This window comes from Neorhizobium sp. JUb45 (genome assembly GCF_004343585.1).
Lineage (GTDB): Bacteria > Pseudomonadota > Alphaproteobacteria > Rhizobiales > Rhizobiaceae > Neorhizobium.
In genome coordinates, this window is the sequence record NZ_SLYW01000005.1 from 278,737 (window position 1) to 336,407 (window position 57,671).

The 57,671-nt window shown below is 60.4% G+C and carries 46 protein-coding genes, 1 pseudogene and 2 riboswitches (2 of these 49 only partly in view); of the genes and pseudogenes, 25 read left to right on the forward strand and 22 right to left on the reverse strand.

Annotated features, from left to right (window positions below):
* Both EDF70_RS20690 and EDF70_RS20695 read left to right on the forward strand, forming a co-directional pair.
* On the forward strand, positions 1–119 hold the 3' portion of the coding sequence (locus EDF70_RS20690; RefSeq protein WP_132277425.1) for a DUF2076 domain-containing protein. The gene continues 556 nt to the left of window position 1, outside the view; the window shows 119 of its 675 coding nt (coding positions 557–675); its start codon lies off the left edge, out of view; its stop codon occupies positions 117–119.
* A gap of 119 nt (positions 120–238) precedes the next feature.
* Positions 239–892, forward strand: coding sequence for an exopolysaccharide biosynthesis protein (locus EDF70_RS20695; protein ID WP_132277427.1), 654 nt, complete (start codon positions 239–241; stop codon positions 890–892).
* On the opposite strand, the gene EDF70_RS20700 is transcribed toward EDF70_RS20695, so the two are convergent.
* Positions 893–1,912 carry an aldose epimerase family protein gene (locus EDF70_RS20700; protein ID WP_132277429.1) on the reverse strand — a complete coding sequence of 340 codons (1,020 nt, stop codon included), beginning with the start codon at positions 1,910–1,912 and terminating at the stop codon, positions 893–895.
* A 123-nt stretch (positions 1,913–2,035) separates the two neighbouring features.
* The gene (gene metA, locus EDF70_RS20705; protein ID WP_132277431.1) at positions 2,036–2,962 is read right to left on the reverse strand and encodes a homoserine O-succinyltransferase; all 927 of its coding nucleotides are present in this window, start codon (positions 2,960–2,962) and stop codon (positions 2,036–2,038) included.
* Positions 2,963–3,021: 59 nt separating this feature from the next.
* Positions 3,022–3,099: riboswitch (SAM riboswitch) on the reverse strand.
* Positions 3,100–3,253: 154 nt separating this feature from the next.
* Here metA and EDF70_RS20710 point away from each other — a divergent pair.
* The 7 genes from EDF70_RS20710 (at position 3,254) to EDF70_RS20740 (ending at position 11,689) form a co-directional block, all read left to right on the forward strand.
* Positions 3,254–3,904 carry a thiamine diphosphokinase gene (locus tag EDF70_RS20710; RefSeq protein ID WP_132277433.1) on the forward strand — a complete coding sequence of 217 codons (651 nt, stop codon included), beginning with the start codon at positions 3,254–3,256 and terminating at the stop codon, positions 3,902–3,904.
* Positions 3,905–3,907: 3 nt separating this feature from the next.
* Positions 3,908–5,737, forward strand: coding sequence for an ABC-F family ATP-binding cassette domain-containing protein (locus tag EDF70_RS20715; RefSeq protein WP_132277435.1), 1,830 nt, complete (start codon positions 3,908–3,910; stop codon positions 5,735–5,737).
* A 188-nt stretch (positions 5,738–5,925) separates the two neighbouring features.
* Positions 5,926–6,351, forward strand: a complete 426-nt coding sequence (locus EDF70_RS20720) for a response regulator (RefSeq protein ID WP_281033628.1) — start codon at positions 5,926–5,928, stop codon at positions 6,349–6,351.
* Positions 6,352–6,401: 50 nt separating this feature from the next.
* A riboswitch (TPP riboswitch) is annotated at positions 6,402–6,506 on the forward strand.
* A 38-nt stretch (positions 6,507–6,544) separates the two neighbouring features.
* Positions 6,545–7,561: a thiamine ABC transporter substrate binding subunit gene (thiB, locus tag EDF70_RS20725; protein WP_132277439.1), complete on the forward strand. Its 1,017-nt coding sequence runs from the start codon at positions 6,545–6,547 to the stop codon at positions 7,559–7,561.
* A 3-nt stretch (positions 7,562–7,564) separates the two neighbouring features.
* The gene (gene thiP, locus EDF70_RS20730) at positions 7,565–9,190 is read left to right on the forward strand and encodes a thiamine/thiamine pyrophosphate ABC transporter permease ThiP (protein ID WP_132277441.1); all 1,626 of its coding nucleotides are present in this window, start codon (positions 7,565–7,567) and stop codon (positions 9,188–9,190) included.
* Positions 9,187–9,906, forward strand: coding sequence for an ATP-binding cassette domain-containing protein (locus EDF70_RS20735; RefSeq protein ID WP_132277443.1), 720 nt, complete (start codon positions 9,187–9,189; stop codon positions 9,904–9,906). Before thiP ends, EDF70_RS20735 begins: the two co-directional genes overlap by 4 nt.
* 232 nt (positions 9,907–10,138) lie before the next feature.
* Complete coding sequence (locus tag EDF70_RS20740) at positions 10,139–11,689, forward strand: M48 family metalloprotease (protein WP_245519257.1); 1,551 nt, start codon at positions 10,139–10,141, stop codon at positions 11,687–11,689.
* A 134-nt stretch (positions 11,690–11,823) separates the two neighbouring features.
* Here EDF70_RS20740 and EDF70_RS20745 read toward each other — a convergent pair whose 3' ends face one another.
* The 5 genes from EDF70_RS20745 to EDF70_RS20765 form a co-directional block, all read right to left on the reverse strand.
* Positions 11,824–12,687 carry an RNA polymerase factor sigma-32 gene (locus EDF70_RS20745; protein WP_132277445.1) on the reverse strand — a complete coding sequence of 288 codons (864 nt, stop codon included), beginning with the start codon at positions 12,685–12,687 and terminating at the stop codon, positions 11,824–11,826.
* 310 nt (positions 12,688–12,997) lie between these two features.
* A complete protein-coding gene (locus EDF70_RS20750; protein ID WP_132277447.1) occupies positions 12,998–13,570 on the reverse strand; it encodes a CarD family transcriptional regulator in 573 nt (190 codons plus the stop codon).
* Between the two features lie 422 nt (positions 13,571–13,992).
* Positions 13,993–14,331 carry a ferredoxin FdxA gene (fdxA, locus tag EDF70_RS20755; RefSeq protein WP_132277449.1) on the reverse strand — a complete coding sequence of 113 codons (339 nt, stop codon included), beginning with the start codon at positions 14,329–14,331 and terminating at the stop codon, positions 13,993–13,995.
* Positions 14,332–14,528: 197 nt separating this feature from the next.
* Positions 14,529–14,954, reverse strand: coding sequence for an RNA-binding S4 domain-containing protein (locus EDF70_RS20760; RefSeq protein ID WP_132277451.1), 426 nt, complete (start codon positions 14,952–14,954; stop codon positions 14,529–14,531).
* 4 nt (positions 14,955–14,958) lie between these two features.
* Positions 14,959–18,087 (reverse strand): helicase-related protein, encoded by a 3,129-nt coding sequence (locus EDF70_RS20765; protein WP_207908283.1) that lies wholly within the window; start codon positions 18,085–18,087, stop codon positions 14,959–14,961.
* Between the two features lie 446 nt (positions 18,088–18,533).
* Here EDF70_RS20765 and EDF70_RS20770 point away from each other — a divergent pair, with 446 nt between their 5' ends.
* Both EDF70_RS20770 and pyc read left to right on the forward strand, forming a co-directional pair.
* Positions 18,534–19,274, forward strand: coding sequence for a LuxR family transcriptional regulator (locus tag EDF70_RS20770; protein ID WP_132277455.1), 741 nt, complete (start codon positions 18,534–18,536; stop codon positions 19,272–19,274).
* A 106-nt stretch (positions 19,275–19,380) separates the two neighbouring features.
* Entirely contained in the window at positions 19,381–22,839 is a 3,459-nt protein-coding gene (pyc, locus tag EDF70_RS20775; RefSeq protein ID WP_132277457.1) for a pyruvate carboxylase, read from the forward strand.
* A gap of 26 nt (positions 22,840–22,865) precedes the next feature.
* Here pyc and EDF70_RS20780 read toward each other — a convergent pair whose 3' ends face one another.
* On the reverse strand, positions 22,866–23,765 hold the full coding sequence (locus EDF70_RS20780; protein ID WP_132277459.1) for a DMT family transporter: 900 nt from the start codon (positions 23,763–23,765) through the stop codon (positions 22,866–22,868).
* Between the two features lie 114 nt (positions 23,766–23,879).
* Here EDF70_RS20780 and EDF70_RS20785 point away from each other — a divergent pair, with 114 nt between their 5' ends.
* Entirely contained in the window at positions 23,880–25,070 is a 1,191-nt protein-coding gene (locus EDF70_RS20785) for an MFS transporter (RefSeq protein ID WP_132277461.1), read from the forward strand.
* Positions 25,071–25,188: 118 nt separating this feature from the next.
* Entirely contained in the window at positions 25,189–26,439 is a 1,251-nt protein-coding gene (gene ispG, locus EDF70_RS20790) for a flavodoxin-dependent (E)-4-hydroxy-3-methylbut-2-enyl-diphosphate synthase (RefSeq protein ID WP_132277463.1), read from the forward strand.
* Positions 26,440–26,472: 33 nt separating this feature from the next.
* On the opposite strand, the gene EDF70_RS20795 is transcribed toward ispG, so the two are convergent.
* Positions 26,473–27,072: a TetR/AcrR family transcriptional regulator gene (locus EDF70_RS20795; RefSeq protein ID WP_132277465.1), complete on the reverse strand. Its 600-nt coding sequence runs from the start codon at positions 27,070–27,072 to the stop codon at positions 26,473–26,475.
* Between the two features lie 110 nt (positions 27,073–27,182).
* Here EDF70_RS20795 and EDF70_RS20800 point away from each other — a divergent pair, with 110 nt between their 5' ends.
* Positions 27,183–27,623 (forward strand): cupin domain-containing protein, encoded by a 441-nt coding sequence (locus EDF70_RS20800; RefSeq protein ID WP_245519258.1) that lies wholly within the window; start codon positions 27,183–27,185, stop codon positions 27,621–27,623.
* 124 nt (positions 27,624–27,747) lie between these two features.
* Positions 27,748–28,407 (forward strand): OmpA family protein, encoded by a 660-nt coding sequence (locus EDF70_RS20805; RefSeq protein ID WP_132277469.1) that lies wholly within the window; start codon positions 27,748–27,750, stop codon positions 28,405–28,407.
* A gap of 80 nt (positions 28,408–28,487) precedes the next feature.
* Here the strand turns inward: EDF70_RS20805 and EDF70_RS20810 are convergent, their stop codons facing one another.
* Positions 28,488–29,129 carry a LysE family translocator gene (locus EDF70_RS20810; protein ID WP_132277471.1) on the reverse strand — a complete coding sequence of 214 codons (642 nt, stop codon included), beginning with the start codon at positions 29,127–29,129 and terminating at the stop codon, positions 28,488–28,490.
* Positions 29,130–29,176: 47 nt separating this feature from the next.
* Positions 29,177–30,103, reverse strand: coding sequence for a polyprenyl synthetase family protein (locus EDF70_RS20815; protein ID WP_132277473.1), 927 nt, complete (start codon positions 30,101–30,103; stop codon positions 29,177–29,179).
* Between the two features lie 215 nt (positions 30,104–30,318).
* Between EDF70_RS20815 and EDF70_RS20820 the strand changes: the two genes are divergently transcribed.
* From EDF70_RS20820 to rpmF, 3 genes are all read left to right on the forward strand, one after another.
* Positions 30,319–30,999, forward strand: a complete 681-nt coding sequence (locus tag EDF70_RS20820) for a transglycosylase domain-containing protein (RefSeq protein WP_165932085.1) — start codon at positions 30,319–30,321, stop codon at positions 30,997–30,999.
* Positions 31,000–31,074: 75 nt separating this feature from the next.
* Positions 31,075–31,734 (forward strand): glutathione S-transferase family protein, encoded by a 660-nt coding sequence (locus tag EDF70_RS20825; RefSeq protein WP_132277477.1) that lies wholly within the window; start codon positions 31,075–31,077, stop codon positions 31,732–31,734.
* A gap of 162 nt (positions 31,735–31,896) precedes the next feature.
* Positions 31,897–32,082, forward strand: coding sequence for a 50S ribosomal protein L32 (gene rpmF, locus EDF70_RS20830; protein ID WP_112458846.1), 186 nt, complete (start codon positions 31,897–31,899; stop codon positions 32,080–32,082).
* A 90-nt stretch (positions 32,083–32,172) separates the two neighbouring features.
* Here the strand turns inward: rpmF and phaR are convergent, their stop codons facing one another.
* Positions 32,173–32,757 carry a polyhydroxyalkanoate synthesis repressor PhaR gene (gene phaR / locus EDF70_RS20835; RefSeq protein ID WP_132277479.1) on the reverse strand — a complete coding sequence of 195 codons (585 nt, stop codon included), beginning with the start codon at positions 32,755–32,757 and terminating at the stop codon, positions 32,173–32,175.
* A 244-nt stretch (positions 32,758–33,001) separates the two neighbouring features.
* Here phaR and EDF70_RS20840 point away from each other — a divergent pair, with 244 nt between their 5' ends.
* Positions 33,002–34,183, forward strand: coding sequence for an acetyl-CoA C-acetyltransferase (locus EDF70_RS20840; RefSeq protein ID WP_132277481.1), 1,182 nt, complete (start codon positions 33,002–33,004; stop codon positions 34,181–34,183).
* Positions 34,184–34,227: 44 nt separating this feature from the next.
* On the forward strand, positions 34,228–34,953 hold the full coding sequence (phbB, locus tag EDF70_RS20845) for an acetoacetyl-CoA reductase (protein ID WP_132277483.1): 726 nt from the start codon (positions 34,228–34,230) through the stop codon (positions 34,951–34,953).
* 72 nt (positions 34,954–35,025) lie between these two features.
* Here phbB and EDF70_RS20850 read toward each other — a convergent pair whose 3' ends face one another.
* On the reverse strand, positions 35,026–35,280 hold the full coding sequence (locus EDF70_RS20850) for a YMGG-like glycine zipper-containing protein (RefSeq protein WP_132277485.1): 255 nt from the start codon (positions 35,278–35,280) through the stop codon (positions 35,026–35,028).
* A 40-nt stretch (positions 35,281–35,320) separates the two neighbouring features.
* Complete coding sequence (locus EDF70_RS20855) at positions 35,321–35,476, reverse strand: DUF3309 family protein (RefSeq protein WP_112728864.1); 156 nt, start codon at positions 35,474–35,476, stop codon at positions 35,321–35,323.
* Between the two features lie 231 nt (positions 35,477–35,707).
* On the opposite strand from EDF70_RS20855, the gene EDF70_RS20860 reads away from it, so the two are divergent.
* Positions 35,708–37,456 carry a glucan ABC transporter ATP-binding protein/ permease gene (locus EDF70_RS20860; protein ID WP_132277487.1) on the forward strand — a complete coding sequence of 583 codons (1,749 nt, stop codon included), beginning with the start codon at positions 35,708–35,710 and terminating at the stop codon, positions 37,454–37,456.
* A gap of 210 nt (positions 37,457–37,666) precedes the next feature.
* The gene (locus EDF70_RS20865) at positions 37,667–38,068 is read left to right on the forward strand and encodes a DUF559 domain-containing protein (protein ID WP_132277489.1); all 402 of its coding nucleotides are present in this window, start codon (positions 37,667–37,669) and stop codon (positions 38,066–38,068) included.
* A 500-nt stretch (positions 38,069–38,568) separates the two neighbouring features.
* On the opposite strand, the pseudogene EDF70_RS20870 reads toward EDF70_RS20865, so the two are convergent.
* Positions 38,569–46,956 (reverse strand): annotated as a pseudogene (locus tag EDF70_RS20870) (glucoamylase family protein); the annotation flags it as partial.
* 437 nt (positions 46,957–47,393) lie between these two features.
* On the opposite strand from EDF70_RS20870, the gene EDF70_RS20875 reads away from it, so the two are divergent.
* Positions 47,394–48,554 carry a M20 aminoacylase family protein gene (locus EDF70_RS20875; RefSeq protein WP_245519267.1) on the forward strand — a complete coding sequence of 387 codons (1,161 nt, stop codon included), beginning with the start codon at positions 47,394–47,396 and terminating at the stop codon, positions 48,552–48,554.
* 69 nt (positions 48,555–48,623) lie between these two features.
* Here EDF70_RS20875 and EDF70_RS30660 read toward each other — a convergent pair whose 3' ends face one another.
* On the reverse strand, positions 48,624–48,758 hold the full coding sequence (locus tag EDF70_RS30660; RefSeq protein ID WP_281033626.1) for a hypothetical protein: 135 nt from the start codon (positions 48,756–48,758) through the stop codon (positions 48,624–48,626).
* A gap of 204 nt (positions 48,759–48,962) precedes the next feature.
* Between EDF70_RS30660 and EDF70_RS20880 the strand changes: the two genes are divergently transcribed.
* Positions 48,963–50,072: an NAD(P)/FAD-dependent oxidoreductase gene (locus tag EDF70_RS20880; RefSeq protein WP_132277493.1), complete on the forward strand. Its 1,110-nt coding sequence runs from the start codon at positions 48,963–48,965 to the stop codon at positions 50,070–50,072.
* On the opposite strand, the gene EDF70_RS20885 is transcribed toward EDF70_RS20880, so the two are convergent.
* The 4 genes from EDF70_RS20885 to cobD form a co-directional block, all read right to left on the reverse strand.
* Positions 50,052–50,894, reverse strand: coding sequence for an endonuclease/exonuclease/phosphatase family protein (locus tag EDF70_RS20885; protein WP_132277495.1), 843 nt, complete (start codon positions 50,892–50,894; stop codon positions 50,052–50,054). The two genes, EDF70_RS20880 and EDF70_RS20885, sit on opposite strands and share 21 nt — an antisense overlap.
* Before the next feature lie 88 nt (positions 50,895–50,982).
* Positions 50,983–52,443 carry a phospholipase D-like domain-containing protein gene (locus EDF70_RS20890; protein ID WP_132277618.1) on the reverse strand — a complete coding sequence of 487 codons (1,461 nt, stop codon included), beginning with the start codon at positions 52,441–52,443 and terminating at the stop codon, positions 50,983–50,985.
* A 95-nt stretch (positions 52,444–52,538) separates the two neighbouring features.
* Complete coding sequence (locus EDF70_RS20895; protein ID WP_132277497.1) at positions 52,539–53,969, reverse strand: M20 family metallopeptidase; 1,431 nt, start codon at positions 53,967–53,969, stop codon at positions 52,539–52,541.
* A gap of 45 nt (positions 53,970–54,014) precedes the next feature.
* Entirely contained in the window at positions 54,015–55,079 is a 1,065-nt protein-coding gene (cobD, locus tag EDF70_RS20900; protein ID WP_132277499.1) for a threonine-phosphate decarboxylase CobD, read from the reverse strand.
* Between cobD and cbiB the strand changes: the two genes are divergently transcribed.
* Entirely contained in the window at positions 55,078–56,055 is a 978-nt protein-coding gene (gene cbiB / locus EDF70_RS20905; RefSeq protein ID WP_132277501.1) for an adenosylcobinamide-phosphate synthase CbiB, read from the forward strand. The two genes, cobD and cbiB, sit on opposite strands and share 2 nt — an antisense overlap.
* Here the strand turns inward: cbiB and EDF70_RS20910 are convergent.
* Both EDF70_RS20910 and cobO read right to left on the reverse strand, forming a co-directional pair.
* Positions 56,039–57,496, reverse strand: coding sequence for a cobyric acid synthase (locus tag EDF70_RS20910; protein ID WP_132277503.1), 1,458 nt, complete (start codon positions 57,494–57,496; stop codon positions 56,039–56,041). The genes cbiB and EDF70_RS20910 overlap by 17 nt on opposite strands.
* Before the next feature lie 6 nt (positions 57,497–57,502).
* Positions 57,503–57,671: the 3' end of a cob(I)yrinic acid a,c-diamide adenosyltransferase gene (cobO, locus tag EDF70_RS20915; protein ID WP_132277505.1), read on the reverse strand. 446 nt of this gene lie beyond the right edge of the window; only the last 169 of its 615 coding nucleotides appear in the window; its start codon lies off the right edge, out of view; its stop codon occupies positions 57,503–57,505.

The window sequence follows — 57,671 nt, forward strand, 5'->3', positions numbered from 1 at the left end:
TGGGCATGATGGGCGGCAACGAGGCTCAGGCAGCGGAAACGCCAGCCCCTGAACCAGCACAGCCGGCCGAAGATGCCGACACCGGAATGGATGACGGCGGCGACGACATGGATTTCTGATCCTCATCGCCTTCACCATCCGAAATGGCCGCGCCTGCCCGCGGCCATTTCTTTTTTCTGTCACGTCCTTCGCCTAAAAGGCTCGCATCGTCAGCGCATTCGCATTACCTCTGGACCCGATGGCCTCAGAAGAACACCCTCATATCGCCGACGATCACAACTGCGAGCAGAGCGCTCTGCGGTTTTCCGAAATCCTCGCAAACCTTGCCGGCGACGAAACGCGCGATCGTGTCTCGGTTGCCGATATCCTCGCCAGCATGAAGGACCGCGCCATCGGCGCACTGATCCTGGTCTTCGCGCTGCCCAACTGCCTGCCAGTGCCACCCGGCACCTCGGCCATACTGGGCGTGCCGCTGATATTCCTGACGGTGCAACTGATGTTCGGCTGGAAACCCTGGCTGCCGCAGTTGATTTCCGCACGCTCGATGGCGCGCACCGATTTCGGCACGATGATGAGCAAGGCCAATCCGTGGATCGCCAAGGCGGAACGGATGCTGAAACCGCGGCTGACAATGTTCGCGGCGCCACCGGCAGAACGGTTGCTCGGCGCCCTCTGCCTGGTCCTCGCGCTCGTGCTGGCGCTGCCCATCCCGCTCGGCAATATGCTGCCGGCGCTGGCGCTGTGCGTCATCGCCTTCGGCATTCTCGAAAAGGATGGCATCTGGACGATCGCAGGCGCTGCGATCGGTGTCGTTTCGCTCGGCGTTGTTGCAGGCGTGGTCTACGCCATGATCAAAAGCGCGATCTATCTGCTCCTGACCTTCTTCCAGTAATCAACTGCGCGAAAACACGTAGTCGGTTTCCTGCCGCAGGGTTTCGCCGGGCCGCAGCACGGCGCTGGGGAACCGCGGATGATTGGCGGCATCCGGCCAGACCTGCGTTTCCAGGCAGAAGCCGCCGTAATTGTCGTAAGGCCGGCCACCGATGCCGGACACCGGCACATGCAGCTTCACGCCGGCATAAAACTGCACGCCCGGTTCCGTGGTGCGCACTTCCATGGCCACGCCGGAATGGAGACTGCGCACCAGTGCCACGCTGCGTTTTTCCGTCCGTTCGGTCGAGAGGCAGAAATTGTGGTCGTAAGGCACCTGCTGGCCGGCGACCTCCCGGCGGATCGGCCGCATCTGATGAAAGTCGAAATCCGTACCGGCGACCGGAATGAGCGATCCGGTTGGCATCAGCATGTCGTCAACCTGCAGGTAATGATCGGCGGCCAGCATGATCTGGTGGTCAAGGATCGTATCGCTGCCATCGAGATTGAAATAGGAATGCTGGCAGACATTGCAGATGGTCGGCTTGTCGGTGATCGCCTCGTAGATGACCGAAAGAACGCCATCATCCTTGAGATGATAGGTCGCCGTGATCGTACAGTTGCCGGGATAACCGCCGCGACCATCGCCATCGGTGATCGACAGCACGACGCGGTCGGCGGAAAGATCGACGATCGTCCAGTTGCGTTTGGCGATACCGTCGCTGCCGCCATGCAGATGGCCCAGACCGTTTTCGTTGAGTTCCAGCTGGTAAGCCTGACCATCCAGTTCGAAATGGCCGGCGCTGATGCGGTTGGCGACGCGGCCGGGCGTGGCGCCGAAATAGGGCGAATAGCGCAGATACTCATCGAGCGTGTTGAGGCCGAGCACCAGTGGTGCCTCATGGCCTTCGAACCGCAGGTCCTGAATGACCGAGCCCCAGGTGAGAACCTTGGCGGTCAATCCACCACCGGATATCGTCACCCGGTGGACGGTCTCCCCCTTCGGCGTGTGACCGAAAACCTCGCGTTCCCCTGCAACCATAAACCCAGCTCCCTCAACCTGAGACAGCAACCTGTCTCATTTGGGTTGGCTTAGCAATGGGTTACGCATATTCGCAGTTATGAAAACCTTGCGACGGGAGATCCCGGTCGCAAGGTGCACCGATCAGTCGCGATCCTTGCCGATTTCCTCCAGATCATAGGAGGTGGTCTGGTAGATCTCATTGATCCAGTTTCCGAAAAACAGATGCGCATGGCTGCGCCAGCGGTTTTGCGGCGTCAGTTCGGCGTCGTTGTGCGGAAAGTAGTCATGCGGCATCTTGATCGGGATACCGGCATCGACATCGCGAAAATATTCGTCGGCAAGCGAGGTGGAATCGTATTCCACATGGTTGAACATGTAGAGCCGGTTGCCCTTTTTCTCGTGCACGAGGCACACGCCCATTTCCTCGGATTCCATCAGGATTTCCAGATCCGGCACCTTGGCGATGTCTTCACGGCGCACTTCCGTCCAGCGCGACACCGGCACCTGGAAATCGTCGGAGAAACCGTTGAGATAGACCGAAGCCGGCGCGAGATTGCGGTGCCGGTAGACGCCAAAGGCCTTTTCCTTCAGCTCGTGCTTGGGAACGCCATGGAAATGGTAGATCGACGCCATCGCACCCCAGCAGACATTCAGCGTCGAATGCACATTGGTATGCGTCCAGTCGAGGATCGTTTTCAACTCATCCCAATAGGTCACGGTCTCGTAGGGCAGCGTTTCCACCGGCGCACCGGTGATGATGAACCCGTCGAACTTGCGGTCCTTCACCTCTTCCCAGGTCTCGTAGAAGGACAGGAGATGTTCCTCCGACGTGTTCTTGGCCTTGTGGCCACCGATGCGCACCAGCGAAAACTGGACCTGCAGCGGCGAGGCGCCGACGAGGCGCGCCATCTGGATCTCGGTCTTGATCTTGTTGGGCATGAGGTTGAGCAGGCCGATCTGCAACGGGCGGATGTCCTGCCGCACGGCGGCGGTCTCGGTCATCACGCGCACGCCTTCCTGAACCAGCGTCTTGAAAGCAGGCAGGGTATCGGGAATCTTGATCGGCATGTTGGAACCCACAAAACAGAAAACCGGCCGCAAAAAATCGCAAACCGGTCCGTGGGAAGTACCTATTCCTCGCGGCCCTTTAGCGACTTTTTTAACGTGGCTGCAAGCCGGCCGGCCAAATCACCACGAAGTTCAGCATTTGAGATAATCCTTGCTGAGGCTGCCGTCAATGGCAGCATGATTTTGCCTTGAAGAGGCAGATCGCAGGCATTCTCCGTCACCTGACGAAAATCATCGGAATTGGGCGTCACGCTTTCCCTTTTTCGCCGGTTTGCGCTATGGGCATTGCCGATGACATCAACGACCTTCACCATTCTGCTTGGCGGACCACTGACCGTGACCGAGCGCCTGACACAGGCACTGGCCGGCAGCCGCAGCATTGCGGCCGATAGCGGCATGCGCCATGCGGCAGCACTTGGTTTGCAGCCGGAGCTCTGGGTGGGTGATTTCGACTCGTCCGACGCCGGCCTTCAGCAGCAATGGCCCGATGTCGAACGTCAGTCCTATCCGCCTGCCAAGAACGAAACGGACGGCGAAATCGCCACCGGTGAGGCCATCGCACGCGGGGCAAAACGCCTGATCCTTGCCGGCGCGCTGGGCGGCGAGCGCTCGGACCATGCGTTGCAACACCTGCTGCATGCCGTGCGGCTGGCCGAGGAGGGGTTCGACATTCTTCTGACGTCGGGCGAGGAAGAAGCCGTGCCGCTTCTGCCGGGCACGATCACTCTCGACCTGCCCGGCAATTCGCTGTTTTCGGTTCTCGGCTTTTCCGATCTGGAAGGGCTCGATATCCGCAACGTCCGTTATCCCGTCACCGACTTTTCGCTTCCATTCGGCTCCTCGCGCACCGTTTCCAATGTCGCGGAAGGCACCGTGGAATTTTCTCTTCAGCGAGGCAGGGCAATCGTCCTCGCCCGCCCCTATGACCTGACCGGAGCCTGAACCATGGCACCCCCAATTCTGAAACTCGACGACATCCTGCTGACCTTTGGTGGCGCGCCGCTTCTGAACGGCGCCAACCTGCAGGTGGAACCGGGCGACCGTATCTGCCTTGTAGGCCGCAACGGCTCGGGCAAATCGACACTGATGAAGATCGCTGCCGGCATTGTCGAAGCGCAATCGGGCGAGGTCTTTCGTCATCCGTCGGCGACCATTCGCTATCTCGAACAGGCGCCCGATTTCGGCGGCTACACCACCGTTCAGGCCTATGCCGAATCCGGCCTTGGACCGGGCGATGATCCGTACCGCGTCACCTATCTTCTGGAACATCTCGGCCTGACCGGCGAGGAAGACCCTGCCCGCCTTTCGGGCGGCGAGGCACGCCGTGCCGCACTTGCCCGCGTCATGGCGCCGGAACCCGATATTCTGATGCTGGACGAGCCGACCAACCATCTCGACCTGCCGACCATCGAATGGCTGGAAGAAGAGTTGCGCAAGACGCGCAGCGCGCTTGTCGTCATCAGCCACGACCGTCGTTTCCTTGAAAAGGTGTCGAACGCCACCGTCTGGCTGGACCGCGGCACATCCCGCCGGCTTTCGCGTGGCTTTGGCCATTTCGAAGCCTGGCGTGATCAGGTGCTGGAAGAGGAAGAGATCGAGCAGCACAAGCTGGGCAAGGCAATCGAACGCGAAGAACACTGGATGCGCTATGGCGTGACCGCACGCCGCAAGCGCAACATGCGCCGCGTCGGCGAATTGCAGGCCATGCGCGCCGATTATCGTGGCCACAAGGGAGCGCAGGGTTCTGTTCAGGCCTCGGTGGCCGAAGGTCGCGAATCCGGCAAGCTGGTGGTGGAAGCTGAAAACATCACCAAGGCTTATGAAGACCGCACCATCGTCGCACCCTTCTCGATCCGCATCCATCGTGGCGACCGCATCGGTCTCGTCGGCCCGAACGGCGCCGGCAAGACGACACTTCTGAAGATGCTGACCGGCCAGTTGAAGCCCGACAGTGGCTGGATCAAGCTCGGTACCAATCTGGAAATCGCCACGCTGGACCAGAAGCGCGAAGATCTCGATCTCGAAGACACGCTGTCGCATTACCTGACCGACGGTCGCGGCGAGACATTGCTGGTCAATGGCGAGCAGCGGCATGTGGCCGGTTACATGAAGGACTTTCTGTTCCAGCCGGAGCAGATCCGCACGCCGATCAAGAACCTTTCGGGTGGCGAGCGCGCCCGGCTGATGCTGGCCCGCATGCTGGCCAAGCCATCGAACCTGTTGATCCTCGACGAACCGACCAACGACCTCGACATCGAGACGCTTGATCTGCTGCAGGAAATCGTTGCGGGTTATAACGGCACCGTCATTCTCGTCAGCCACGACCGTGACTTTCTCGACCGCACCGTGACCTCGACCATCGCGCCGGCCAGCCCGGATGCACCGGATGGCGACTGGATCGAATACGCAGGTGGCTACACCGACATGCTGGCGCAGCGAAAAGGTGCCGCTGACGAAAAGCGCAAGGCGGAAAAGGCAAAGTCGGTGGCAACACCCACCGCATCGTCATCGACAGCTGGCGAGCCGGCGAAATCCAAGGGCAAACTCTCCTTCAAGCAGAAGTTTGCGCTCGAAAACCTGCCGAAGGAAATCGCCAAGGCAGAAGCCGAGCTTGCCAAGCACGATCAGGCCATGGCCGACCCCAACCTGTTTTCGAAGGACCCGAAAGCCTTTGCAAAACTGGCGGAACAGGCGGCGGCCTTGCGTGAAAAACAGGCAAAGATGGAAGAGGAATGGCTGGAGCTGGAAATGCTGCGCGAGGAGCTGGAAAGCTAATGCAAACAAAATGTTATTGTTAACAATATTTTAGACCGACAAAAATCTGTCGCGTGGCGGAACATTAGCGTTTGCTGGACGTTCGATACGTAATCCGGTCACATGCCCTTGGAAAAGGCCTGTGCCGGAGACATGTTTCGAGTTCAACGAGGGGACGTTCCGTGTCGGCGAGTTCTGCGTTTCGCCGAGTGGCGAGCAAACAAATGATTCAACGGGTTATGATCGTTGAGGACGAATTCCTCATTGCACTTGATGTGGCCGAGACCATTGAAGGAATGGGCCTGGAAGTCTCCGGTTTTGCCAGCGGACGCAAGCATGCCATGGCACTTGCGGCTTCTTCCGACATTGCTCTTGTCGACATCAATCTTTCCGATGGTCCGACCGGACCCGAGATCGCCCGGCAGCTGGCCGAGGAATTCGGCATCACCGTGATTTTCATGACGGCCAACCCGGAAGACGTGAATGACGGCGTCGAAGGCACGCTCGGTGTGCTGACCAAACCGGCCATGCCGGAAGTGCTGGAACAGTCGATCAATTATGCGATCGCCAGCCGCGTCGGCGGCATCGCGGCCGTGCCGCGTGAGCTGCACGTGTTCCGCCATACCCAGCACTGACGCCCCATCGGCGGCGCTTGCCAAGATCGCAGGCACGGATTACATCTTTTACCGCTCTAACGGGGTGCTGCATGTAAATGCGGCTGAGAGGCTTTTGCCAACCCGCGGAACCTGATCCGGCTAACACCGGCGGAGGGATTAGACGGCTCATCATCAGCGCCCTATTCCCATTATTCGTATTGAGGAGGCGCCGATGCGCAAACGAATATTTTCCCTTGCCGCGGTTTTGACTGCCGCTCTGTCCTTTGCCCTGCCGGCCCATGCGCAGGAGAAAAAGACACTCACTGTCTACACCTACGAAAGTTTTGTCGCCGAATGGGGTCCCGGCCCCAAGGTGAAAGCGGCGTTCGAGAAGACCTGCGACTGCACGGTCAATTTCGTCGCCGTCGCCGATGGCGTGGCGCTTTTGACGCGCCTCAAGCTGGAAGGCGCCGGCACCAAGGCCGATATCGCACTCGGCCTCGATACCAATCTCGTGAAAGAGGCGATCGATACCGGCCTGTTCGACAAGAGTGGCGTCGACACGGCGAAACTGACGGTTCCCGGCGGTTATCAGGACGATATTTTCGTGCCCTATGACTACGGCCATTTCGCCGTTGTCTACGATACGCAGACGCTGAAGAACCCGCCGAAAAGCCTGAAGGAACTGGTGGAGGGCGACCCTTCCCAAAAAATCGTCATTCAGGACCCACGCACCTCGACGCCGGGTCTCGGTCTGCTTTTGTGGGTGAAATCCGTGTATGGCGACAAGGCGCCGGAAGCCTGGGCACAACTGAAGAAGCGCGTGCTGACGGTAACGCCCGGCTGGTCGGAAGCCTATGGCATGTTCACCAAGGGCGAAGTGCCGATGGTACTCTCCTACACCACCTCGCCCGCCTATCACATGGTCGAGGATAAGAGCGACCGCTATCAGGCCGCGGCCTTTTCCGAAGGTCATTATATCCAGATCGAGGTGGCCGGTCTCTTGAAGAACACGCCGAACAGGGAACTGGCGCAGAAATTCCTCTCCTTCATGGTGACGCCAGCGTTTCAGGACGAGATCGCCACCACCAACTGGATGATGCCGGTAACGGCAACCGACAAACCGCTGCCGGACGCTTTCGACAAGCTGGTGAAGCCGTCAAAGACGTTTCTGATGGACCCGGCACAGGTGGCAAACAACCGCCGCGCCTGGATCGATGAATGGCTGGCCGCCATGAGCCTGAACTGACCCATGCTGACGAAGGCGGAGCGACAACGCGGATATGCCGGCGGCGGAGTGGTTTTCGCCGGCATCACCCTGTTCATCGCTCTCGCCGTCATCGCCCTTCTCTTCTTCGACAGCGGTGACACGGGCCGACCACTGTTCGATGCCTATGTCTGGCGTATTCTGCGTTTCACGCTTTTGCAGGCAGGGCTTTCGACATTGCTTTCGGTGGCACTTGCCTTGCCGCTGGCGCTGGCGCTGGCACGCCAGCCCAAATTCCCCGGCCGCATCTGGATCATCCGGCTGATGGCCGTGCCGATGGGCCTGCCGGTTCTGATCGGCGCGCTTGGCCTGATCGGCATCTGGGGCCGCACCGGCGTGCTCAACAGCGGGCTGGCGATGATCGGCGTCAGCGATCCGGTCAGCATCTATGGCCTGAGCGGTATTCTGATCGCACATGTGTTTTTCAACCTGCCGCTCGCCTGCCGGCTGCTTCTGGCCGGGCTGGAGCGCCTTCCGCCGGAATATTGGCGATTGTCGGCCAGCCTCGGCTTGCCCTCTTTCTCCGTATTCCGTTTTGTCGAGTGGCCGGCGGTGAAGCCACTTCTGGCCGGGATTGCGGGATTGGTGTTTATGCTCTGCGCCACCAGCTTTACGCTTGTGCTAGTGCTTGGTGGCGGGCCGGCAGCAACGACGCTGGAAGTGGCGATCTACCAGTCGCTGCGCTTCGATTTCGATCCTGCGCGCGCCATCTCCCTATCCCTGCTGCAGATCGCCGTCACCGCATCGGTTCTGGCTCTTATGGCGCTGCTGCCGACACCTGGGGACGACAATGCCGCCACCGGTCGTTCGGCACGGCGGTTCGATGGCGGCAGCAGCGCTGCGCGTTTCTGGGATGGAATTTTTATTGTCCTCGCCGTGCTCTTTCTGTGCCTGCCACTCGTCTCCATCCTTGTTGCCGGGGTAAAAGCCGATTTTGCCCGGCTGTTGACCACCCCCGTATTCTGGAAGGCAGTATGGACGAGTGTGTGGATCGCCCTTATGGCCGCAATGATCTCGCTGGCGGCGGCGATCACCATCATCAATGCCCGCGCCGCCCTGGCCGACAGCCGCAAACCCGGCCTCACCGCCCGCAGTTTTTCCGCCCTGCTTGCCAGCCTGTCATCGCTTGTGCTGCTTGTGCCGCCGGTGGTGATCGGTACCGGCTGGTTCCTGCTGCTCCGGCCTTACGGCGAGGTTTCGCGCTTTGCACCGCTGCTGGTGGTGATGATCAACGCCATGACCGCCCTGCCCTTCGTGATGCGCGTTCTGTCTCCCGCCTTTGCGATACACAGGCAACGGACGGCCAGACAGGCCACCAATCTCGGCGTTTTCGGCTTCACACGGCTGCGGCTGATTGACCTGCCGGTGCTGAAAACCCCTCTCGCCACAGCCCTCTCCTTCGCCATGGCTTTGTCGCTCGGTGATCTCGGCGCGGTCGCGCTGTTCGGATCGGAGGATCTCGTCACCCTGCCCTGGCTGGTCTATAGCCGGCTGGGCAGCTACCGTACCGCCGATGCGGACGGGTTTGCACTGATTCTGGCCCTTCTGTGCCTGGGCTTGACGATTGCCGGCACGGCCGGTCAACGCGACAGGAAAGACGAACGAGGATGACAGCCAGCGAGCCATCCGGCATTCGAGTGCAGAACGTGGGCCTGACGCTGGGCACCCGAAAATTCCGGTTCGATTGCGAACTGCCAGGCGGCGCGATCACCGCCATTACCGGCCCCTCAGGATCGGGAAAATCCACACTTCTCAACCTGATCGCCGGCTTCGAGACACCGGACAGCGGAAAAATTTCGATTGGCGGCAGCAATGTCACGGCATTGCATCCTTCGCAGCGGCCGGTGTCGCTGGTGTTTCAGGATAACAATCTTTTCGCCCATCTGGACCTTGCCACCAATATCGGCCTTGGCATTCACCCCGCGCTGAAGCTCACCTCCGGCGACAGGAAACGGATAAGCGAGGCGCTGGAGCGTGTGGGTTTGGGCGGATATGAAAAGCGCATGCCGGGCACTCTGTCCGGCGGCGAAAGACAGCGTGCCGCTTTTGCCCGCGCGCTGGTGCGGCAGCGCCCCGTGCTTCTGCTGGATGAGCCTTTTGCCGCACTTGATCCGGGCCTGCGACAATCGATGGCACGGCTGCTGCTGGAACTTCACCGTGAGACGGGCAACACTGTCGCCATCGTTACCCACGATGCCGGTGAGGTGCGCCAGCTTGCGGATCACGCGCTGTTCATCGATCATGGCGAGGTCGCCTTGCAGGCGGAAATCGAGGTATTTCTGATGCGCAGGGACGTGCCCGGCCTCACGGAATTCCTCGACTTGTGAAAAAGCGTCAACGGGCGTGCCACAATTTGGACGTGGGCTGATGCAAAGTCCGCTATCCGAACGATAACGGATTGGTAATTACTTGCAAAAGCTTGGCTTCTTTCTATTTCCTTGGACATTCGTGCATGCAGCACGCAAAATCAGTTAAGTGGAATATGACGTTTGGCGGGTTTCAGGCGTCGGGTCATCGTGGAGACCCGACAGGCAGACCTGCCACTACAGGCTTGAGCAAATGACGGTTGGCAAAGCGGCAACAGATATGACGGAAGGCAGCACCATCGGAGCTCGCATCGGTGCACCTGCAGTCAGGCGCAGACGCCTGCCATCGGCAGGACTTTGCCTGTTGCTGGCAGGCGCAACATTCCTGTCCGGTTGCCAGTCCATCCTCGACCAGACCTACCAGGCCAATGTTTCGCCGTCGTCCAATCCGCAGATCGTCGACGAGGTGCAGAAGAACGATCCGCGTGCGCAGATGGGTGCGCGCGAGCATCCGCGCATCGTGGCGAGCTACGGCGGCGAATATCACGACGCCAAGACGGAACGCCTCGTTGCCCGCATTGCCGGTGCGCTGACGGCGGTGTCGGAAAACCCGAACCAGTCTTTCCGCATCACCATCCTGAATTCCCCGGCAATCAACGCATTCGCGCTACCCGGCGGTTATCTTTACGTGACGCGCGGCCTGCTGGCACTTGCCAACGACGCCTCGGAAGTGGCGGCCGTGCTCTCGCACGAAATGGGCCACGTGACCGCCAACCACGGCATCGAGCGCCAGAAGCGTGAAGAAGCGGAAGTGATCGCCAGCCGCGTGGTTGCCGAAGTCCTCTCCAGCGATCTTGCCGGCAAGGCAGCGCTGGCGCGCGGCAAGCTGCGCCTCGCCGCCTTCTCGCGTCAGCAGGAACTGCAGGCCGACGTGATCGGCGTGCGCATGCTGGGCGAAGCCGGTTACGACCCCTATGCCTCGCCGCGCTTTCTCGACTCCATGGCGGCTTACGCCCGTTATTCGGCGGTCGATCCGGACAATGACCAGAGCCTCGACTTTCTGTCCAGCCACCCGAACGCGCCACAGCGCGTGGAACTGGCGCGCCAGCACGCCCGCAATTTCGGCCAGGAAGGCACGGTCGGTGACCGTGGTCGCGATTATTACCTCGCCGGCATCGATGGTCTGCTTTACGGCGACAGCCCGGAAGAAGGCTATGTTCGCAACGAGACCTTCCTGCATGGCGGGCTGGGCATCCGTTTCGACGTGCCGGAAGGGTTTCGCATCGACAACAAGGTCGAAGCCGTTCTGGCAACCGGCCCGAACGAAACAGCGATCCGCTTCGACGGTGTGGCCGCCGGCGATACCGGCAGCCTGACCAATTACATGACCAGCGGCTGGGTGGCCGGCCTGCTGCCCGATACCGTCCGGGAAATCACCGTCAACGGCCTGCCGGCGGCAACCGCCCGCGCCAGTGCCGAGCGCTGGGATTTCGACGTTACCGTCATCCGCATTGACAAGCAGATTTTTCGTTTCCTGACGGCGGTGCCGAAAGGTAGCGCCATCCTGCAGCCGACGGCCGATATCCTGCGCCAGAGCTTTCGCCGCATGACACCGCAGGAAATCGCCAGCCTCAAGCCGCTGCGCGTGCGCGTCGTCACCGTCGCTGCCAACGACACGATCACCAGCCTCGCGGCGCGCATGATGGGCACGGATCGCAAGCTCGACCTGTTCAAGCTGATCAACGCCATGCCCGCCAGTGCAACCGTATCGGCGGGGCAAAAGGTGAAGATCATTTCGGAATAGGCCCGACCCGGATCCGGCATATAGAGCCAAATGCAAAAAGCCTCCTGACCGCGCGGCCAGGAGGCTTTTTCATATCAACCAACGGCAAAACCGATACGCATCACGTATCGGCGCCTCCAGAGTTTTGGCAGTTGTCAGGAAATGGCAGCCATCTGCGGGTTCATGGTCACCAGCGCCGACTTGAGCTTCTCGATGGCCCGGCTTTCGATCTGGCGCACGCGTTCCTTGGAAATGCCCAGTTCCGCACCAAGCGCTTCCAACGTTGCCCCGTCATCCGTCAGGCGGCGGGCGCGAATGATCTTCTTTTCACGATCGTTGAGCTTGGTCAGCGCACCCTGCAGCCATTTGAGGCGGCGTTCGCCATCGATCATGCCGGAAACCTGTTCATCCGGCAGCGGCTCTGCGCTTTCCAGCATATCGAGGCGCTCCCCGCTGTCGGCATCGCCGGCGATCGACGGCGCCTGCAGCGATGCGTCATTGCCGGAAAGGCGTGCATCCATGGTCTGAACGTCGGAAACGCTGACGCCAAGCGCCACGGCGATTTCCTCGTGAATGGCCTGGGCGGTGAGATTGTTGTCGCCACGCGCCAGCTTGGCACGCAGGCGGCGCAAATTGAAGAACAGCGCCTTCTGGGCGGAACTGGTGCCACCACGCACGATCGACCAGTTGCGCAGGATGTAATCCTGCATCGATGCGCGGATCCACCAGCTTGCATAAGTGGAGAAACGAACATCGCGGGCGGGCTCAAACCTTGCCGCCGCTTCCAGCAGCCCTACATAACCTTCTTGTACGAGGTCGCTCATGGGAAGCCCGAAGCCGCGGAACTTCGATGCCATGGCGATCACGAGACGCATGTGGGCAAGTGCAATCTGATTGCGTGCGTCCTGGTCCTGATCGTCCTTCCAGCGCACGGCGAGGTCTTTTTCCTCCTCGCGAGCCAGGTAGGGTGCCGACATGGCAATCTTGATCATATTGCGGTCTGCGGACATGGCATTCATCACGGTCTCCTTGAAACAAGTTGATCCGGCAAAGACATCGCAATTTCACGGGACCAAAAACGTAAGCGGGGGTTAAACCCTTGAAATACGGCATTTTTGGCGTGAGATTGTGGTGTCGTTGCGCCCCTCGTTGTGTCGCTCGTCTTAAGGGATACGCAGCTTGCGCCATGTCCCCCGTGGATGAAAACTGCGCCCGGTTCCATCAAACACCAGAGCGCCGTTCCGGCGGGGTAACGCATGGGACCAGAAATGGTTCCAATAAAAAACCCGGCAGAGCCGGGTTTTTTAATTCAGGTCAATGCCGCCTTGATCAGGCTGCTTCTTCCTCTTGTGCATCGTCGTCTTCGACCGACTTGCCACGCTTCGGGCCCTTGGCGAGATTGGTCTCGATCAGGCGAACGGACTCGGTGTCAGACATCTTGTTGACGGCGGCAATTTCACGCGCCATGCGGTCAAGAGCAGCCTCATAGAGCTGACGCTCGGAATAGGACTGTTCCGGCTGATTTTCAGCGCGATAGAGATCGCGGACAACTTCTGCAATCGAGATCAGGTCGCCGGAATTGATCTTTGCATCATATTCCTGAGCGCGACGCGACCACATGGTGCGCTTGACGCGGGCCTTGCCCTGAACGACCTTCAATGCACGTTCGACGAAGTCCGTTTCGGAAAGCTTGCGCATGCCGATGCTGACAGCCTTGGCGACCGGCACCTTGAGGCGCATCTTATCCTTTTCGAAATCGATGACGAAAAGTTCGAGCTTCATGCCCGCCACTTCCTGCTCTTCGATTGTGGAGATCGTGCCCACTCCATGCGCCGGATAGACAATGGATTCACCAGTCTTGAAGCCGTGGCGCGCTGAAGATTTTTTCTGCTGGGTCGTCATTCTTACAATACTCTCCCTGTTACGCTCCCGGCGTTCTTGCCGGGGCCGGGTCAGTCAGGCCCGGATGAGACGGGGGAAACCGTCGGGTGACTCCATTACTGGTCCGCTTGACGCGCGTGCGAAAAAAACAACAGGATCACAATTAGCGACAGACACCCGGACTTGATGGCAACTCAGGGGATCGCGCAAAAGGGACGTGTTGTTTTCGTGATGTTTTTAGGGCACACGCATGCCGCTTTGTGGAACAGTAAGAGTTGTCTACCACAAAAATAGGCGGAAATCAATGATTTGGTTTCGCCGTTGCGAAGAAACAACGCCCGAATCACTGCGCAAAGGTTAGGCAATGCCAAACGGCATTGGTTGCTTCCGCTCGAATATGCAGGGTGGCGGCAGCTATAACTGCCGTTTGATACCCTGATGGATCAATCACCAGTGCCTGGCTCAGCCGAGAAAAACTGCTCGAACTTGTCCGAGACGCCGTCCATTTCCTTGGCTTCCGGCATAGCATCACGCTTGATGGTGATGTTAGGCCAGACCTGCGCATATTCGGCATTGACCTTCAGCCACTTGTCCAGCCCCGGCTCCGTATCGGGCTTGATCGCCTCGGCGGGACATTCGGGCTCGCAGACGCCGCAATCGATGCACTCGTCGGGATGGATGACGAGAAAATTCTCGCCTTCGTAGAAGCAGTCGACAGGGCAGACTTCGACGCAGTCGGTATATTTGCAGCGAATGCAGTTATCGGTCACGACGTACGTCATGAAGCACTCCAGATCAACACGGTGGTCAGGAACCCGATTTCGGGAAATGTCGAGCCCTGTGGGCCGGACGAGGACAACGCGACCGCTGGAACGACAGAGGCGGGCTATCCGGCTGTTTCGAACGTCAGGTAAAGCCTTTGACGCCGCTTAGCAAGGATAAAGCTTTTCGAAAAAACATCCGCTTTAGGTGGTTTGTTCTAATCGTCACGCCAGTCGATGTCGGGACCGCCCGCATCCGGAAAAAGACGATCGGTTTCGCGGCGTTCCTTTTTGGTCGGTCGACCGCTGCCAGGCGTCCGCTGCGCCTGCTCGAAAGCGTTCAGGCGTGCGGTTTCCTCCCGCGGCGGTGTCAGATCTTCGTAAAGCTGCCGGGCCTCCTCGAAAGGACCGCGACGCTCGCCGGCGGACCTGACGACAAGGATAAGATCACGGCGCTCCAGTGAAAGCTCGACCTTGTCGCCGGCCTTCACCTCGAAACTGGGCTTGCGGATGGGAAGCCCGTTCACCCGCACATGGCCCGAATTGAGCAAGGCCTGTGCCAGCGAACGCGACTTGGCCATGCGCGTGAAGAAAAGCCACTTGTCGATTCGCTGACGCAGATCTCCAGATGGCTTTTCCGTCATGGCGTTACTTCTTCATCTGCTCCTTGAGAGCAGCCAGCTTTGCGAAAGGCGAATCCGGATCGACCGGTTTTTCCTTACGCGGCGGGCGTGCCTCGAAGCGGGCCGGTTGCTGCGACTTGTTACGGTCGTTGCGATCATTGCGATCCGGACGGTCACCACGCGGCGGACGATCGCCACCACGATTGTCGGGACGACGGTCGCCACGGTTCGGCTTGCCGCCATCACGACCACGCGTTTCCTGATCGCCACGGCCTTCCTGGTTACGACCTTCGCCACCGCGACGGTTGTCACGACGCTGCTGGCCTTCACCGGCTGCAGCCTGGCCTTCGCCACGGTTATTGTTGTTTCCACGACGATCGCCCTGCGGACGTCCGCCACGCTGCTGTTCGCTGCGACCGCCACCCGGACGCCACAACAGAACCGGCTTCGGCTCTTCAGCTTCAGCGACAGGCGCTTCGGCATCGGCTGCCGGTGCGGCTTCAGTTGCAGTTTCGACTTCGGCGGAAACTTCCGGCGACGGCTCGACGGCTTCTGCACCAGCCTCAACAGGGGCCGCTTCGACCGCGGGTTCCGCTGACGCTTCGGAAGCGTCCGTTTCGTCCGTGGCAACCGCTTCGTCGGCTTCAACAGCAGGCTCTGAGGTCGCAGCAGCGGACGCTGCCGCCGGCTTGGAATCCTCACCGGCGAGGAATGCGGCGGCCTCTTCAGCCTTCACGGCATCGGCACGATAACCGAGACCCTTGAGAATTTCTTCCATGTCGTCGGCAGTGGCGCCGAGGATGGAAAGCATCGCCGTTGTCGTGGTGAAGCGACGGCCATCATACGCGCCTTCCGGACGCGGCTGGCCGGGCTTCCACTGCAAGAGCGGACGGATGAGGTCTGCGAGACGCTCGAGGATATCGATGCGCACGGCGCGCTTGCCGAGGAATCGGAAGCCGGCCAGACGATAGAACATCCGCTCATAGGTGGCATCGGCAACGACCGAGGTACGGCCGGCAGCCAGAGCCGGAATGAGTTCGCCGTAACCCGGCTTGTCGAGGCCATCGTACTTGAGCGCCCAGAGCAGGGTGATCAGCTCTGCTGGCGCCGGCTTCAGCAATGCGGGCATGAAGATGTGGTAGGCGCCGAAACGCACGCCGTAACGGCGCATCGAGGCACGGCCTTCCTGATCCAGCGACTTGACGTCGTCCGCAACGTCACGGCGGAACAGCACGCCGAGATTTTCGACGATCTGGAATGCCAGGCCCTTGGCGATGCCCTGCAGGTCTTCGGCACGCGACAGGTCGTCGAGCGGCTTCAGCACGGTTGCGATATGATGATTGACGAAGCGCTCGATACGGGCAGCCGCGTGATCACGCGCATTGCCGGTCAGCTGCTCGTCGGAGAGCAGGATGACGCGCGGCCGCATGACGTGGTCGCTTTCCGCAAGACGGGCCACCGGATCGCCGAGCCAACGGACGAAACCATCCGAGCCGAGCGCGAGGTCGCCGTTACCGCTCGCGTAAAGCCGCGCGGCACGTGCCTCGAATTCCAATGCCAGCGCTTTTTGCGCAGCCGTCTGCACGGCCTTGGCATCCGGTCCTTCCGTCCCAGAGACGGCGGTAAACCGGAAACCGGCAAGTTGTCCGACGTGATGTCCCTCGACGAACACATCGCCATTTACACTAATTTCTGCTTCCAGCATCGCATTCTCTCTCAGGCGCTTCATGAGCACAGATGTCCTGCGATCAACAAAGCGTTTCGTCAACCTTTCATGTAGCGCGTCCGACAACCTATCCTCGATTTCCCGTGTCTTTTCTTGCCAGTGTGTCGGATGCGCCAACCAACCCGGGCGATTTGAAACATAAGTCCATGTTCTGATCTGAGCGATTCGCGCCGAAAGCGTGTCGATTTCGCCTTCGGTTCGGTCGGCCCTTTTCACCTGCTCGGCCATGAAATCTTCATTGACCGCGCCATGCCGTACAAGATCGGAAAAAAGCGTCGAAATCAGGTCCGCGTGATGCGCCGGTGCAATTCTGCGATAATCGGGAAGCGCGCAGGCATCCCACAGCGTTTCAACCCGCGCCGGCGTCGTCGCCAGATCACGGATTTCGGGATAACGTGACAGGTGATCGAGCGCCTGACTGTCGGTTGCCGGCAAGGCGCGTGTCAGACCATGAACGACAGGGCTGACATCGAGGCTGTTGCGCAGATCGCGCAGCGACGAAAAGTCGAGTTGCTTGGAACGCCACTGCAGCACTTTCACGCTGTCGAACTGGTTGCTTTCGATCCGCTCGACCAGTTCCTCGTCAAAAGGCTGCACCTGACCGGTCACGCCAAAGGTACCATCGCGCAGATGACGACCGGCACGACCGGCAATCTGCGCCATTTCCGACGGATTGAGATTGCGGAACTGGTAACCGTCGAATTTGCGGTCCTGCGCAAACGCGACGTGATCCACATCGAGATTGAGGCCCATGCCGATCGCATCCGTGGCGACGAGATATTCGACATCGCCGGACTGGTAGAGCCCGACCTGGGCATTGCGCGTGCGCGGGCTGAGCGCGCCGAGCACGACAGCCGCACCGCCGCGCTGACGACGGATCAATTCGGCAATCGCATAAACTTCGTCTGCCGAAAAGGCGACGATGGCAGTGCGTTGCGGCAGGCGGGTGATCTTTTTCTGGCCGGAATAAAACAGCTGCGAAAGGCGTGGCCGCTCGACAATGGTTATGCCCGGCAGCAGTTTTTCGAGGATCGGCCGCATGGTGGCGGCGCCCAGCAGAAGGGTTTCCTCGCGACCGCGCAGATGCAGGAGGCGATCGGTAAAAATATGACCGCGCTCGAGATCGCCTGCCAGCTGCACTTCGTCAATGGCGACGAACGCGGCCTTTGTCTCGCGCGGCATCGCCTCCACCGTGCAGACGGAAAAGCGCGCCATATGCGGCGTGATCTTTTCCTCACCGGTGATCAACGCGACATTATGGTGTCCGACCTTTTCGACCAGACGGACATAAACCTCGCGCGCAAGCAGGCGCAGCGGCAGTCCGATGACGCCCGATCCATGCGCCACCATGCGTTCGATCGCAAAATGCGTCTTGCCGGTATTGGTCGGTCCGAGCACCGCGGTAACGCCGCGGCCGCTCAATATCATGGGCTGAACATTCAAGACAAAAGTCCGCACTGAAAACGAGTTCATCTGCGGACTTGACCGCCGACGGCTTCGCCACAGATGGCGATAGTGACCTTCAAAGGCAAGCCGTTTCTTGCAATGGGACGATGCCGATCAATGCAAAAACCTGGGCAGTCGAGAAAAACCGAGTCTTTTCCGCTGCTTGGAACAGGGTGGGAACGAAACGGCGACGAATCGCTGACTTGCCCGGATTCCGCATTTGTTCCGGAGAACCTAACCTTAAACTTATTTTGCGGTGGACAATGAGGGTATAAATACGATTCATGCTCTTATTTGAATGCAAGATTTCATGCTCTATCCTTTATCCATTGCTAAGAAACGGTACTGACTATGAATCAAGAGTTGGTCAGACAAACTGAATTGATTGAGAACAAGCGTGCGAATTTTTCCGTTGCCGGAGGGCTAGAGTGACAGTTCACTCGATTTTACAATTTTTGGTCTTGGCCCACGAGGCGAAAAGCCAGACAGAACTGGCAGCGGAATTCGAGGCGGTGCTGAAGAATTACAATTTCAGCTACTACGGCGTCTGGATGAAATCCAAATCGCTGGGCTATCTCGATAGTACAGTCCTGTGGGGACGCTCGCCCGATGGTTGGCAGGAAACATATGCCGCCAAGAAATTCGGCCTTGTCGATCCGACGATCCGGATGCTCGCGGTGGCACAGCGACCTTTTCGCTGGCGTGAAGCAGTCAGCATGTTTCGCAGCGATCCCAATCGAAAGCGCATCCAGCGGATGATGCAGGACGCGTCTCGCAGCGGGCTGCATGACGGCTATACGTTTCCGATCCATGGCCGCAATGGCCTGCTGGGCCATGTAAGCATCGGCGGCCAGTTCATCGATCTTTCGCCAGCAGAAATGACGATGTTTGATGCCGCTGCGAAAAAGATGTTCTGGCGCACGCTGGAACTCGGTGGACAGACCTCGCATTTCGAAGCGATCAAATCGGTCGAGACGACATTAACGCGCCGTGAAACAGAAGTGCTGCATCTTCTCGCCGAAGGCATGACGTCTCACGAGATCGCCAAGACGCTGACCATTTCGAACCATACCGTCGATTGGTACATCAATGCCATTCAGGAAAAGTTCGAGGCCAGCAACCGGCAACATGTCGTCGCCATCGCCTTTCGGCTTGGTCTTGTCTCGTGAGATTGTCGCACACGCCTTTTCCGCGATAGATTGGACTTGATCCGGCAGAATATTAGTGCTCGTCTCGCACTTGCAGCACATCGCAAGTACGAATGGGAGTACAGTCTTGCCGATCTCGAAAATTCTCGTTGCCAACCGATCCGAAATTGCCATCCGCGTTTTTCGCGCGGCCAATGAGCTCGGGATCAAAACTGTCGCCATCTGGGCGGAAGAAGACAAACTCTCGCTGCACCGCTTCAAGGCCGACGAAAGTTATCAGGTCGGCCGCGGCCCGCATCTGGAAAAAGATCTCGGCCCGATCGAGAGCTATCTGTCTATCTCGGAAGTGATCCGGGTGGCCAAGCTTTCCGGCGCAGATGCGATCCATCCCGGTTATGGGCTGCTGTCGGAAAGCCCGGAATTCGTCGATGCATGCGATGCGGCCGGCATCATCTTCATCGGCCCGCGACCCGATACGATGCGCCAGCTCGGCAACAAGGTTGCCGCCCGTAACCTGGCGATCTCGGTCGGCGTGCCGGTCGTACCGGCCACAGAACCGCTGCCGGACGATGCAGCGGAAGTGGCAAAAATGGCCGAGGAGATCGGTTATCCGGTCATGCTGAAAGCCTCATGGGGCGGCGGCGGACGCGGCATGCGCGCCATTCGCGATCCAAAAGATCTGGCGAGAGAAGTCGTCGAAGCCAAGCGCGAGGCGATGGCCGCTTTCGGCAAGGACGAGGTCTATCTCGAAAAGCTGGTCGAGAGCGCCCGACACGTCGAGAGCCAGGTTCTGGGCGACACGCACGGCAATGTCGTTCATCTGTTCGAGCGCGATTGTTCCATCCAGCGCCGTAACCAGAAGGTCGTGGAACGCGCACCGGCACCTTATCTTTCAGAAGCGCAGCGGGCCGAACTCGCCGCCTATTCCCTAAAGATCGCCAAGGCCACCAACTATATCGGTGCCGGCACCGTCGAATATCTGATGGATGCGCAGACCGGCAAATTCTACTTCATTGAGGTCAACCCGCGCATTCAGGTCGAGCACACCGTCACCGAAGTCGTGACCGGCATCGACATAGTCAAGGCGCAAATCCACATCCTCGATGGGTTTGCGATCGGCACACCCGAATCCGGCGTACCCGCACAGGAGAACATCCGCCTTAACGGCCATGCCCTGCAATGCCGCATCACCACCGAAGATCCGGAACAGAACTTTATTCCGGACTACGGCCGCATCACCGCCTATCGCTCGGCTGCCGGTTTCGGCATTCGTCTCGATGGCGGCACGGCTTATACGGGCGCGATCATCACCCGCTATTACGATCCGCTTCTGGTGAAGGTGACGGCATCAGGCGCCTCGCCGCAGGAGGCGATCAGCCGCATGGACCGCGCATTGCGTGAATTCCGCATCCGCGGCGTCGCTACCAATCTGACCTTCCTCGAAGCCATCATCAGCCACGAAAAATTCCGCAACAACACCTATACGACGCGCTTCATCGACACGACGCCAGAGCTTTTCGAGCAGGTCAAGCGCGCCGACCGCGCCACAAAACTTCTGACCTATCTGGCCGACGTGACAGTCAACGGCCACCCGGAAACCAAGGGAAGGCCTGAGCCTTCGGTCAATGCGGCCAAGCCGGTTCTTCCCTATGTCAGCGGCGAGATCCAGAGCGGTTCGAAACAGAAGCTCGACGAACTCGGCCCGAAAAAATTCGCCGAATGGGTGCGAAGCCATGACCGCGTGCTGGTGACCGACACTACCATGCGCGACGGCCACCAGTCGCTGCTGGCGACACGCGTGCGCACACACGACATTGCCCGCGTGGCCGACGTCTATGCCCGCGCGCTGCCAAATCTGTTCTCGCTGGAATGCTGGGGCGGCGCGACCTTCGACGTTTCCATGCGGTTCCTCACCGAAGATCCGTGGGAACGTCTGGCGCTGATCCGCGACGGTGCACCGAACATTTTGCTGCAGATGCTGCTGCGCGGTGCCAACGGCGTCGGCTACAAGAACTATCCCGACAATGTCGTGAAATATTTTGTCCGTCAGGCCGCCAAGGGCGGCATCGATCTGTTCCGCGTGTTCGACTGCCTGAACTGGGTCGACAACATGCGCGTGTCGATGGATGCGGTGAACGAGGAGAACCGGCTCTGCGAGGCGGCGATCTGCTATACCGGCGACCTCACCAATTCCGCCCGCCCGAAATACGACCTCAAATATTATGTCGCATTGGCGCAGGAACTGGAAAAGGCCGGCGCCCATATCATCGCCGTCAAGGACATGGCCGGCCTGTTGAAGCCGGCGGCTGCCAAAATCCTGTTCAAGGCGTTGCGCGAAGCAACATCGCTGCCGATCCATTTCCACACGCATGACACATCCGGCATTTCCGCCGCGACCGTGCTTGCCGCCGTGGAAGCAGGCGTCGATGTCGTCGATGCCGCCATGGATGCGCTGTCGGGCAACACGTCGCAGCCATGCCTCGGCTCGATCGTAGAAGCACTTTCCGGCACCGAGCGTGATCCGGGTCTCGATCCCGAATGGATCCGAAAGATCTCGTTCTATTGGGAAGCAGTGCGCGGCCAATACGCGGCCTTCGAAAGCGATCTCAAGGGACCGGCCTCGGAAGTCTATCTGCACGAAATGCCGGGCGGCCAGTTCACCAACCTCAAGGAACAGGCACGTTCGCTGGGGCTGGATACCAAATGGCACAAGGTTGCCCAGACCTATGCCGACGTGAACCAGATGTTCGGCGATATCGTCAAAGTCACCCCGTCCTCCAAGGTGGTGGGCGACATGGCGCTGATGATGGTTTCTCAGGACCTCACCGTCGCCGATGTCGAAAATCCGGCCAAGGATATCGCCTTCCCGGATTCGGTCGTCGCCATGCTGAAGGGCGATCTTGGCCAGCCTCCGGGCGGCTGGCCGGAAGCGATCCAGAAAAAGGCGCTGAAGGGTGACAAGCCCTATACGGCCGTTCCCGGCTCACTGCTGGCGCCGGCCGATCTCGATGCCGAACGCAAGGAGGTCGAGACCAAGCTGGAGCGCAAGGTCGACGATTTCGAGTTCGCCTCCTACCTGATGTATCCAAAGGTGTTCACCGATTTTGCGCTGGCATCGGACACCTATGGACCGGTCTCGGTTCTGCCGACCCACGCCTATTTCTACGGCATGGCGGATGGCGAGGAACTGCTGGCCGACATCGAAAAGGGTAAGACGCTGGTCATCGTCAACCAGGCAACCAGTGCGCCGGATGCGCAGGGCATGGTGACGGCCTTCTTCGAGCTGAACGGCCAGCCGCGCCGCATCAAGGTGCCGGATCGCAACCGAACGTCTGCCAGCGCCGTGCGCCGCAAGGCCGAGGTCGGCAATGCCGCCCATCTTGGTGCTCCGATGCCGGGTGTCGTTTCGACGGTGGCAGTCTCAGCCGGCCAGACGGTTCAGGCAGGCGACGTTCTGCTCTCCATCGAGGCGATGAAGATGGAAACCGCGCTGCACGCGGAAAAGGACGGCACGATCTCGGAAGTGCTGGTGAAAGCCGGCGACCAGATCGACGCCAAGGACCTGCTGATCGTTTACGGCAGCTAAAATCGATAGCGGACGCCTGATGAAATTCAGGCGTCCGTTACCTCGTCCGGCTTGCCGAGACGATAACGACGTGCCGCCAGCCGCTCCGAGAACACGATGAGCAGGCCCGCGCAGAAGATCAGCGCGGCGCCGACCGCGACATTGCTGGCCGGAATATCCTGCCAGATGACGTAGCCGAGCACAAAAGCCCAGATCAGCGATGAATATTCGAACGGCGCCAGAACCGACACCGGCGCCCGCCGCATCGCTTCGAACAGGGCCGCCTGAGCGGTTCCGCCGAGCAGACCGACGAGCAGAAGCAACGTGCCGCTGGAAAGATCGAGCGGCTTCCAGTGGTAGATCGCCATCACACAGGTCATCAGCACGAAGAAGGTGTTGGTGAGCGTCATCTGCACCAGCGTCGATTCGTTCATCGCCGTCTTGCGCAACAGCACGCTGCCGCACGCCCAGAGAATGGCGGCGAGCAGCGCCAGACCGACCGGGACGGAGATCGTCAGGCCCACCGGATTGGCAGCAATCAGCACCCCGACGAAACCGAGAATGATCGCCGCCCAGCGCACCGGCGGCACCTTTTCATGCAGGATCGGGATGGCGAGCAGCGTCGCGACAACGGGCGCGGCGTAATAGATCGTCGTGAGTTCGGCGAGCTGCAGAGATTTTGCCGCCGTGTAATAGGCAAACCACGCGCCGAGCAGGATCACGCTTCGCAACGCCATCGGCTTCATGACGGGCGTGCGCGCCACCCGGCCGATAAAACCGCGTCCGCCGATAATCAGGCAGGCGATCAGGATCGTCATGCTGCGAAAGAAAAGGATCTGCCAGACGCTGACATCGGCGACCAGAAGTTTGACCACCGCATCGTGCAGCGTGAACACGAAATAGGACGCGCTGACGAAAAGAATGCCGCTGGCTGTGCTGGATTTCAATGGATTACGCCCGACGGCGCCTCGCATGGTTGCAGGCTCTGCGCTTTAGGGTATTTCAGTGGAAATGCAACTGCGATTCTGCTTCGCCCGCAGTGAATGCCCGTGGAGGAACACATGGACACCAGATCGGAAACCGCCGCGCGGGTCGCAAGACCTGCGATCACCCGCGAACGCATCGGTGTCGCCCTGCTCTTTCTGGTGAACGGTTTTCTGATCGGCGCATGGGCGCCAAAAATTCCGGAATTCGCCACACGGCTCGACCTCGATGAGGCGAAACTCGGTGTCATGATCCTGCTGTTCGGCCTGGGATCGCTGGTGATGATGCCGATCGCCGGCAGCCAGATCGCCCGCTTCGGCTCCAGCACCGTCAGCCGCGTTACCGCCGTGCTGCTGACGCCCTGTCTCCTCTATCTGACCTTTGTCGGCAATGTCTGGCTGGGCGGTGTCGCAATCTTTCTTTTCGGCGGGCTGATCGGCGCCATGGATGTGGCGATGAACGCCAATGCCGTCTCGGTCGAGCGCCACATGCGCCGTGCCATCATGTCGTCCTGCCATGCCTTCTGGAGTCTCGGCGGCCTGATCGGTTCGGCCACCGGCGGTTTTCTCATCGATCACATGGGCGTCGGCGCGCATGCCGTTCTGGCAACGGTGGTGGCGGGCCTGATGGTGGCCGCCGCATGGCCGCTGGTTTTTCATGACGCGCCGCATCCCGACGAACACAAGGAAGGCCATTCGCGCGGCCTGCCAAGATCGCCCCTGCCCTGGCTGATCGGCATTCTGGCGCTGTTCTGCATGATCCCGGAAGGCGCGATCCTCGACTGGGGCGCACTTTACCTGCGCAACGAACTCGGCGCTTCGGCTACGCTGTCAGGCTTCGCCTTTGCCGCTTTCTCGCTCACCATGGCGGTGATGCGTTTTGCCGGAGACCTGATCCGTGACCGTTTTGGCGCGGTAAAAACGCTGCGAACCTGCGCCGCAATCGCCATAATCGGCCTGATGATCATCGGCTTTGCCGGCAATTCGACCGTCGCCATCATCGGTTTTGCGCTGTGCGGCATCGGCATTTCCAACATCGTGCCGATCGCCTTTTCCGCTGCCGGCAACCTTCCGGGCATGGCGCCGGGCGTTGGCCTGTCGATCGTCACCACGATGGGATATTCCGGCATTCTGGTTGCCCCATCTGCCATCGGTTTCATTGCTCGCCACACAGGGCTCGGCATCATTTTTGTCGGACTTTCGGTGCTGATCGTCATCGCCATGGCGTTTTCATCGCTTGCCCGCCATGCGGATAACGCACATCATTGACGCGACACGAAGGCTCGCCGAAAGAGGCTGAACGAGGTAAAGTGACGCGCCCGCAGGTTGACAAGGCGCATGCCATGATCCACCTGAATGGTCCAACAGCCAAGTACCGAGACGTTTGATGTCCTCACCCATCGATTTTGATCCAAAACCCCGTCGCGCCACTGTTGCCGTCGATGTCGGTGGCGTGATCGTCGGCGGCGGCGCGCCCGTTGTCGTGCAGTCCATGACCAATACCGACACGGCCGATGTCGATGCGACGGTCGCGCAGGTCGCGGCCCTCTTCAAGGCCGGCTCGGAAATGGTGCGTATCACCGTCGATCGCGACGAAAGCGCTGCCGCCGTGCCCAAAGTGCGCGAGCGCCTGTTGCGTCTGGGCCTGGACGTGCCTTTGATCGGCGATTTTCACTATATCGGCCACAAGCTGCTGGCCGACCATCCGGCCTGCGCCGAGGCACTGGCAAAGTACCGCATTAATCCGGGCAATGTCGGCTTCAAGGACAAGAAGGACAAGCAGTTCGGCGACATCATCGAGATGGCGATCCGCTACGACAAGCCGGTGCGCATCGGCGTCAACTGGGGCTCGCTCGATCAGGATCTGCTGACCACGCTGATGGACCGCAATTCCGAGCAGGGATCGCCGCTGTCGGCCCGTCAGGTCATGCATGAGGCGATCGTGCAGTCGGCACTGATCTCTGCCGAACTTGCAGAATCGATCGGCCTGCCGCGCAACCGCATAATCCTGTCTGCCAAGGTCAGCCAGGTGCAGGATCTGATCGCCTGTTATTCGATGCTGGCCGAACGGTCCAACCATGCCCTGCATCTCGGCCTCACCGAGGCCGGCATGGGCTCCAAGGGCATCGTCGCCTCATCGGCTGCCATGGGTTACGTCCTGCAGCACGGTATCGGCGACACCATTCGCGTATCCCTGACGCCGGAGCCGAACGGCGATCGCACCAAGGAAGTGCAGGTTGCCCAGGAAATCCTGCAGGTCATGGGTTTCCGCCAGTTCATTCCGGTCGTGGCCGCGTGTCCCGGCTGCGGTCGCACCACTTCGACCGTGTTTCAGGAACTCGCCCAGAACATCCAGAACGACATCCGCAAGAACATGCCGATCTGGCGTGAAAAATATCCGGGTGTCGAGGCGCTGAACGTCGCGGTCATGGGCTGCATCGTCAACGGTCCCGGCGAAAGCAAACATGCCGATATCGGCATCTCGCTGCCCGGCACCGGCGAAACGCCGGCCGCCCCGATCTTCATCGACGGCAAGAAAGCGATGACGCTGCGCGGCCCCAATATCGCCGCCGATTTCGAAAAGCTGGTGATCGAGTATATCGAGAACCGTTTTGGTCAGAAGACGGCCGCCGAATAAGCCGTCCCGAACCACCTCGTAAAGCTGGCGGGCTCATGCTTCCGCCAGCGCCTTTGCCAGCATGGCCTGCGCCGACCAGCGCACGATCTCCTCTCCCCTTTCGATATCCACGCCGCAGACATCGCGCAGCACGACCATCGCCTCTATGCCCGTCAGCAAGGAGAGGCCGGCGAGCAGTTTTTCCATGGCCGGCCCGGACAGGTTGGTTTCGATCGGTTTCAACGCCTCCGCAAGCCAGGGCACACGACGCCCCGTGCGCTGGACCTGATCACCGGTGACGGCGGATGCCAGAAAGGCGCGAAACACGCTCTCGTTTTCCGCGACCATGCGAAAGATCTGGCGGACCATTTCGTCCAGCCTCTGCTCCACCGTTCCCGAGCGCGCCATATCTTCCGACAGGTGGACACTTTCGGCCACCGCATCCAGTGCCGCTTCGCGCACCATGTCATCCGGCTTGGAGAAATAACGATAGGCCGTGGCTCGTGAAATGCCCGAGGCATCCGCCACGTCGGCCACCGAAAACGAAGCTCCCTGCTCGATCATCGAACGTGCCGTTTTCAGCAACTCGGCCCGCGTTCTCTTCTTCTGGTTGGTCCTCTCGAACTTGCCTTCGCGCAATACTTGACGGGTCATCATAATTCCTTTATGAGAAATTAGTCTCATTAAGAGGCAATCGTATCACAAACCAAACAGAGGACAAGACGACAATGACCTCAAGGGTCAATTCAACGGAAGCCGGCCCGATGACCGTGCACTTTCTCGGCAACCTGCTGACCTTCCATATCCGCAGCGCCGCAACCGACGACAGGTTCACCCTGATCGAAAACCGCACGGCTCCCGGCCAGGGATCGCCAATGCACCGTCAGGCGGATGACGAAGCTTTTTACGTGCTGGAAGGCGAATACGAATTTTTCCTGGATGGCGCATGGCAGCGCAAAGGTCCGGGTGAAGCCGTGCATATCGTGCCGGGCACCGTTCATGCCTTCCGCAATCCGGGCAAGACCGATGCGCGCATGCTGATCATCAATTCGCCCGGCAGCCTGCACGAAGCCTTTTTCGTCGATGTCGGCGAAAAAACCGACCTGTATCAGGCCAGTTTTCCGCCGATGACACAGCCGGACGTGCCGGCAATCGTTGCCAGCGGATTGCGCAACCGCATCGAAATTCTTCCGCCGGCCGCATGAGGCTCAAGCGGGTGATGCAGGATCCTCGTCGGTGGCCAACGGCGAGGTGAATGCCATTATTCCTCGTTTCGCCGCATTTTGTGGTAAAGGGAAACCATCTCAGACGACGGGGACAACGATTCGAATGCTGAAGAAGTTTGCCATCGCCGCGCTTGCCGCGACGTTTCTATCCGCCTGCACCACCACCGACCCGTATACGGGTGAGCAAAAGACGTCGAACATGGCGGGTGGCGCTGCCATCGGTGCCGGTCTTGGCGCGCTTGGCGGCCTCGTGGTCGGCGGCGGCAACAAGGGCCGCAATGCGCTGATCGGCGCTGCCATCGGCGGTCTCGCCGGCGGTGCGATCGGCAATTACATGGACAATCAGGAAGCCGAACTGCGCCGCGAGCTGCAGGGCACCGGCGTGTCGGTTACCCGTCAGGGCGACCGCATCATCCTCAACATGCCGTCCAACATCACCTTCGCCACCGATCAGGATCAGGTCATCCCGCCCTTCTACCGGACGCTGGATTCGGTCGCGATCGTGCTCAACAAGTTCGGCAAGACCTATATCGACGTCAACGGCCACACGGACTCCACCGGCAGCCTGCAGCATAACCAGGGCCTCTCGGAACGCCGAGCCGCTTCCGTCGCTAACTATCTCGGCGGCCGTGGCATCGACCAGCGCCGCATCTCGACCATGGGCTTTGGCCCATCGCAGCCGGTGGCTTCCAACGCCACGCCGGACGGCCGCGCGCAAAACCGCCGCGTCGAAGTGGCGATCGCACCGATCGAACAGAACTGATCGCCTGACGCCATTCAGGCAGACATCGCGCAGCCTCGCATTCTTCCGGAATGCGGGGCTGTTTTCGTATGCGGCAGGTGTCAGATACGGCTGGTCAGCAGCTTTATGCCGGCAATGCTGTAAAACACCGCCATCGTGCCCTCGATCCAGCGGCGGGCGGACTTGTAGACGCGCAGCGCATGCCGCGTCGAAAACAGCAGCGCATAGCCCATGAAGATGACAAAACTCGATGTGCTGAAGATGCCGAGCATCAGCAGAACCATGGATGGCGGCGCATCGGCCGGAAGGCCCAGCGACATGATTGCCAACCAGCCGAAAATCGCCTTCGGATTAGTGATGTGGATGGCATAACCGCGCAGCCAGAGCTGCCTTGCCGTATAATCTGTTCGAGTGGCGCCGCCCACCAGCCCCGCATCTGCCGTGCGGGCAGATTTATAAGCCTTCCAGGCGAGATAGATGAGGTAAAGGCCGCCGACGATCTTGATGATTTCCAGTGCGAAAGCATAGGTCCGCAGCAGCGCCGCCAGACCAAGAGCTGCCGAAACACCCCATGTCAGCGAACCGCAGAAAATGCCGAGCGCAATGATGAGGCCGGCTCGCCTCCCCTGCGAAATCGCTGTTCCCATGATCGCGAAATTGGCCGGGCCGGGGCTGAGAACCGTAATGAGATAGGCCATATAGGCCGGCCAGATCACGGGCAGATAGCTGAAAACGTCCGGCATGCGATCCTCTCCCGAAAAGTCCGGAATGCCAGATGGATCCGAACCCGTTAGCTTTTGCGGTCGGCGATGAAACGCGCCGCCTCGCGCAATATGGCAGCCTTTTCGCCATAGGGCGAGAGCAGGTTTTCGGCCTCGGCCACCAGCGCATCCAGCCGCTTTTCCGCCCATTCCATACCGTTGAGGGCAACTAGCGTGCCTTTGCCGCGGCCGGCATCCTTGCCTGTTGCCTTGCCGAGCGTAGCGGCATCCGAGGTGATGTCGAGCAGGTCGTCGGCGAGCTGGAAGGCCAGCCCGATGGTTTCGCCGAATGTGCGCAGCGTTTGCCGATCGGTCTCGCTGGCGCCGGCGGCAATCGCACCGGCCTCGCAGGCAAACCGCAAAAGCGCGCCGGTCTTCATCGCCTGAAGGGTGACAATGCCCGCTTCATTGGGCTGGCTCTTTTCCGCCTCGATGTCGAGCACCTGGCCGCCGACCATGCCGCCCATGCCGGCGGCGCGCGACAGCGCCAGCACGAGTTGGATCTTCTGGCTGTCGGAAAGATCGGTTTCCGATGCCGCGATGATATCGAAAGCGTAGGTCAAAAGCGCATCACCGGCGAGGATAGCGGTCGCCTCGTCATAGGCCTTGTGCACCGTCGGCTGGCCGCGGCGCAAATCGTCGTCATCCATGGCCGGCAGGTCATCGTGGATCAGCGAATAACAATGCAGGCATTCCAGCGCCACGCCGACCCGCAGAGCCGCGGAAGCGTTACCACCAAGCATGGCCGCAGTCTCGCGCACCAGAAACGGTCGCAGGCGCTTGCCGCCGTTCAGTGTGCCGTGGCGCATGGCTGCCAGCAGGCGCGGCGGCCGTGCCGTCTCGTCCTTGAGGGCCGCATCGTCCAGCATGGCAACGAGGGCAGCCTGCGTTTGCGCAGCGCTGTCGCGCAGGCGTGTTTCGAAGGCGTAATCGGAAGGGCTGGCTTCTGTCGTCATGGCCGCTATCTGACATGAGGCAAAAGCGCTGGCAATGTCATATTCCGATCACCGTTAGTTTTACGGGCATGACCGGGCCAGGCGGCTGGTTTTTGGCCGGTTTGAACGCTAGAACGGGCGAGAGGCGACAAATGAGTGCGATCTTGGACATAAGCCCGGCCGAGCAGCATAATACGGAAGAGGAGCAGCCCGTGGCGCGATCCCGTCACAGGCGGATGCTTTCCAACCCGATTGTCCGGCGTGTGGTTCTCACCATCGCGGTACTTCTGATCCTCCCCTATTTTCTCGTCGTTCTCTACGCCATCCCGTTCATCCGACCGATCTCGACGCTGATGATCGCCGATCTGGCGCTGTTGCGTGGATATGACCGGCAATGGACATCGTTCGAGGATATTTCCCCGGCACTGGTGCGCTCGGTGATGATGTCCGAAGATGGCCAGTTCTGCGCCCATGGCGGTGTCGACTGGAACCAGATGCGTGGCGTCGTGCAGGATGCGCTGGACGGTGAATCCACCCGCGGCGCCAGTACGATCCCCATGCAGACGGTGAAAAACCTGTTCCTGTGGAACGGCCGCTCCTTCCTGCGCAAGGGACTGGAGCTGCCGCTTGCCCTATGGGCCGATTTCGTCTGGTCGAAAGAGCGGATGATGGAAATCTATCTGAACGTCGCCGAAATGGGGCCGCAGACCTATGGCGCCGGTGCCGCCGCTCAGCGACATTTCAAAACCTCGGCGTCGAAACTCAACCGCCGTCAGGCAGCCCTGCTCGCCGTCTCGCTCCCCAATCCGATCACCCGCGTCGCCAGCAAGCCCGGCCGCGGCATGCAGCGCCTCGCGTCCCTCGTCGAGCGCCGGGCACAGGGTGCAGGCGATTACATCACCTGTCTTTATCGATAGGTTTCCCGAATTTCATTGGTCACCAATACAACCTACGGCTAGGTTGCGGACCTGTGGCAAACGGGAGATCCGAGCATGGACGCGCTGACGCTTTATATCGGCAACAAGAACTATTCCTCCTGGTCCTTTCGCCCGTGGATTGCACTCACGGCCTTTGACGTGCCGTTCGAGGAAGTGCTGATCCCGTTTGATTTCCCGGCTGGAAACCCGCGATTTGCCGAAATCTCGCCGTCAGCCAAACTGCCCGTCCTGCACCACGGCAGGCTGCGCATCTGGGAATCACTGGCAATCATCGAATATGTCGCCGAACTCTTTCCCGAAAAGCATTTCTGGCCGGAAGATCCCGGTGACCGGGCAATGGCCCGCGCCATCTCGCTGGAGATGATCGCCGGCTTCCGTGGCCTGCGCAACGCCTGCCCGATGAACATGCGCCGCCCCCGCGCCGCACTCGATTTCGATGCCGCGACCGCCAGCGCCGTCAAGGACGATGTGACACGCATCACCACGATCTGGCGCGAGATGCGCGAGCGTTCCGGCGGTCCCTTCCTGTTCGGCGCCTTCTCCGCCGCCGACGCCATGTACGCACCTGTCGTCAACCGCCTCGACGTCTATGACATCGCTGTTGACGCCGATGCCCAAGCCTATATGGATGCGATGAAAGCAACGCCCGCATGGCAGAGCTGGGAGACGGCGGCCAAGGCGGAAAGCTGGATCGTTGCCGAGGACGAAGCCTGATTCAGGTGATTCTCAAAAATCGACTCGAAAATGCCGGTAGGGACTGGTCAAAGGCCGATACCGCATGTATAAGCCGGCCAAATTTCCGAGTTCCAGACATGTCCATTCGGCCTGAATTCTCGGCCGGGGATCATAGTCTGCACGTCAATTGGAGTACTTAAAATGGCAGTACCGAAGAGAAAAGTTAGCCGGTCCAAGCGCGGTATGCGCCGCTCTGCTGACGCGCTCGCAACCCCGACATTCGTCGAGGACAAGAACTCCGGCGAACTTCGCCGTCCGCACCACATCGACCTGAAGACCGGCATGTACCGCGGTCGCCAGGTTCTGACGCCGAAGGAAAGCGCATAAGCGCTTTTGACGGAAGTCATTCAAAAAAGCCCGGTCTCGCGACCGGGCTTTTTTGTTGTCTGTGTTTGCCGAAGAAAGCTCAAGGACAGATCATGTCATGCTGTCCAGACGCGTCTGCAGCGAGCGCAGCTGTTCCTTCAGCTCGTCGAGATCCTTTGCATCGGCAGGTTTGCGCGGTTCGCGCGGCGCTTCCGCCTGCGCCGTGAACGGCGTGAACATCTGCACCGCCTGACGGAACATTTCCGTATTGCGGCGCACCTGCTCTTCCATCATCTGCATCGGTGCCTGCAGGTTTTTCGTCAGTGGCGTTTCGCCGAAGGTACGCGTCATGTGCTCACGCATCTGCACCTGCTGGTCGGCAAACGTCTTCATCGAATGTTCGAGAAAGGTGGGTACCACCATCTGCATCTGATCGCCGTAATAGGAGATCAGCTGTCGCAGGAAGGATACCGGCAGAAGCGTATTGCCGGTCTTCGATTCCTGTTCGAAAATAATCTGCGTCAGGACTGAATGGGTAATATCTTCGCCGGTCTTGGCGTCCTGAACCGAGAACTCCTCACCCTTCTTGACCATCTTGGCGAGATCTTCCAGCGTTACGTAGGTGCTGGTACCGGTGTTATAGAGGCGTCTGTTGGCATATTTCTTGATGACAACTTGGCCTTCATTCTTCGCCATATTCTCCTCCTCGTCCCCTTAACATCGTTCTGTTATGCGGGTTTCCTCTCCCGCGAGAACACTACGCCCAAACCGGTTGCAGTGACAATGGATTTTTGTGCGCTGCGGCGACACGCGGCCCTTCGGAAAATGCGGGCATATCAGCAGGACAGGCGTTTCACCGTGAAGGCGCGAAGCCGTTTGACTTGGCGCATGAGCTTTGCCAGTCTCGCCAAAACCATGCCGATAGCTGAGGAGATATCCCATGAGCCTGCCTTCGATCGTGATCGTGTCAGCTGCGCGCACCGCCGTCGGTGCCTTTAACGGCGCGTTCTCGACCGTACCCGCGCACGAACTCGGCGCCACCGTCATCCGTGGGGTGCTGGAGCGCGCCGGCGTGGATGCAGGCGAGGTGGACGAGGTCATTCTGGGTCAGGTTCTTGCCGCCGGCGAAGGCCAGAACCCGGCGCGGCAGGCGGCGATGAAGGCGGGCACACCGAAGGAAACGACGGCCTGGGGCGTCAACCAGCTCTGCGGTTCGGGGCTTCGTGCCGTCGCACTCGGCATGCAGCAAATCGCCACCGGCGATGCCGCAATCGTTGTGGCCGGCGGGCAGGAATCCATGTCGATGGCCCCGCATTGCGCGCACCTGCGCGGCGGCACCAAGATGGGCGACATGAAGATGATCGACACCATGATCAGTGACGGCCTGACCGATGCGTTTTACGGCTACCACATGGGCATCACCGCCGAAAACGTCGCTCGCCAGTGGCAGCTTTCGCGGGACGATCAGGATCAGTTCGCCCTCGCCTCCCAGAACAAGGCCGAAGCCGCGCAGAAGGCCGGACGCTTTGCCGACGAAATCGTGCCCTTCACCGTCAAGAGCCGCAGGGGTGACGTGACCGTCGACAGCGACGAATATATCCGTATCGGCGCCACACTGGACAGTCTTGCCAAGCTGCGCCCGGCCTTCGACAAGGAGGGCACTGTCACGGCTGGCAACGCCTCCGGCATCAATGACGGCGCCGCTGCCGTGCTGCTGATGAGCGAAGCCGAGGCGGTTCGCCGTGGCCTGACACCACTGGCCCGTATCGCCTCCTGGGCGACCGCCGGCGTCGATCCGCAGGTCATGGGCACCGGACCCATCCCGGCATCACGCAAGGCGCTCACCAGAGCCGGATGGTCGGTTGCCGACCTCGATCTGGTGGAGGCCAACGAGGCTTTCGCCGCACAGGCCTGCGCGGTCAATCGCGAACTCGGCTGGGATCCCGCCATCGTCAACGTCAATGGCGGAGCGATTGCCATCGGCCACCCGATCGGCGCCTCCGGGGCGCGCGTGCTCAACACGCTGCTGTTCGAGATGAAGCGGCGGCAGGCTGCCAAGGGGCTGGCGACCTTGTGCATCGGCGGCGGCATGGGTGTCGCCATGTGCCTGGAAGCGATGTGATGTGAAGCGCGCCAGCGGTGGCGGCTGAGAGGGAGGCGCCGGGAATGACCAGAGTGGCCTTGGTGTCGGGAGGCACGCGCGGGATCGGCGCGGCAATCTGTGTGGCATTACAGGCGGCGGGCTACCGCGTGGCCGCCAACTATGCCGGCAATGTAGAGCGAGCGACGGCCTTTCACGAAAAGACCGGCATACCGGTGTTTCGCTGGGATGTGCGTGATTACGATGCCTGCGTGGCGGGAATTGCCGAGGTGGAGGCACTGCTCGGACCCATCGACGTTCTGGTCAACAATGCCGGCATCACCCGCGATGCCATGTTTCACAAGACGACGCCCGACATGTGGAACGCGGTGATCGCCACCAACCTCACCGGCCTCTTCAACATGACACATCCGGTATGGCCCGGCATGCGCGAGCGGAATTTTGGCCGGGTGATCAGCATTTCATCGATCAACGGCCAGCGCGGACAGGCGGGCCAGGTGAATTATTCCGCCGCCAAGGCCGGCGATCTGGGCTTCACCAAGGCGCTGGCGCAGGAAGGCGCGAGCCGCAACATCACCGTCAATGCCATCTGCCCCGGTTATATCGGTACGGAAATGGTGATGGCGATAGCGCCGGATGTGCTGGCGGAAAAAATCATTCCGCAGATCCCTATCGGCCGGCTCGGCACGCCGGAGGAGATCGCCCGCTGCGTGGTGTTTCTGGCATCCGATGATTCCGGCTTCATCACCGGCGCGACTTTCAGCGCCAATGGCGGGCAATTTTTCGCCTGACATCAGGACAAAAGAAAACCGGCGTGGAGGTTTTCATCTCCACGCCGGTTTTCTGGAAGTTCAAGCCGTCGATTAGCGGCAACGAGCTTCGTAGGTGCGGCCATAACGATCGCGATAGATGCAGTAGCCCTGACGCTTCTGCGATTCGCCGATTGCAGCGCCGACCAGACCACCGGCCACTGCGCCGACAGCTGCGCCACCCCAGCTGTTGGTGACAGCGCCACCAATGAGCGCGCCGGAGCCTGCGCCGATTGCGGTGCCCTTCTCCGTGGACGTGCAGGATGCGAGAGCGCCGACCATGGCAGCTACGAGCACAATTTTCTTCATAACGACTTCCTTCCCTAAAAGACGCGGGGTCCCCCGCTCGTTAAATCCTGCCCATCAGAAGCAGAATGATCAAGATCAGAACGACGAGGCCCAGACCGCCAGACGGTCCGTAACCCCAACTACGGCTGTGACCCCAGTTCGGAAGGGCACCAATCAGAAGCAGGATAAGGACAACGAGCAGGATCGTACCAAGCATTGAAGTTCTCCGACACAAATTATGTTTGCTTTGTGACCGCGACAACGTGAAGACTATCACTTTGTTCCACGAACTTCTGATTCAATCCGCATGAACGCTTCATGAATACGTTTTCGGCTCATCCGGCCCCACCGACTGGTATCGGACGCCGACTGCGCTATCTGAGCCGTTCAGCGCCGATACATGTTGGCCGCACTAAAAAAGCATGAAATTTCATCAGAGGATGACGCATTGAGCCTGCTGCAGATCTATTGGAGAGCACTGAAATACCTTGGAGCCAACAAGGTGAAGGTGACGGTCGTTGTGATCGCCAACATCGTGCTCGCCGCCGTGACCATCATCGAGCCGATCCTGTTCGGCCGGATCGTCGACGCGATCTCCTCCAACAGCCCGGTAACGCCGATCCTTTTGATGTGGGCGGGCTTTGGCCTGTTCAACACCATCGCCTATGTTCTGGTTGCCCGCGAGGCCGACCGGCTGGCACATGGACGTCGCGCCACGCTGCTGACGGAAGCCTTTGGCCGCATCATTTCCATGCCGCTGTCCTGGCATCACAAGCGCGGCACATCCAATGCCCTGCACACGCTTCTGCGCGCCGCTGAAACGCTGTTCGGCCTGTGGCTGGAATTCATGCGCACCCATCTGGCGACTGCCGTTGCCGTGGCCCTGCTCATCCCGACCGCCATCTCGATGGACTGGCGCCTCAGCCTCGTGCTGTTTGCGCTCAGCATCGTCTACTGGTTCATCGGCCGCATGGTGATGAAGCGCACCAAGGAGGGTCAGGCCTCCGTGGAAAGCCATTATCACAATGTCTTTTCCCACGTCAGCGATTCGATCAGCAACGTTTCGGTCGTGCATAGCTACAACCGCATCGAGCAGGAAACGCGGGCGCTGCGCGACTATACGAAAAACCTTCTGGCCGCCCAGTACCCGGTTCTCGACTGGTGGGCGCTGGCCGGCGCGCTGAACCGCACCGCCTCTACCGTGTCTATGGGCATCATCCTCGTTATCGGTACGGCGCTGGTACAGAAGGGCGAATTGAAGATCGGTGACGTCATCGCCTTTATCGGCTTCGCCAACCTGCTGATCGGCCGCCTCGACCTGCTGCGCCAGTTCGCCACCCAGATCTTTGAAGCCCGTGCCAAGCTGGACGACTTTTTCGTGCTGGAGGATTCTGTCGAGGAACGCGAAGAACCCGCCGGCCTTGCCGAACTCGGTCAGGTGCGGGGCAAGGTCGAATTCCGCAACGTCGATTTTTCCTTCGGCGGCTCGGCGCAGGGCGTGCACGATGTGTCCTTCGTCGCCAATGCCGGCGAGACGGTCGCCATCGTCGGCCCGACCGGCGCCGGCAAAACGACGCTGGTCAATCTGCTGCAGCGCGTCTACGAGCCGGATAATGGCAAGATTTTTGTCGACGGCGCCGATATCTCGACCGTGACCCGCAAATCGCTGCGCAACTCGATCGCCACAGTGTTTCAGGATGCCGGCCTGCTCAACCGTTCGATCAGCGAGAACATCCGGCTTGGACGCGAGGGTGCGACCGACGAGGAAATCATTGCGGCCGCAGAAGCGGCTGCCGCTGCCGATTTCATCCAGACCCGCCTAACCGGTTTCGACACCTCGGTCGGCGAACGCGGCAACCGCCTTTCGGGTGGCGAACGCCAGCGTATCGCCATCGCCCGCGCCATCCTCAAGAATGCGCCCATCCTGGTGCTGGACGAGGCGACCAGCGCGCTCGACGTGGAAACAGAAGCGCGGGTGAAGGATGCGATCGACCGGCTGCGCGAGAACCGCACCACCTTCATCATCGCCCACCGGCTTTCGACCGTGCGCGACGCCGACAAGGTCATCTTCCTCGAACAGGGCCGCATTGCCGAAATGGGTACGTTCGACGAACTCAGCGACAAGGGCGGCCGTTTCGCCTCGCTGCTGAAGACCAGCGGGCTTCTGACGGACGACACCAAAACCGCTGCGGAGTGAGTTTTTCCTGACAAGCTATTTTGATGCCCGCCCTTCTTGGCGGGCATTTTTGTGTGGGGTGCGGCATATCCCTTTTCCCCGCTCACGGGGAGAAGGTGGCGGAGCGACAGCGAGCCGGATGAGGGGCAGCCACACGCACCAAAATCTCGCACTTGCTGAAGCTCAGAAAGCTTGGGATTTTACCGTTGATTGCCAACGGATGAAGCGTTGATGCGCGGTCCCGATCAACCCACAACCAAACGCGCACGATCGCTTCGGCAAACCGATAATGATGCCGAAGCGAAGCTATGGAATGAATTACGCAATCGGCAACTCAACGGCGTCAAGCTCATGCGGCAATTTCCCATTGGCAGGTATTTTGCCGATTTTGCGTGCCGGGAAGCGCATCTGGTCGTGGAGGTCGATGGCAGCCAGCATTCCGGTAGCGCGCATGATCGGCACCGGGATGACGTCATGACCCAGGAGGGTTGGGCCATTCTGCGGTTCTGGAATGTTGATGTGCTGACTGAGACGGAGGCCGTTACGGAGACGATTGTCGCTGTGCTGGATGGCCGGTTGTTGGAAGCAGTCGAAACTGCCGAGATGCGTTTCATTCCGTGGCGGATAGGCTGAAGTTTTCTGTTCACCAAACAAGCCAGATGGCTTGGAGGTTGCCCCTCACCCTAACCCTCTCACCGTAAGAACGGGGAGAGGGGACGTGCCATGCTCGCCATCGGCGCTTGAGGCAACGGTAGTGCGGCATATCCCTTCTCCCCGTCATGACGGGGAGAAGGCGGCGGCAGCCGGATGAGGGGCACACTCTCCCCCAACAGAAAACCCGCCCTCCAGCCGGAGAGCGGGTTTTTCATAACATCAGCAGAAAGACAGGATCATTCCTCTGTCTTCTTGCGTGCCCTTGGCTTTGTCACCTTGGCAGGCTTTTCCGTCGCCGCTTCTTCAACCGCCGGCTTGGCAACACGGACAGGCTTTGCAGCGGCGACCCTGGCAGGCTTTTCCGCAACAGCCGTGGAAGCAATAACCGGCGCACCACCGCCCAAAACCGCCCCACCCGCTGCATCAAGTGCAGCGCCATTGACGGTCACCACCAGATCACCACCGGCAACCCGCTTGGCCGCAACCTTGAACGTGCCTTCCGGCAGCGTCAGGTCCAGTTCGAAACCGTCCCATTCGGCCGGGATGACCGGGTTGACCTGAAGACGGCCACCCTCGCGCTTGATGCCGAGAATGCCCTCGATAGCAGCACGGTAGAGCCAGCCTGCGGAACCGGTGTACCAGGTCCAGCCGCCACGACCCGTCAACTCGCCAACGCCATAAACGTCTGCAGCGATGACATAAGGCTCGACGCGGTACTGTTCGGCTGCGTCGGGTGTCAGCGCGTGGTTGACCGGGTTGAGGATCTGGAAAGCCTTCCAGGCATCCTCATTGCGGCCCTGCGCTGCCAGCGCCAGCACCACCCAGATGGCAGCGTGAGTGTACTGGCCACCGTTTTCACGCACGCCCGGCGGATAGGATTTGATGTAACCCGGATCCTGCGGCGTGTTGACGAAGGCCGGCGTGAACAGGCGGATGATACCGGCCTGTTCGTCGATCAGCTTTTCGACGACCGCATCCATGGCCTGTTTCGATCGTTCTGGATCGCCCTCGCCCGACAGCACGCTCCACGACTGGCCGAGGCTGTCGATGCTGCATTCGAGGTTTTCCGAAGAACCGAGCGGGCCACCATCGTCGAAATAACCACGACGATAATAGGTGCCGTCCCAGCCCGCCGTTTCCAGCGCCTGTTTCAGCGAGGCAAGATGTGCCGTCCAGCGTTTTGCACGCACCTTGTCGCCACGCTCTTCGGCAACGGTAACAAAGCTGCGCAGTGCGCTGGCGAGGAACCAGCCGAGCCAGACACTGGTGCCCTTGCCGCCCGAGCCGACGCGGTTCATGCCGTCGTTCCAGTCGCCACCGAGGATCAACGGCAGGCCGTTCGAACCGGTGCGCTCAATGGCAAGATCGAGTGCGATGGCGGCATGTTCGTAGAGGCTGACCTTTTCTTCCGTCACACCCGGCTCGAAGAAGATGTCGTGCTGGCCGGGGGCGAGCGCCTGACCGGTGAGGAACGGCAGTTCCTCGTCCAGCAGGCTCTTGTCGCCGGTGGCGGTGATGTACTGGTTGGCGGCATAAGCGAGCCAGACCACGTCATCGGCAATATTGGTGCGCACGCCGGCGCCGGTGGCCGGAAGCCACCAATGCTGCACGTCGCCTTCCTTGAACTGGCGCGAGGCGGCATTGATGATCTGCCTGCGAGCGAGAGACGGTTCGTGCACGAGGAAGGCCAGCGTATCCTGCAACTGGTCACGGAAGCCATAGGCACCGCTCGACTGGTAGAAGGCCGTGCGGGCCATGATCCGGCATCCCAGCGCCTGATAGGGCAGCCAGTGATTGACCATGTTGTTCAACGCCTTGTCCGGCGTCGAAATCTGCAGACGGCCGGTGAATTCCTGCCAGAAGGCACGGTTTTTCGCCAGAATGTCGGCAAAGACTTCGTCACGGATATCCGAGGCGTAACCTGCAGCTTCCTCGCGGGTAGCGGCATCGCCGAGCGCGTAGGTGACGATCTTTTCTTCACCCGGCGCGATCTCGACATCCCATGCGAGAGCCGCACACGGATCGCCATCCAGTTCCATGGCGCTACTGAGGGTAGCACCTGCAACGACGGCCGATGGCAGCGCCACCGAGCCATGACGGCCGACAAATTCGCGGCGGCTGGTGGTGAAGCCGGACGGGGTTTCGCTCGACGCGAAGAAGGCCGTGCGCTGGAAATCGTTGCTGAAGCGGTTGGTGGCGAACAGCGCGCCGCTTTCCTCGTCGCGGGCAGAGAGGATGAACGGTGCCGTGCGCTTGACGTTATAACCCAGCACCCATTCGACATAACCATAGACACGCAGGCGACGGGTTTCCGAACCGGAGTTGCGGATCTTCATCGACGACAGTTTGATCGGCCGCGTGCGGTCGACCGTCTGGGTGAGCTCGATCTTCAGGCTTTCGTCATCGGCCGAGAAGACCGAATAACCGAGGCCGTGGCGGGCTTCGAACTTCGTTGCCGGGCGACGCGACAGGCCGGCAAACGGCGTGTGGATCATGCCGCTGTCGAGGTCGGTCAGGTAGAAACCTTCGCCCGAGCGGTTGACGACCATGTCATTGCTCCACGGCGTCAGCTGGTAGTCACGCGAGTTCTGGCTCCAGGTATACCCGGCACCTTCAGCCGACACGTGGAAACCGAAATTCTCGTTGGAGATGACGTTGATCCACGGCTGCGGCGTTGTGCCGCCACCGTTGAGACGCACGACATATTCCGAACCATCCTTGGAGAAACCGCCGAAACCGTTCCAGAAATCGAGATCGGCTGGTGCTTCACCGGCAACGGGTGCTGCAAAGTTTTCAGCCGACAGCAGGGTCTGACGGTTGGCGTCGGCCGTGGCCGAAGTCGGCGTCAGGGCTGCAGCGCGGGTGACCTGATCGATGATCTTGCCGTTGCGGGCGTGAAGAACGACGCGGGAGGCGGCAATCAGCGCTGCCCAGGTTTCTTCGTCCATCAGGTCCCGACGCAGCGAGAAGACGTGTTCGCGGGCACCTTCGGTCTGCCCGAGCTTGCGGATGTTTTCGCTGAGCTGGTCGATGGCGTGTTGCATGTCCTGCGCATAGGAGGCAGGTTTTTCGTTGACGATGACCAGATCGAGCGTGAGGCCGCGCGACCGCAGATATTCCTGCGCGGAAAACGCTTCCTTGGCGACTTCCATGTCCATTTCGTCATTGATGCGCAGGGTCAGGATCGGGTGATCGCCCGAGATCGACTGCGCCCACAACATGGACTGGCGGCCAAGGCCGGTTTCCAGCGTGGCGGTATCGGCGCGCAGGTTCATGTCCGGATAGACAAGGTAACGGCCGATCTGCTGGAAGGCAGCGGCCTGCTGCGAGTTGATGCCGATATGGCGCATCTGCACCTGAACGCGGGTCCAGGCCTGTGTCAGTTCGTGACCGAAGGCATCGGCATGGCGATAGCGCTCGATCGCAACGTCGAGTTCCTCGCGGATCGGGGCCGCGATGGTCCAGAAGATCACCGTTGCCTTCTTGCCGGCCGGCACGCGCACGACGCGGCGCAGCGACATGATCGGATCGAGGGTGAAACCGTCCGTGCCCGAAAGCGTCGCATCCTGATCGAAAGCGGCGGCTTCCGACAGGTTGCGACCACGGCCGAGGAAGCGGCGACGGTCGGTTTCGAATTCGGTCGGACGCGACGAGCCGGCATTGTCGGCGGCAAGATGCGCCACCCACATCGAGGCATCGCCCGATGAACGCTTGTTGCGCGTTGCACGGATGACATCGCCACGACGGCCGATCTCGGTCTTCACGAACATGCGCGAGAACACCGGATGGGCGCTGTCGTCATTGTCGTGGGCGATGACCGGTTCGAGATAGGACGTCACTTCGATGTAGCGGTCTTCGGTGCCGGTGTTGAGCAGCGTCAGGCGGCGGCCTTCGGCATCGTGCTCGGTGGCGACGATGCATTCGACCGTGCTGGTCAGCGTGCCGACCGTCTTGTGGAATTCGGCCTTTTCGTCACCGAAGATGGCCTTGGTTTCCTCGCCTTCGATACGGCGCGGTTCCGCGGTCGTCGACCACCACTGATTGGTGGCAGTGTCGCGCAGGAAGAGGAACTGGCCCCAGCGATCCTCGGTGGCATCGGGCTTCCAGCGGGAAACGGACAGGCCGTTCCAGGTGGCGTAACCGGTACCGGTTGCCGTCAGCATGGTCGAATAGTGACCGTTGGAGAGGAACACCAGCTGGCGATCCTGCACGGCCGGATCGGTGATGGTGCGGATCTCCGAGCGCAACAGTTCGCCCTGGCCGCTGCCGGGGGTCTCTTCGTGCTTGGCGCTCATGACCGGCACTTCGCGCGGTGCCTTTTCCTGTAGCAGCAGTTCGGCGGCTTCGATCACCGGATCGGCGTGGAAGAGCTCGCGCAGGCGACCATTGAAAACGACGTTGGCAATGGCCGCGATCGACATGCCATGGTGGTGTGCATAATAGTTGTAGACCACTGCACAACGCTTGCCTTCCGGCACGCGGGTCGGCGTGAAATCGACGGCATCGTGAAAACCGTATTTGCCGAGCGCACCGACGGCGCGCAGCTTTTCGAGGTTCTCCAGCGCCGCATGCGGAGCATACTGGCTGGCGAGGATCGAGGCGTAAGGCGCGATGACGGCGTTCTGGCCGAGACCACGTTTAAGGCCGAGCGAAGGCACGCCGAAATTGGTGTACTGATAGTTCAGCTGATGGTCGCGGGCATTGAAGGCCGCTTCCGAAATGCCCCACGGAATACCCAGACGGCGACCGTGGTTCATCTGTTCGAGAACGATCAGGTTGTTGGTCTGGTTGAGAATGCCACCCTGACGCTCCTGCATGACGAGCGGCGGCATCAGGTATTCGAACATCGAACCCGACCACGAGATCAGCGCACCACGCGAACCGATCGGCACGACCTGACGGCCGAGGCGGTACCAGTGTTCGGTCGGCAGGTCACCCTTGGCGATGGCGAACAGGCTGGTGAGGCGGCATTCCGACGCCAGAAGGTCGTAGCAGGCTTCGTCGAGTTCGTTTTCCTCGGCACGGTAACCGATCGATAGAAGACGACGGTCCTTGTTGTAGAGGAAGGTGAAATCCATAGAGAAGGCGAGCGAGCGGGCCTTGTCGCGCAAAACGGCGAGGCGCTTGCGCATCAGTTCCAGCGTCGAATGATCGAAGGTCGTGTCGGCGATATGGGCTTCGCAGGCAGCGACCAGATATTCCGTCCAGCGCACCACTTCGCCCGACTGCGTTGATCCGACCTCATGATCGAGATTGACGGCAAGCTTCTGGATGTCACGCGCAAGCACGGACAGGTTGATGATGCGGATCGAGGCGAATTCGTGCTCGCGCTTGACGGCGGCCAGCGCGCTGGCAAAACCGGCGATACGCTCTTCCAGACGACGGCGCAGCGGACGCACGGTCTTGCGATCGTCCGGCAGGGCCTTCAGGTTTTCGCTCAAGATACCGGCGACGTCGCCGATGCCATCGAGATTGCCCTGAAGATGCGCGGACGGGGCTTCGGCCCATTCGCGGCAAGCCGACGAAATGGCGATCAGGTGACCGGCAAGGTTGCCGCTGTCGACGGTAGAGACATAACGGGCGCCAAGCGTCTTCAACGTGTCGGTATAATACCAGTTGAACAGATGGCCGCGATGCTTGTCCATCTTCTCGACGGTGGCGAGCGTGTTTTCGATACGCTCGACGGTCTCGCTGAAGCTGATCCAGCCGAAATGGCGGGCCGAAACGGTGGAGAGGAGATAGACGCCAATATTGGTGGGCGACGTGCGCTTGGCAATGATCGGTTCCGGACGCTCCTGAAAATTGTCCGGCGGCAGGAAATTCTGCTCTTCGGTCACAAAGGTCTCGTAATACCGCCAGGTGCGGCGCGAGATCTTGCGCAGTTCGACGGCAACCGGCTCGGGCACGAACAGGCGGTCTTCGGTTTCGGCCGACTGGCTGACATACCATGCGACCAGAGGCGATAGCACCCAGAGGGTGACGAAGGGCAGGCCGATAAGGAACGCGTTATCTTCCGGCAGCGCCGCAAGGAACAGCGCCAGCAGCGCCACCACGGGGGCGTGCCACATCTGCCGGTAATAATCGAGCGGGCTGCCCTGTGCGGCGCCCTGGATGGAGGCGGCGGTGCGCCATTCCAGCATCAGCTTGCGGCTGACGAACAGGCGGTAGAGCGAACGCACGATGGCATCGGTCATCATGCAGGCCGAATCGGCGATGAAGACAATGCGCAGCGCGACCTGCGCATTGGCGTCGCGCACATCCGTCCACAAGGAATGGAAATGCGCACGCGGCACAATATCGGTCGAGCCCGGTACGATGCCGCGGATCAGCGACAGGGTCGGTGCGACGAACAGCATGAAGATCAGCAGGATCTGCCAGATCAGGGCGCCGAGCGGCGACATGAAATACCAGCCGAGGACGGAAGCGAAGAACCAGGCGATCGGGGTGAGCGAGCGGCGCAGGTTGTCGATCATCTTCCAGCGGCCGAGCGCGGTGACGCCACGGGCCGGATCGAGGATGTAAGGGATGAGCTGCCAATCGCCACGCGCCCAACGATGCTGACGCGACACTTCGACCTCGTAACGGGTCGGGAAATCCTCGACCAGTTCAACGTCGGTGATCAAGGCGCAGCGCGAGAACGAACCTTCGAGAAGGTCGTGGCTGAGAACGGCGTTTTCATCGATACGGCCACGCAGCGCGTGTTCGAATGCATCGACGTGATAGAGGCCCTTGCCGGTGAAGGAACCTTCGCCGGTCAGGTCCTGATAAACGTCGGAAACGGTGAAGACATAAGGATCGACGCCGCGGCTTGCGGAATAGATGCGCTGGAAGACAGAAGCATCCTTGCCGGTCGTCAGCGACGGGGTAACGCGCGGCTGCAGAAGGCCGTAACCCTGCACGACGCGGCCGGTGCGCGGATCGTGAACCGGGCGGTTCATCGGGTGATGCGCCTTGCCGACCAGCTTGGTGACGGCGTCGCGCATCAGGCGCGTATCGGCATCGAGCGTCATCACGTACTGGACGTTTTCCGGCACGGTATTGGCGCCGGCCATATAGGTCGTGTCCTTGTCGCCACGCAGCAGCATGTTCAATTCATGCAGCTTGCCGCGCTTGCGCTCCCAGCCCATCCATGCGCCTTCCGACGGATTATAGAGGCGGCGGCGATGCAGCAGGAAGAAGCGCGTGCCTCCATCGAAGGCGTAACGGGCGGAAAGGTTGGCGACTTCGCGCTTGGCATATTCCAGAACTTCGAGATCGCCTTCGGCTTCCTCGACCTGGGCGTCGCGCCAGTCGCTGAGCAGCGCAAAATAGACTTCGCCGCGCGGATTGGCGAGGTAATGGACTTCGAGATTGCGGACGAGTTCATCGACCGTATCGCGGTTGTTGATGAGGCACGGCACAACGACGAGCGTGCGGGCATCTTCCGGCACGCCGGCCTTGAATTCGTAACCGACCAGACGCGCGGGCTTCACCACATAGGTGACCAGCGTGTTGAAGAGACCGGTGGCACCTTCCGATGCCGGCAGTGCAAACATGACGAGGAAAAGCAGAATGACCGGCCAGGACATGCCGGCGGCGCCAAGGAAATAACCGACAATGCCGAGAACCAGTGCGGTCAGCAGCAGGACCGGGCCGGCAACGGAGAGCCAGCGCATGCCCTGCACCCTGGCAAGGAAGGACTGCCAGGGATCGCGCTTGTAGCCGATCGCCTTTTCCAGATCCTCGTTATACATGCCGACAAGGAAGGCGCCGACATTGGCCTTGTGCGGATCGGCGTCAGGCGCATTTGCCGCTTCCTCGGCCAGCCGGATGGCTGCCTTGGCGACATCGATTTCCGACTTCTTGGTCTTGCGGGCAAGCTTTTCGACACGGTTGCGGTAGGAGTTGCGCGAACCGAAATCGAGAACCTGGTAATCGCTCTGATCGCGGAAAACCTGATCGACGAGGCAGACCTCTTCGAACCAGACGCTCCATTCGGTATCGTCGATCTCACGCAGGCTCTTGATGATATTGCCCATCGTGACATTGCCTGATGACAGGCGGTTATGCTCCGCCATCATCACGTCTTCAGCGTCCATGCCGGCGCGGCGCATGCGCTCGTCCAGCCATTCCAGCGCAAAACCCTGATTCTGCGGCGCGTTGCGCAGGCGGTAGAGGAATTGCGTATTGAACGTGTTGTCTTCCGTCTGCGGCTCAAGCTGCTTCAGGAGATCGGCGCTGGCAGCCGGGTCATTGAGGCGGATGATTTCATCGGCAGCCTGATTGGCCTTGAGGCGCATGTTACGCGAACGATCGACACGCACCGCAATACGGCGGGCATTTTCAACCAGCACGAAACGCAGGAAGGATGGCAGCGCCCAGAGCTCGCCGATCTGCAGCGGCTGATGGACCTGAAAACCTTCGGTGATAGCGGTGAGCTTTTCGCGCGAAACGGTGCTGTGGGTGTGGCCGACATAGAGCCATGCCATGACCAGAACGCGCGGCAGCTCCATATTGCCGACCTTCATCGTCGGCAGCTGGCGATAGAATTTCTTCGGGAAGTCACGGCGGACTTCCTGAATGGCTTCCTCGACGATGTAGTGGTTATCGATCAGCCATTCGGCGGCCGGCGTGATCGTCGCCCCGGCATCCACGTCCTTCGCGGTCTGGCGGTAGACTTTCAGGATCTCCGCCTCGTTCTCGCGATGGCGCTCGCGGAAGGAGAACTCCATCAAACCGGGCAGGGTCTGCGTTCCGTCGCGCGCCAGCGCTTCCCCGCATTCGCGCAGCTCCTCTATCGTCAGATAGGTGGAGCGGATCGCCTCGTTATGGTCGATCTGTCTGGTATCGGTTTCGCGAGGGGCGGTCGGGGTATTATGAAAGGACATGTCTCGGCTTCTGAAAGAGGAATGTCGTCGTCGGGATTGGCGCTCTGCCGGATCAAAAGGGTCCGGCGGCCCCATCTGTCATTTCGCTGCAGGCATCATCCGGACATCATCCGAACGACGCTGCGAGCACGGAGGAGATAGGGGGCAAGCGCAATATGGCAAATCGAAAGACAGCAACGGCCCACCTGTTCCTCCCGGATAATAAGGATTGACCGGTCTAAAACCGTCGGCCTGAATGAAACCTGAACGTATTCAGCTGCTTGGAACACAGATTGCTATGCTTTCATGACCGGTGAAAGACGAACACCACATTCCCCCTCATGGTGACCACATCCGGAACCTGTTGACCGAGGCGAGCCTTGCCGGATACCAACATGTATCGGAAAGAAAATGCCGCATTTCAGGGCTTTTCAGTGATGCAGAAGAAAGGAAGAACGATGACGATCCAGTTTTCCAACTATATGCCGGAAGTACTGGCGACGCGACGTTTTCTGCACGAAAATCCGGAACTCGGTCTTTCGGAATTCAAGACCTCCGATTTTATCGCAGCCCAACTCACGGCACTCGGCTACGAGGTGACGCGTGGCCTCGGCCAGACCGGCGTCGTCGGCACGCTCCGCAACGGCGACAGCTCTCGTTCTATCGGCATCCGCGCCGATATCGACGCGCTGCCGATCCATGAGGAAACCGGGCTGGACTATGCCAGCAAGAACGAAGGCCTGATGCATGCCTGCGGCCATGACGGGCATACCGCGATGCTGCTCGGAGCGGCAAAAATCCTTGCTGAGCGCCGCAATTTTGATGGCACGGTGCATTTGATCTTCCAGCCGGCCGAGGAAAACTTTGGCGGCGCCAGACTGATGATCGAGGACGGGCTGTTTGAAAAATGCCCGTGCGATGCCGTGTTCGGCTTGCACAACGACCCCGCCCTGCCCTTCGGCCATATCGTCGTGCGCGACGGGCCGATCATGGCGGCCGTCGATGAATGCAGGATCGTCGTACATGGCCATGGCGGCCACGGCGCCGAACCGCAGGATGCTTCCGACCCGATCGTTGCCGGCGCCAGCATCATCATGGCCCTGCAGACCGTCGTTTCACGCAATGTGCATCCGCTCGATTCGGCCGTCGTCACCGTCGGCGCCTTCAATGGCGGCAAGGCGAGCAATGTCATCCCCGAGCGTGCCGAAATGGTGTTGACCATCCGCTCCTTCGACCCGAAAACCCGCGATCTGCTGGAAGAGCGTATTCGCAAGGTGGCGGAAGGACAGGCGGAAAGCTATGGCCTGCGCGCCGAAGTGATCTACGAGCGCGGCTATCACCCGACCGTCAACCACGAGGCCGAGACCGCCTTCATCCGCGATCTCGCTCGAAAGGTGATCGGCGAGGACAAGGTTCAGGATCTGCCGCGTCCTTCCATGGGGGCGGAAGATTTTGCCTATATGCTCAGCGAGCGGCCGGGTACCTATTTTCTGCTGGGCACCAAACGCACCGAAAACGACCCGCCGCTGCACCACCCGCGCTTCGATTTCAACGACGAGGCGCTACCGATCGGCACCGCATTCTGGGTGGATGTCGCGGAAAACTGGCTGAAGGCCTGAACCCGAAAACAAAAAACCTCCCGCGCCCAACGCGGGAGGTTTTTCATATGAACTGATATGGCTTTACTTTTAAGGGAAAAGCCCGAGCGTAACGCCGCAGACAAAGGCGAATGCGGCCGTGACAAGCACGGCATGCAGGGCAGACTGCCACTTGCCGGAACGTCCGGAAAGATGCCGGGGCGCATGTGTATCGAGATGCCGCATGATATCCTCCAGCCATAGACGCTCTCAATTGAGCTGATACCATCCTATCTTAACTCTACCAGTTCGATAGAGATAAACTTGCGCGACCACCGGCCTGCCTTAGAAAATCCTTTTTCGTATGAGGCAGAATTCGGTATTTTGAAGAGGATTTTGCTAGAACCTCACGGTGTGTAAAAAAACTGTAAAAATTCGGGAGCTGCGGGAATGACGGTGGATATCGATGCGATCGTGATAGGGGCAGGCGTGATTGGCCTTGCCACGGCGCGGGAACTGGCAATCGCAGGTTTGTCCGTGATCGTTCTCGAAAGCACCGACGCGATCGGTACCGGCACATCATCCCGCAACAGCGAGGTTATCCATGCCGGGCTGTATTATCCGCAAGGAAGCCTGAAGGCACGGTTTTGCGTCGAAGGGCGGCGCAGGCTTTACGATTATTGCGAAAGCCATGGCGTGGCGCACCGCCGCTGCGGCAAACTGATCGTTGCCAACAGTGACGATGAAGTGGCGGTGCTTGAAGGTTTGAAAGCCAAGGGCGAGGCCAATGGCTGCGACGACCTGCGGATGATTTCGGGCGAAGAAGCAAGACAGCTGGAGCCGGCACTTTCCTGCATGGCAGCATTGGTGTCGCCCTCAACCGGCATTATCGACAGCCATGGTTACATGCTGGCGCTGCGCGGCGATGCCGAGGAAAACGGTGCCGCGATCGCGCTGATGTCACCGTTCAAGCGAGCAGAGGTGACGGGTAGCGGCTTCACGGTTTTTGTTGGTGGCGCGGAAACGATGTCGCTGACCTGCCGGTTTCTGGTCAATGCCGGTGGCCTGCATGCTTCGCAAGTCGCCTCAAGGATCGACGGGCTTTCGCCGGCCCTCGTGCCCGAAACCCGTTATGCCAAGGGCAATTATTTCATGCTTTCCGGCCGCGCACCATTCAACCGGCTGATCTACCCTGCCCCGCATGCGCATGGGCTGGGTGTGCACCTGACGCTCGACATGGGCGGACAGGCACGGTTCGGACCGGATGTGGAATGGGTGGAAGAGATCGATTACGCAGTCGATCCGCGCCGTTCGGATGGTTTTGCCGAAGCCGTACGCCGTTATTGGCCGGCTATGCCGGACGATGCGCTGACACCCGGCTATTCGGGAATCAGGCCAAAGATCGGCGATCCGAATGCACCCGCGTCGGACTTTCGCATCGACGGGCCGGAGGTTCACGGCATTGCGGGACTGGTCAACCTTTTCGGCATCGAAAGTCCGGGACTGACGTCATCGCTGGCAATTGCCATGGAGCTGCGCTCACGCCTGGGCGACGGCTGACAGTGATGAGGCCGTATTGGAGCGCACCACCGCCTTGATCGGAAGGTGATCCGAGGCGATACGGGCAAGCGCGCTGTCATGCACATGCACGCGCTCGATCAGACCGGCGCGGTTGCTCATGATGCGGTCGAGCGCCAGAACCGGCAGTCGCGACGGAAAACTCGGCACCGCCTTCGGCGTACCGCCAAATACACTTGCCAATCCGTGCAGAGACGAACGGTCACCAAGGCGCCATTCGTTAAGATCACCAAGCAGCACCGTCGGCTGTTCGTGGCGCGAGCCCATGATGTCGAGGATCATCCGTGTCTGCTGGTGGCGGGAGCGATGCAACAGGCCGAGATGAGCGGCGATGATGCGCAGCGTCGCGCCATTGTTGAACTCGATTTCGGTGACGAGGCAGCCGCGCGGCTCGAGCCCCGGCAGTTTAACCTGATGCACATCGCGCACCAGACCTTCGCGAAACAGCACGACATTGCCGTGCCAGCCATGCGCCCGCGTCACACCCGAAACAGGAACAGGCGTCAGGCCCGTTTCACGCTCCAGCCAGTGCAGATCGAGCAGACCACGGCGTTCACCGAACCGGGTATCCGCCTCCTGCAGCGCCACGACATCGGCACCGATCTCGCGGATGACATGGCTGGTGCGCTCGGGATCGAAACGGCCATCGACGCCGACGCATTTGTGGACATTGTAGGAGGCAACAAGCATGCCTTCCGCAGGGTCATGCGGATGAGGACCAGTATCGCGTTTCTTGCGATTGCGGATGGAGGCGATAATGCTCGCCGGAAGATTGTCGCGCTTGCTGCGGATGGGTTTGGTCATCGCTGGCAATCCTTTGACTGATAAAATACCCTAGCCGCCCGAGCGTTCCATTTTCGTTAAATGCCAGCTTCGTTAACGGCAGGTTGGGTCAAAGATAAGGCGAACCGAGCCACAGCACCCTTTCCAGCAGACGCACGACAAAGGGGCGGTTGCGCAGGCCTTCCAGCGTCACGGCCGACGCGGTTTCGATCGTCTGGTCGATGCGTTTTTCCAAAGCTACGGCAAAATCACGATCCAGCACTTCAAGATCCACCTCGAAGTTCAGCCGCAGCGAGCGAGGGTCGAGATTGGACGAACCGACATAGGCCCAACAGCCATCGATGGCCATCAGCTTGGAATGATTGAAGGCGCCGGTGGCCCGCCAGATGCGGCAGTAATTCTTGAGGATCTGGTCGAACTGCGCGGTCATGGCGCGGTCGACGAGGGTGAGATTATTGGTTTCCGGCACGACGATATCGACGGTGACCCCACGTCTTGCGGCGGTGATCAGCGCGGTGATCAGTTCGCGGTCGGGCAGAAAGTAGGGCGAGACGATGCGGATGGATTTGCGCGCCACCGAAAACGCGCCCATCAGCATCTTGTGATTGGTTTCGTTGCTGCGATCCGGCCCTGAACCGACGGCGCGCACCAGAACCGGATCGCCCGGCAGTTTTTCCGGGGCTGTGACCTGCCAGGCATCGCTATCGAGCACTTCACCGGAAGCGAACTGCCAGTCTTCCGAGGCAATGGCAAAAAGATCGGTGACGACCGGCCCGGTGACACGGAAATGGGTATCGAAAGCGCATTTGTCGCCGGAGATTTCAGCGGAAAAGCCTTCGCGGATATTGATCCCGCCGGTGAACGCCACCGTGCCATCGACGATCATGATCTTTCTGTGGGTGCGCAGGTTGGCGTAGGGCAGGCGCAGGCCCATGATGACATTGCCGTTAAAAACTTCGACGGCGACGCCACCATCGCGCAGCATGCCCAGAATGCTCGGCACCGAATAGCGGGCGCCCACCGCATCGATCAGCACCCGGACCTCAACGCCGCGCTGAACGGCCGTGATCAAGGCTTCGGCGAAGCGCGTGCCGATGCGATCCCTGTCGAAAATATAGGTTTCCAGAAGAATGCTGCGCCGTGCCGAGGCGATCGCATTGAGCATCGCACCATAAGCCTTGTCGCCGGTATCGAAGACGTCGATCGTGTTGCCGGTGGTGAAGGCATGGCGGGCGACGCGGTCTCCCAGCGTTTTCATGGCAAGAAAACGATGACCGAAGTGCGTGGTGACCGTTTCGGACGCGACATCATAGGCTTCCAGATGCGCAAAGGCACCGTACTGGACGCGCGATCGCTGGAAACCCAAAACGTTGCGGCGGATGCGGTTGACGCCGGCAATCAGATAAAGGAGCGCGCCGATGAAGGGTGACAGGATGATGACGCCGACCCAGCCGATGGCAGAGCGGACTTCCTCCTTGTTCATCGTCGCATGGATGGCCGCCGGCACGCCCATCACGATCGACAGGACGAGGAAAATATGCGGCCAGTAGGCGTAAAATGTTTCAAGCATGCTGGCAATATAGGCGCGGGCACCAAGCGTGCAATGCGGGCCGCATGACATAGTCATACGGCCCGGTCACAAGACGGTTTTTCCGTTCGTTTGCTTTACTTGGAGGCCATTGCGGCAACCGGCGGCTCGGCGCCTTCCGGGATCGGGCTGGTATAGATGATGCCCTTCTGGCGGCGTTTCAGATCCGCCCAAGCGGCATCGCGCAGCTGTTCGCTCTGCAGCGCGGCAAGGCCGGTGGCGGCCATAACCTTGGCGGTCGTTACCATGCCCTTGTGGGCAAGCGGGCTTTTTCCCTGCGTCACGACCTGCCATGTGTGCAGCTGCGTGCCGATGGCAAGCGTCGGGCCGTAGGCCTGAACCGTCGGCACCACCCAGCTGACATCACCGACATCGGTGGAGCCACCCATCTGTTTGAGGCGGGTATGCGCGGGCAGGACAAAATTGGCGAGCGGGATATCTCGCTCATCCAGTTCTTCCTGGCGCCAGCTGGCGGCGATATCTTCCGGCGTCAGCGTGGCACGGATTTTTTCCGCGAAGGCGATATCGGTGGCATCGAATTCCGGCGTACCGACGCTGTCCCAGATGTCCTGCATCGTGTCCATCAGCGGCGTGTTGACCATCAGGTTCGAAACGCCGGCGAGAATGGTGCTTTCCATGGTGGTTTCGGTCATCAAGGCCGCACCCTGCGCTACCTTCTTGACGCGTTCGATCAGCGACAAGAGGCCCGGCAGATCGGGAGCGCGCACCACGTAACGCACCTTGGCATAAGCCTGAACGACATTGGGCGAGATGCCGCCGGTATCGAGCACGGCGTAATGAATACGGCAATCCTGCTGCATGTGTTCGCGCAGATAATTGACGCCGACATTCATCAGCTCGACGGCATCGAGCGCCGAGCGGCCAAGTTCCGGCACGGCGGAGGCATGGGCGGCACGGCCGTGGAAGACAAAATCGATGCGGCAGTTTGCAAGCGAGGTTTCGCGCTGCACGCCGGCAAAATTGCTCGGGTGCCAGCTGATGGCGATATCGACATCCTCGAAAGCGCCGGAGCGCACCATGAAGGCCTTTGCGGCGCCACCCTCTTCGGCCGGGCAGCCGTAATAGCGCACACGGCCGGGCGTGCCGGTGGCTTCGAGCCAATCCTTCAGCGCCGTGGCGGCAAGCATGGAGGCGGAGCCGAGCAGGTTATGGCCGCAGCCATGGCCGTTGGCACCCGCCACCAGCGGATCATGCGCCACTTCGCCGGCCTTCTGGCTGAGGCCGGCCAAGGCATCGAACTCGCCGAGGAATGCAATGACCGGGCCGCCCTCGCCCGCTTCGCCGATCAGTGCGGTGGGAATACCGGCAACCTTGTCGGTGATGGCAAAACCCTGCGCTTCCAGCATTTCGCGGTGTGCTGCGGCAGACAGCGTTTCCATGTAGCAGGTTTCAGGCGTTTCCCAGACGCGGTTGGCGAGCTCGGTGAAAACCTCCTTCTTCTTTTCGATCGTATCGAAGACCTGAGGAAGGTTGCTGCTGCTCGTCATGTCGTGTCACCTGCACTGGAAATAATAAGGGAGCCGAACCGTAACCTACCGCTCGGCTTCGGCCAACTGCCGAAATTGTTTTGATGCCAACAGTTTTTCCAGACGTGCCCAACCCTCGCCGGATGGCAGACCGAAACGCAGATTTTCTGGGCGCTCGGAAAAGGGGCGAACGAGGATGCCGGCCTCGCCGAGTTGCTGGAACAAAGCGGATGCATAGGGGTGTCGCACCAACCGGAACAACGTCGTGCCGCCGACGATTTTTAGGCCCGCATCGGTGAGAAGATCATCGAGCCGCGCAGCATCGGCTTTCAATACTTCGCGCATGCCATTCTGCCAGTTGCGATCGGCAAGCGCCTGACCGGCAATCTGCAGCGCCGGACCGGAAATCGCCCATGGACCGAGACGCGCTTCGATGCGACGCACATCGTCCGGTGTCGCCAGCGCAAACCCGAGACGCAGGCCGGCAAGCCCGTAGAACTTGCCGAAGGAGCGCAGCACGGCAAGGGCGGGGCCGATATCGCCTGCCACACTGTGGCCGGCGGGCACGACATCCATGAAAGCTTCGTCAACGACCAGAAGTCCACCCTTTGAAGCCATATGCGCGGCAAGGCGCAACAGCTCCGTGCGCTCGATCAACCGCCCATCCGGGTTGTTGGGATTGACGACGAGAGCGAGATTGGCCGCGAACAGATCCTCGAAATTTTGGGTCTCGGTGAGATCGAAACCGGCGAGACGGGCCATGCGGGCATGTTCCGCATAGGTGGGTGACAGGATGGCGGCGTTTGCGCCGGGCCGCACGCTGCCGCCAAACGCGGCTTCGACCAGAAGCGGCAGAAGGATCTGCGTTCCGGGTGCCGCCGCCACATTGTCCGCCGAGGGTGCACCGTAAACGACGGCCGCCTCGCCTTTGAGCGATCGAAGGGCCGATGGTTCAGGCAGGCGGCAGAAAGCGGTGGAAGCGATATCCGAATGCGGATAGGCATGCGGATTGATACCGGTGGACAGATCGATCCAGGGTTTTGGCGCACGCGGGAAGCGGGCGTCCGCCCCGGCCAGATTGCCGCCGTGATCGATTTTTATATCTGCCAGGGGTTCAATATTTCGCCGCATGTTTTTTACGCTCGCCTTTTTCTCCCTGCTTATTGAACGGCTCTGCGGTTATCCGCAATGGCTGGTGCGGACGATCGGCCATCCTGTCATCTGGATCGGCAACATGATCGGCGGGCTGGACAAAAGGCTGAACCGGCCGGAGCAGAGTTTTGCGCGGCGCAAGATGATGGGCGTAGTGGCGCTGATCTGCATTCTCGGCAGCGTGATTGTGGTGACCGCGGGCCTAGGCTGGCTGCTGGGCGGCTCGCTTGTCGATTTTGCCGTTCTTGCGGTAATAGCATCCAGCCTGACGGCCCAAAAAAGCCTCGAAGACCACGTTCTGGCGGTCGCCGACGCGCTGGATGCAGACGGATTGGTGGCCGGCAGAAAAGCCGTGTCGATGATCGTCGGCCGCGACCCGGACCAGCTGGACGAACCTGCCGTCTGTCGCGCCGCCATCGAGAGCCTTGCGGAAAACTTTTCCGATGGCATTACCGCACCTGCCTTGTGGCTCGGGATCGGCGGACTGGCGGGCGGTGCCGCCTACAAGGCCACCAATACCGCCGACAGCATGATCGGCCACCGCAGCGAACGTTACGAGGCCTTCGGCTGGGCAGCAGCTCGTTTCGACGACCTGATCAACCTTCCGGCCTCGCGCCTGACGGCGCTTCTTTTCGTTCTCGCCGCGTTTTTCGTGCCCGGCGCGTCCGCGAAGGATGCATGGAAAACCGTATGGCGTGATGCAGGAAAACACCGCTCGCCGAATGCCGGCTGGCCGGAAGCGGCGATGGCCGGCGCTTTGGGGCTGGCACTGGCAGGCCCCCGCGTTTACGGCGGCACTCTGGTACCCGACCATTTCATGGGGGCCGGCGGACGCCGCGAAGCAATGCCGACCGATATTCGTAAAGCGCTGAAACTGGCGCGTTTCGCCGATATCTTGATGATCGCCTTTTTCGGCCTGCTGGCTCTTGCCGGCCTGGCTATTTCGCGAGCCTGAGCAACGCCTCGATATCGAGATGTTTTTCCATATGCTGCGCCAGCCGGTCCAGAACCTCATCCACTCCGGCTTCGTAATCGATGGTCGACGCCTTACCACCAAGACGTTGCAACCATGCCGAACGCTGGCGGTCATCGGCAAACAGGCCGTGGACATAAGTGCCGAAGACCCGGCCATTTTTCGCGGTCGCACCATCGGCAGCACCGGCAATCCGTGCAAAGGGTCGTTCGCAATCAGATCCGGTCGTCTGGCCGATATGCATTTCATAGCCGGCAAATGAAATGCCGTCAGCGCTGATGCCGGTGACAGCCTCAAGGCGTTTTTCGCTGGAAAGCGTGGTGTCCACATCCAGCAGGCCAAGGCCCTCCACCGTAGCGGAAACGCCTTCCATGCCATCGGGATCCCGCACCGTGCGGCCCAGCATCTGGTAACCGCCGCACAGGCCAAGCACATAGCCGCCACGTCGCACATGGGCAGCAAGATCGATATCGAAGCCAGCCGCCTTGAAGGTTTCGAGATCCGATATGGTCGCCTTCGAGCCTGGCAGAAGCACAAGATCGGCATCGGCCGGCAAAACTTCGCCGGGGCGCACCCGGATGACATCGACATCCGCTTCGGCATCGAGCGGATCGAGATCGTCGAAATTGGAAATATGCGGCAGGACCGGCACGGCGATGCGGATTTTGGCGCCCGTCTTGTCGATAGCGGCAGCATCGAGCGCCAGAGCATCTTCGGCCGGCAGGCGGCGGGCTTCACTGAAGAAAGGCAACAGGCCAATCTGTTGCCAGCCGGTATGCGCTTCGATCATCGCCATACCATCGGCAAACAGGGTGGGATCACCGCGAAACCGGTTGACGATAAAGCCTTGGATCATCGCCGCGTCTTCCGCATCCAGCACCAGTTTGGTGCCGGCAATGCTGGCAATGACGCCGCCGCGGTCGATATCGCCGATCAGGATGACCGGCACATCGGCAGCGCGAGCAAAGCCCATATTGGCAATGTCGTTGCGGCGCAGATTGACTTCCGAGGCGCTGCCGGCGCCTTCGACCAGAACGATATCGGCCTGTGATTTCAGAAGTTCAAAGCTTTCCATGACACGCGGCATCAACGCCGCCTTCATGCCCTGATATTCGGATGCTTTCGCATTGCCCTGCACGCGGCCCTGCACCACGACCTGCGCCCCGACCTCGCTCTGCGGTTTCAGCAGAACCGGGTTCATATGCACCGACAGCGGCACCTTTGCCGCCCGCGCCTGCAGGGCCTGCGCGCGGCCGATCTCGCCGCCATCCGCCGTCACCGCCGCGTTGTTGGACATGTTCTGCGGCTTGAACGGCTGCACTTTGAGGCCACGATTGGTCAGCGCACGCGCAAGGCCTGCGACAAGCAGCGACTTGCCGACATCCGAGCCGGTTCCCTGAAACATCAGCGCGCGTGCGGTCATGATTTTTTAAAACTCGATGCCGGACTGGGCTTTTACGCCCGCCTTGAAGTGATGTTTGACCAGCGACATTTCGGTCACCGTATCGGCCGCCTCGATCAAGGCAGGCTTGGCATTACGGCCGGTGATGACGACATGCAGGTCCTCGCGGCGTGCCTTCAGCGAGGCGATGACGACA

Coding starts and splice junctions, on each gene's coding strand:
- EDF70_RS20810 (WP_132277471.1), bottom strand. CDS start 29,129: ATGCCGGACGTTTTCAGCTATCTGCCCGTGATCTGGCCGGCCTATATG.
- phbB (WP_132277483.1), top strand. CDS start 34,228: ATGACCAGAGTGGCCTTGGTGTCGGGAGGCACGCGCGGGATCGGCGCG.
- EDF70_RS20750 (WP_132277447.1), bottom strand. CDS start 13,570: ATGACGACCCAGCAGAAAAAATCTTCAGCGCGCCACGGCTTCAAGACT.
- EDF70_RS20785 (WP_132277461.1), top strand. CDS start 23,880: ATGGACACCAGATCGGAAACCGCCGCGCGGGTCGCAAGACCTGCGATC.
- phaR (WP_132277479.1), bottom strand. CDS start 32,757: ATGGCGAAGAATGAAGGCCAAGTTGTCATCAAGAAATATGCCAACAGA.
- thiP (WP_132277441.1), top strand. CDS start 7,565: ATGCTGACGAAGGCGGAGCGACAACGCGGATATGCCGGCGGCGGAGTG.
- EDF70_RS20745 (WP_132277445.1), bottom strand. CDS start 12,687: ATGAATGCCATGTCCGCAGACCGCAATATGATCAAGATTGCCATGTCG.
- ispG (WP_132277463.1), top strand. CDS start 25,189: ATGTCCTCACCCATCGATTTTGATCCAAAACCCCGTCGCGCCACTGTT.
- EDF70_RS20850 (WP_132277485.1), bottom strand. CDS start 35,280: ATGAAGAAAATTGTGCTCGTAGCTGCCATGGTCGGCGCTCTCGCATCC.
- EDF70_RS30660 (WP_281033626.1), bottom strand. CDS start 48,758: ATGCGGCATCTCGATACACATGCGCCCCGGCATCTTTCCGGACGTTCC.
- EDF70_RS20880 (WP_132277493.1), top strand. CDS start 48,963: ATGACGGTGGATATCGATGCGATCGTGATAGGGGCAGGCGTGATTGGC.
- EDF70_RS20865 (WP_132277489.1), top strand. CDS start 37,667: ATGCGCGGTCCCGATCAACCCACAACCAAACGCGCACGATCGCTTCGG.
- EDF70_RS20700 (WP_132277429.1), bottom strand. CDS start 1,912: ATGGTTGCAGGGGAACGCGAGGTTTTCGGTCACACGCCGAAGGGGGAG.
- EDF70_RS20825 (WP_132277477.1), top strand. CDS start 31,075: ATGGACGCGCTGACGCTTTATATCGGCAACAAGAACTATTCCTCCTGG.
- EDF70_RS20820 (WP_165932085.1), top strand. CDS start 30,319: ATGCTTTCCAACCCGATTGTCCGGCGTGTGGTTCTCACCATCGCGGTA.
- EDF70_RS20800 (WP_245519258.1), top strand. CDS start 27,183: ATGACCGTGCACTTTCTCGGCAACCTGCTGACCTTCCATATCCGCAGC.
- EDF70_RS20875 (WP_245519267.1), top strand. CDS start 47,394: ATGACGATCCAGTTTTCCAACTATATGCCGGAAGTACTGGCGACGCGA.
- EDF70_RS20840 (WP_132277481.1), top strand. CDS start 33,002: ATGAGCCTGCCTTCGATCGTGATCGTGTCAGCTGCGCGCACCGCCGTC.
- thiB (WP_132277439.1), top strand. CDS start 6,545: ATGCGCAAACGAATATTTTCCCTTGCCGCGGTTTTGACTGCCGCTCTG.
- metA (WP_132277431.1), bottom strand. CDS start 2,962: ATGCCGATCAAGATTCCCGATACCCTGCCTGCTTTCAAGACGCTGGTT.
- EDF70_RS20735 (WP_132277443.1), top strand. CDS start 9,187: ATGACAGCCAGCGAGCCATCCGGCATTCGAGTGCAGAACGTGGGCCTG.
- EDF70_RS20805 (WP_132277469.1), top strand. CDS start 27,748: ATGCTGAAGAAGTTTGCCATCGCCGCGCTTGCCGCGACGTTTCTATCC.
- EDF70_RS20895 (WP_132277497.1), bottom strand. CDS start 53,969: ATGACGAGCAGCAGCAACCTTCCTCAGGTCTTCGATACGATCGAAAAG.
- EDF70_RS20740 (WP_245519257.1), top strand. CDS start 10,139: ATGACGGTTGGCAAAGCGGCAACAGATATGACGGAAGGCAGCACCATC.
- EDF70_RS20765 (WP_207908283.1), bottom strand. CDS start 18,087: ATGATATTGAGCGGCCGCGGCGTTACCGCGGTGCTCGGACCGACCAAT.
- fdxA (WP_132277449.1), bottom strand. CDS start 14,331: ATGACGTACGTCGTGACCGATAACTGCATTCGCTGCAAATATACCGAC.
- cbiB (WP_132277501.1), top strand. CDS start 55,078: ATGTTTTTTACGCTCGCCTTTTTCTCCCTGCTTATTGAACGGCTCTGC.
- EDF70_RS20760 (WP_132277451.1), bottom strand. CDS start 14,954: ATGACGGAAAAGCCATCTGGAGATCTGCGTCAGCGAATCGACAAGTGG.
- rpmF (WP_112458846.1), top strand. CDS start 31,897: ATGGCAGTACCGAAGAGAAAAGTTAGCCGGTCCAAGCGCGGTATGCGC.
- EDF70_RS20855 (WP_112728864.1), bottom strand. CDS start 35,476: ATGCTTGGTACGATCCTGCTCGTTGTCCTTATCCTGCTTCTGATTGGT.
- EDF70_RS20890 (WP_132277618.1), bottom strand. CDS start 52,443: ATGCTTGAAACATTTTACGCCTACTGGCCGCATATTTTCCTCGTCCTG.
- EDF70_RS20795 (WP_132277465.1), bottom strand. CDS start 27,072: ATGACCCGTCAAGTATTGCGCGAAGGCAAGTTCGAGAGGACCAACCAG.
- EDF70_RS20715 (WP_132277435.1), top strand. CDS start 3,908: ATGGCACCCCCAATTCTGAAACTCGACGACATCCTGCTGACCTTTGGT.
- cobD (WP_132277499.1), bottom strand. CDS start 55,079: ATGCGGCGAAATATTGAACCCCTGGCAGATATAAAAATCGATCACGGC.
- EDF70_RS20885 (WP_132277495.1), bottom strand. CDS start 50,894: ATGACCAAACCCATCCGCAGCAAGCGCGACAATCTTCCGGCGAGCATT.
- EDF70_RS20695 (WP_132277427.1), top strand. CDS start 239: ATGGCCTCAGAAGAACACCCTCATATCGCCGACGATCACAACTGCGAG.
- EDF70_RS20710 (WP_132277433.1), top strand. CDS start 3,254: ATGACATCAACGACCTTCACCATTCTGCTTGGCGGACCACTGACCGTG.
- EDF70_RS20815 (WP_132277473.1), bottom strand. CDS start 30,103: ATGACGACAGAAGCCAGCCCTTCCGATTACGCCTTCGAAACACGCCTG.
- EDF70_RS20910 (WP_132277503.1), bottom strand. CDS start 57,496: ATGACCGCACGCGCGCTGATGTTTCAGGGAACCGGCTCGGATGTCGGC.